Source organism: Coprococcus sp. AF38-1, assembly GCF_003603945.1.
Classification (GTDB): domain Bacteria; phylum Bacillota; class Clostridia; order Lachnospirales; family Lachnospiraceae; genus Coprococcus; species Coprococcus aceti.
The window spans coordinates 1-57,382 of record NZ_QVGO01000002.1; the positions used below are offsets into that span (position 1 = coordinate 1).

Below are 57,382 nucleotides of genomic sequence, written 5' to 3' on the forward strand. Positions count from 1 at the left end.
GCGACAACTTCTAAATATTACCACACCGAAGTGTGTATGTCAACAACTTTTTTCATTTTCTTTGTCATCATATTCCAGTGACAGAAGAAGAAAATCGATGTCAACTTATGCCGGTCACAACCAGCAAGTGAAACTATACTAAATATCTCCCAATATGTCAATAACTATTTTCAAAAAAATGTTTTTATCGTACAGATATGTGAGAGCCTTGCTGTCGTGTACCATTTCCAGCATCTGCGAAGCCACTGAGAATGCTGACAAAAACGTTATGAGAACCATTGCGATCCATATACACAACACAGCCTGTGCAACGCCAAAAACAAGTCCGCCTGCTTTGTCCAGTCCACCGACCACGGGGATACCCGACAGAACATGCGATAACGCAAGAGCTATCAGCACGAGCAGCAGCACCACAAATATAGTTAACAGATATGACAGTCCGTTCATGACCATATCTGTGAGATAATCCACAACATATTCCACATAGTCTCCGATTGCCTTTCCATTTATCTTGTCTCCGCCGTTACTGCGTATGTAGTTCTTCACGATCTCCGGCAGTTCTGTATGTTCTAGATAATCTTCTTTCTCATAGACAGATACACTTTCACTGATATCTTCCACTCCTATGCTCTGCTCTACCTTCTGCCTCACGGTGTCTCTGAGTGGTGTATGCTGACAGAGGAACTGGTTTACATACGGATTCAGCACATTTGTCAGGATCACCGCTCCTACTATGCCCACTGCACTTACCGCACTTTTGATGAGACCTCTCCTGTATCCGATAAGGGCGCACAGAAGAATAACCGCCACAGACGCAAGCAACATCAGATTCATATGCGCTTCTCCTTTCTCTTACATGCCCTTGAGGGCAATAGTCTGCGTCTCATTTTCAAATATGACCACATACTCCTCCTCGTTTGAGTCCGGCACAACATTTACAAGATTCTTGGTGAATGAATAATTAAATTTCATACTTCCATTAAACCTGATTATACTGCAGTCCATATCTCCCGTGACTATTATCTCCTCTTCAGTTGCATATATTTTGTCAAATGCATTGTCGTAGTCCACTTCAGCCTTCAACGCACCCTTGTTGTCATATATATATATTTTGTATTTCGCCTTTGAGGCAGAATCCGAGACAGCAATATAACCCACGCAGGAAGAATTATAGAATACGCCCTGCATCTCCCTGGATCTGAGATCTATAACAGCTCTCTCCTCCGGTTTCTCCGTCATAGTGTATGTTCTTATATCTTTATTACCAAAGCATGCAATATTGTCATTATCTGTAAATTTCACGATAGGATACAGTGCATCATCCACTGTATAGCTTCCCATCATACGATCAGCATTCTCATTCTGTCCAACCGAGCTAAAATTGTACATGGCTATCACAGACTGTACCTTTGTGCCCTGTATCTTCATATAACTTGTGACCAGCTTCTGTCCATCGTTCGATATGTCTATATCCATAGGGTATCCACTTTTATCTATCGTGGTCTTGAGCTCATAGATCGTGTTGCTGTCCTTATCGTATCCATTGATATAATTGCAGTCTTCTCCCACAAGTACAAGGGTGTACACTCCCTGCTCTGCAATATCAACATTTGAGATGTCGTAAGCGAGAGTCTGACGGCTGACTTCGCCGTCAACATTAAACACATACACATCTTTACCGTTCATATCCGCAACTATCGCGTAGTTTCCGCACACCTCTGCGTGTGGCATCTTCATCGCATAGCTCACATCCCACTTTGTCACGCCTTTTTCATCTATGTAAGATGCACCGTCCTTGGTCACCTTCAGCACATTTCCCGCAAACACCGTGTAATCTGCTATATTGTCACCTGATGTTTCCGTCGCTGACACCACATCATACTGAGTGTATGTCTTTATCGCATTATATCTCAAAAGTGCAGTGACAAGTCCTAGCACAACCACAATTGCTGCGATAGCGAGGAGCATTTTGCCTTTTTTGCCCATGGTACGTTTTACTTCAATGACATTATCCCTGCCATTTGCAAGGCTTTCCTCGTCCATATCATCTTCTGTCTGATTCTGAACTTCCTGTTTTTCATCGTCTCTGCCCGCAGCAATTTCCTTATCCGCAGTTTTTTTATTTTTTGTTAAAAATTTCATATCCGTATTCCTTCTGTTCTTTATTCACTATAAAAAAACATGGTAATTATAGCATTTTTAATCTGTATAGGGAATAACCAATTTCTGGCCCTCATATATAGGTTCATCTATCTTCAGGCCATTTACCGCCGCTATACTCTCTGCGCCATCCTGCGTTCCGTACATCTTTATCGATATACTCACAAGAGTGTCCCCCGGTTCAACCACATAGATGCTCTCCGTATCCTCCGGCACAGAAGGTATCTCTGATGTTACAGCTTCATCTGAAACACTGTCCGAAGTGTATTCCGAGCCATACGAAGTTCCCTCCACCGAAGCACTTGTATTCTCCGTGCCTTGCGCCGCTGATATATCCTGCGATCCATTTGCTTTCTGTGCCATCTCTGTATCCTGCACCCCTGCCGCATTCTGAGTTGCCTCCGTGTTCTGTGATCCCGGCGTATTTTTTTGTGTATAGGCATCTCCGGATGCAGCTCCTCCCACTGTTTTCTCAGCACCGGCCATGGTGTCTGCACTGTTCATGAACACCTGAACCTCACCGGAATGTTTTGCCTTTGTCAGCCTGTCCGTTATCTGCCCCACTGTATCCGGGGATATGTACCACAATGCGCCAAATGACACCGCACATACCGCAACAAAGCACGCCGCGGTTGTACCCCAGCTCCTCTTCTTCCGGTTCTCCGTCTGTTTCCCCCTCTCTCTGAAGTTTTCAACGACCGTCTTATCCTTTATTACCACACTGTCTGTCGCAGATTCCGCAGTCTCACGCTTTCTGCTGATTATGTAGTTCTGCATTTTCTCATTTCTCACATAATATATATAGTATCCCTTTTCCCTCATAAGGGTCCCGTGATCGTAATAATAAAATGCCTCCTCACACTCCAGTGCATCCATAAGGAACAGGATCTTTCCCTCACCCGGGAAATTATCGCGGTGCAGCCTTTTCATCTGATCGTTTATCTCTGCAGAGAAACCCATTCTGGACAGGAACCATCCCACGATCGACAGGTCATCGAAGTATTTGTTTATCTCCGCATATATCCCGCTCCACTCGCTGTCACCAAATTTTATCATGGATATGTCAAATTCAAGATTCTGTGCATCCACTGCGCCGCTGACAAATATCACCTTTGTGCCATTTTCATCATATACTTTTCCGAGAAGTATGGCTCCACGGCAGTTCATATTGCCCGGCGATGCAATTCTCCTCAGATATGTCATGACATAGTCTTCTACATATATCTTGTAATTTCCCGGGGCATTTCCCACCTGTCGTATATTCTTGGGCAGCTCATATTTCACCCTGTCGCTTGACCTCATCATCTCATTTGCTTCATCATATACTATCTCTATCATTCACCCGACCTCCTATACTCTTAAGCATCAGCCCTTACAGCTCCGCCAACGATGCATGAATAATACCATGTTGACAAGACGCTTTTTTAGGAAATCATGTCATTTGATGTGTGTAACTGCGCCCTATATTCCAGCCTATTACGACCTATATCTACAGGATCACGTAAATGAGCGCTTTATGAATCTATTGTGTAAACTTTGATAATCTTGGAAATACTCTATACTATAAAACACAGGCAGGGTATTGATATGATAAAAAAGAAGCAGCGACAAACAGAATATTTTAATCCAAATGACATTCTTGCCTGCCGTGCGCTTTCAACCAGAATATCGGATTTTCTGGCAGACAGCGGGCAGCCTTCTGACAGCACCGTGGTTTTATGCATAGGAACCGACCGCGCTACCGGTGATGCTCTCGGCCCTCTGACAGGCAGCTTTCTGACAGAGCACAACTGTCCTTTCAAAGTGTACGGAACGTTAAAAGCTCCGGTCCACGCCCTCAATCTGCGCGATACCATACACCATATATACGACCTTTTTGTCTCCCCCGCCATCATCGCCGTCGACGCATCCCTTGGACGTCCTTCAGATGTAGGTATGATCACGCTCTCTAACGCCCCCCTGTACCCCGGAATCGGTGTAAATAAAAAACTCCCGGCGATAGGAGATATCTCCATCACCGGGATTGTAAATCTGTCTGGAAAGCCAGGTATGAGTCTTCTTCAGAGCACCAGGCTGTATACCGTCAGCAATATGGCACGCTTCATCTCTGACGCCATACTGTCATCATCGACACACTGACTAGCTCTCTCCCTTATAAACCTCTATGGCGCCTGACACTGTGCTTGCCGTGCCCTCCTCCATGATCGATATAAGATCAGAGAGTTTCTCTTCTGTGAGCAGATCTTTGCCAAGGAATGTGACATAGCTGTCAGTCAGATGGCTCTGCATATCAGCAAGCTGTGACTCCATGGCATTGATCTTTTCCTCGAGCTGCTTCAGATCCGCCTTAAGTGCGTCGATCTTCGGCTGCCGTCTTCCTGTTATCTCATCAGTTATAACCTGTTTTGTATCATTCTCAAATACTTTTATCGCCTCAAGCTTGCGATTGCTTATATCCTCGCGCTCCGCCTCAAGCTCGCTGAGCTTTTCATCATATTTGCCAAGATTATATACACTCTCATCCTTGTCTCTTGTTATCGAGTTTCTGATGATCCTTATCTGCTTGTTGTTGGCGCGGACCTTGTTTCTTATCCGCCTGCCCTCATTGACGATCTCAAGATTCTTTACCTTGGCAAGATTGAACACTATAAAATATATGATAAATTCTGCTATGACAATCGCCTGACTGATCACCACATACGTCAAAGTGTGAACTCCGGTCTGGTATATGGTGTATGAAAGCGCCACGCATACAATCGCCGGTATACATCCGCAGAACAGGAGTATAAGCAGTATAAGCTTAAACACGTCGCCTGCTCCGCACGGAGCGAACATACAGTAGAAGAAGCCCGTATTGCAGAAGCCCGATACATTGTTCTGCTTAAACAGCTCCTTTGCCTTGAGTCTGAGCTGTCTGTTGCTCTCGTTCAGAGAGGCCGTCTCGCTCTCTATTCGGTTGCCCATACGCTCCGTCCTCTTCTTATCCTTTTTCGACTGAAGCTGCCTTATCTTGGCTCCGTTCGCCGAAAGCTGCTGGTCATATCCATCCTCTATCTCATTCTTTCTGTTTTTCAAGGTTGAACTGATCTCATCAGAAAGGCCCTTTTCCTCCTGTGAGATGCTCCTGCTGGTCTTTCTCTGTGCCGTTCTCGCCTGTTCAAGGTTGTCCTGCACATCATCGATAGCCACCACCAGCTCCCTTGCCTTTATAAGATATTCCTGATTCTCCTGGAAAACATTCTCCGATCCCATACAGTCCTCCTTATGTCTCTTATAATATTGCATATCAAGTTTATAATATCAAATCGCCTACTAATTAACAACATAATTTTGCAAATTCTGACACATCTGACACATTTCGGATTATATTCTGAAAATACTTTCTTATCATGCACCCGGTCACTATTATTTCACAGTAATTTAATTGAACTCATACTGATTATATTTTATAATTATTACATATGGGCAATAAGCAATATTTATGGTATTTATCATTTACAGAATGGGGCTGTAAAATTACAAATTATATATGACAAGGAGAAGCGACATGAACATTTTATTTTTTCTTACACCTAAGAGCGATGTAGCATATATTGAGGACAGTTTTTCACTCAGACAGATACTTGAGAAGATGGAGATACACAGATATTCTGCAATACCGATACTATCCAACACCGGTGAATATGTCGGCACCATAACGGAGGGCGACATTCTCTGGTACTGCAAGCGCAATTCGATGAACGCGCTCAAAACCGCAGAGAGCATCTTCCTTAATGATATTCCAAAGAAATTCGAGTACGCCTCCGTATCCATCAGTTCCAACATGGAGGATCTCATAGCCAGAGCCATGGTGCAGAATTTTGTTCCGGTGGTTGACGATCAGAACAAGTTCATCGGCATAGTTACACGAAAGGATATCATCGGTTACTGCTATAAGAAACTTAAGACCAGCGAATCATAAAAAACACCCGGATATGTAAGCATTTTGCCTGCACATCCGGGTATTTTAATGTAATTCAATATATCTTAATCCCTAATTTAATATCTAATTGAGATCTCCTGTTCTGTTGACGGCGCTCACGAGTGCATGTACAGATGCGTCTATGATATCGTCCTTTATTCCTGCGCCCCATGTAACCTTACCATCGGCAGTCTCGACTCCGACATAGGCAACGGCCTGTGAGTTGGATCCTGTCTGAAGTGAATGCTCCTCGTAACATACAACCTTGAACTGTATGTCAAAGTGCTTCTTTATAGCGTTGCTCACGGCATCCAGACGTCCATTTCCCTTACCATGGTAAACCTTCTTCACTCCATTCTTCAGTATGGTTATCTCTGTGGATATTCCATCTCCCTGTACGAAGTGATTCTCAAGCATCTTGACAGGTCCATCTATATTGACATATGTATTCTGGAATATATCCAATACTTCCTTTGGACTGAGCTCCTTGTGCTCCTTATCTGACACATCCTTTACTGTGTAGCCCAGATCCTCTCTGAACTTTGCAGGAAGGTCAAAGCCGTACTTCGTCTGGAGGATGAATCCAATTCCACCCTTTCCTGACTGGCTGTTTATTCTGATAACATCGCCATCATACTTTCTTCCGATATCCTCAGGGTTAAGAGGCAGATATGGACAGGTCCACATTCCGTCTCCTTGCTCTTTTCTGAACTTCATTCCCTTGGCAATGGCATCCTGATGCGAGCCTGAGAATGCGGCAAATACAAGCTTTCCTGTATATGGTGAACGCTCGTAAACCTTCATTCCTGTAACTCTCTCATACATCTCTGTGAGTGATGGTATATCGCTGAGATCTATCTCAGGGTCAACTCCATGGGTGAACATGTTCATGCAGAGTGTGATCACGTCCACATTTCCTGTTCTCTCACCATTTCCAAATAATGTTCCCTCTATTCTGTCTGCGCCGGCAAGGATACCAAGTTCTGCATCTGCCACTCCACAGCCTCTGTCATTGTGAGGATGAAGTGAAAGGATAATATTCTCCCTATCGTGGAGGTTCTTGCTCATATACTCTATCTGGCTTGCGTAAACATGTGGAAGTGACATCTCGACTGTTGCAGGGAGGTTGATTATAACCTTTCTGTCCGGTGTCGGCTTCCATACATCGATAACTGCGTTGCAGACCTCAAGTGCATAGTCAACCTCTGTTCCGGTGAAGCTCTCCGGTGAATACTCAAAACGATATGGAACGCCGTACTCATCAGCCATCTTGTTGAGCAGCTCTGCTCCATCCACTGCTATCTTAAGTATCTCTTCCTTTGACTTTCTGAACACCTGCTGTCTCTGGGCAAATGATGTTGAATTGTACAGATGTACGATCACGTTCTTTGCACCCTCTATAGCCTTAAATGTCTTCTCTATGATATGTGGTCTTGCCTGTGTAAGTACCTGTATCGTGACATCATCAGGTATGAGATCCTGCTCTATAAGTGTTCGGCAGAACTCGTACTCAGTCTCGGACGCTGCAGGAAATCCGATCTCTATCTCCTTGAAACCGATCCTGACAAGCTCCTTGAAAAATTCCAGCTTCTCATCAAGGCTCATAGGTACGATCAGGGCCTGATTACCGTCTCTCAGATCCACGCTGCACCAGATAGGTGCTTTGTCAATATACTCCTTGTTTACCCAGTCTGTGCACTGTACCGGCGGCATGTAATAGCCACGCTTGTAATTCTGATAATTCTTCATTGATATAACCTCCTACTTAAGCAAAAAAAAACTCACATCTCCTAATCACTATAGAGACGTAAGTTACGCGGTACCACTCTATTTCATACAATAATGTATGCTCTCATCGCAGATACAGATGAACGATATACTTACCGCCGTCTTATACCCTCCTGCTGTAACGGTCAGGCTCCGTCCCTTCCTACTTCACACGATCATCTGACGTGCCATTCAGCGGGCTGCTCCAAGGCGAGTTCAAACCCTATCGATCACCGCCTCACACCAACCGGCGGTTCTCTGAACATCTCCAGAATTCTACTGCTCCTCTTCATCGCATTATCTAGGCTGACTCTAACACATACAAGTGTCAGATGTCAACCCCTTTTCGCTATAATCCTATATATATTAACAGTTCTACCAGACAATAAATCTCTTGTTCTTGAGAGATCTTCCGCCTGCTGTAAGCATCAGTATACCCACTACAAGACCAGTAACTATCGTTATAACCCCAAGTGCTATGTTGAGTGCTCCAACCTGCTTCATAGTCTTATATGCTTTCTCCATACTCATATGCTCCTTTCTATAAGCCTTTATCAATTCTCAGATATGGTAAGTATATCATGTGATATTGCTTCTTACAACTTAAAACTTGAATTAGTTTATTTTACTTTGCACCCCGCCCGTGATAAAATAACTGTGTTTCGGATCATTATATTTGTATACAAAAAGGAGTATCAATATGCCAGCAATAACAAATGACTGGGCTGAATATCTTAAGCCTGAATATAAGAAACCTTACTATAAAAAGCTGTTTGATTTTGTGGGGCAGGCATACGCAACGGAAACTGTCTACCCACCAGCCGATGATATATTCAACGCATTTCACACAACGCCGTTATCCCATGTAAAATGTGTGATAATCGGTCAGGATCCATATCATGAGCCGGGGCAGGCACACGGTCTGAGTTTCAGTGTGAAACCAGGTGTCACCATACCACCATCGCTCGTCAACATATATCAGGAGCTTCACGATGATCTGGGATGTAAGATCCCCAATAACGGATATCTTGAGAAGTGGGCCGACCAGGGAGTCCTCATGCTCAATGCCGTGCTGACCGTTCAGGCTCACAGAGCCGGTTCCCATCAGGGAAAGGGCTGGGAACAGTTTACCGATGCAGCGATCAGGATCCTGAACGAGCAGGACAGACCTATCGTGTTCATCCTGTGGGGTGCATACGCCCAGAAGAAGGCCGCATTCCTGAACAACCCACACCACCTGATCCTGAAGTCCGCACACCCAAGTCCACTGTCTGTATACAGGGGCTTCTGGGGAAGCAAGCCGTTCAGCAAGACCAACGATTTCCTGGTTGCAAACGGAGTCGAGCCTATCGACTGGCAGATCGAGGACATTTGATTTTGGAGGACTGTACACATGGAGATTTATATTGTAAGACACGGTGAGACCGTATGGAATAAAAAGAAGCTGCTTCAGGGCCGGACTGACATTGAGCTCAGCGACAAAGGACGAGAGCTCGCCAGGATCACAGGAGAAAATCTGAGAGTCACACACTTTGATATGGTGTTTTCCAGCCCGCTTAAGAGGGCTTACGAGACAGCCAGCCTCATTGTCGGCGGCAGGGACATTCCAATTGTGAAGAATGACCTCATAAAGGAAATGTGCTTTGGCGACTGGGAAGGGCAGAATATGTCAGAACTTCTGGCAGACGGAGGTCAGGATTTTCAGTATTTCTTCAAGCATCCTGAGCTCTATCACCCGGTTGGAAACGGTGAATCATTTGAGGAGCTCTGCCAGCGGGCGGCCAGATTCATGACTGAGTATGTAGAGCCACTCTCCTCAAAATATTCAAGAATCATGATCGTTGCCCACGGTGCGATAAACAAGGCGATGATGATGCATGTGAAAAAGCATCCGCTCGAGGAGTTCTGGTCAGGCGGACTGCAGCAGAACTGCAACGTGATAATGCTTGACTACTCGGACAACGTATATACGATCATCGATGAGACAAAAATTTTCTATTAGATTATAAATAGATCATAAAAACAAAGAGCGCTGTCCCAGCTTCATCCATGATACAACCTATCATGAATGTTTCAGGTTCAGCGCTCTCTGCACTTCCAGTATCTGCTCTTCTATCTTATCTGCGAGCATATATATCTGTTCATTATATCTTCCATCTATTCTCCGCATAGCCTCGGGAAGTGGATTGAGAATGTCCGTATACGACTGCTTTATCTTCTTCTGTATCCACCTCACATCAGGCATGTAAACTATCGTCCTGAGATTGTGGAGCCTGTCCGCAAGCTTCACGATCACCGTCTGGTATGAGCCTTGGGAAAACAGCCTTCTGGCATATACGGAAAACGGCTCCCCCTGTATCCTGGTCAGAAGTCTCACCTGCTCGCGTATGTCCGCACCAAATGCATTCTCTATATCGTCAAGTGTACATTCTGTATCTTCAACCGTGTCGTGAAGAAGTGCAGTTATAAGGATATCCTCGTCGGTTATCCCACACTCTTCTCTCAGGATATTGTATACGCCAAGTATATGTTCATCATAATAAGGCATCATACCGCCATTCCCACGGCGCATCTGCCCTTCATGAAATGCTTTTGCCATATCCATAGCCTGCTGTATGCGTTCTGAAACCTGTACATCCGGTCCAACCATATCATCAACGCCTTTTTCCAGTGTCATGTCAGCCATCTTCTTATCCCTTTCAGTACATCCCAAACTACACAAAGTATAACATAGCAGCCTTGAATAATCTATCCATTTTTTATATACTTAACAAATGTGCTTCTATTAAATTTTACATTTACAATGAAATATTTTTTACTTTGCACATCACACTTTACAAAAGGAGTATATACATGGACATAATCAAGAAAATTGCTCAGGAGATAGGCTGTCGTGACAGCCAGGTTGAAGCAGCGGTGAAACTCATCGATGAGGGCAACACCATTCCATTCATCGCCAGATATAGAAAGGAAGCCACCGGCTCCCTCAACGACGAACAGCTTCGTCTTCTTCACGAAAGACTTGTATACCTTAGAAATCTCGAGGACAAAAAGGCTCAGGTCATTGCAAGTATAGAGGAGCAGGGAAAACTTACAGACCAGCTCAGGGCGGACATTGAGAAGGCCGAGACCATGGTTCTGGTTGACGATCTCTACAGACCATACAGGCCTAAGCGAAAGACAAGAGCAACCATCGCCAAGGACAAAGGGCTGGAGGGACTCGCAAACATCATCATGCTGCAAATAACCAGAACTCCGATAGTCAAGGAAGCTGAAGCTTATGTGTCTGAGGAGAATGGCGTTGCAGACACCAGCGAAGCCATTGCGGGCGCAATGGACATAATCGCTGAAAATATATCTGACACTGCCGATTACAGAACTCACATAAGAGATCTCACCACCAGACACGGTGTGCTGAGAACAACGGCAAAGGATCCAGAGGCCGAATCCGTATACGAGATGTACTACGACTTCTCCACCCCTGTATCCAAGATGACCGGATACAGAACACTCGCCGTTAACCGCGGTGAAAAGGAAAAGTTCATCACGGTAAAGATCGAGGCACCCGTCAACGACATAATATCATATCTGAAAAAACAGATCATCGTCAGAGACAATTCTGAGACCGAACAGATACTTTCAGACGTGATCACAGACAGCTACGACAGGCTCATAGCCCCTGCCATCGAGAGGGAGATCAGAAACGCCCTCACAGAGACCGCTGAGGACGGTGCCATCAAGGTATTTGCATCGAATCTGCAGCAGCTCCTCATGCAGCCTCCTATCGCAGGGCAGACCGTGCTCGGCTGGGATCCGGCGTTCAGAACCGGCTGTAAGCTCGCCGTTGTGGATCCGACCGGAAAGGTTCTCGACACCGTTGTCATATTCCCAACAGCACCTCAGAAGAAGGTTTCAGAGGCTAAAAAGACTGTGAAGGCTCTTATAAAGAAGTACGGCATAACTCTTATATCCGTAGGAAACGGTACTGCATCCAGAGAGTCAGAGATGGTGATCGCAGAGCTCATCAGCGAACTTGACACACCTGTACAGTACGTGATAACCAACGAGGCCGGAGCTTCTGTATACTCAGCCAGCAAGCTCGCCACCGAGGAATTTCCTCATTTTGATGTTGGCCAGAGAAGTGCTGCTTCCATCGCCAGAAGAGTACAGGATCCTCTGGCAGAGCTGGTCAAGATCGATCCAAAGGCCATCGGAGTCGGTCAGTATCAGCACGATATGAACCAGAAGAAGCTGACAGAAGCCCTGGACGCAGTTGTAGAGGATTCTGTAAATAAAGTCGGTGTCGACCTCAACACCGCTTCTGCCCCACTCATGGAGCACATTTCCGGAATTAACAAGACTCTTGCCAAGAATATCGTGGATTACAGAGAGGCAAATGGACGCTTCAACACCAGAAAGGAACTCCTCAAGGTTGCCAAGCTCGGACCTAAGGCATTTGAACAGTGCGCAGGTTTCATGAGGATAAGCGGCGGCTCAAATCCTCTGGACGCCACATCTGTCCATCCAGAGAGTTATGATATAGCCACTGCCCTGCTGAGCCACATCGGCTACACAACCGATGACATTGCATCCGGCAGGCTCAAGGATCTTTCAAAAGCCGCCGGCAACATCAAAAAGCTAGCTGAGGAGCTGGGAACAGGAACGATAACTCTCAACGACATCATAAAGGAGCTTGAAAAGCCTGCCCGTGATCCCCGTGACGAGATGCCAAAGCCGATCCTCAGAGGAGATGTCCTTGAGATGAAGGATCTGACAGAGGGAATGATACTCAAGGGAACCGTCAGAAACGTGATCGACTTCGGCGCATTTGTGGATATAGGTGTTCATCAGGACGGACTTGTCCACATCTCAGAGATGTCCGACAAATTCATAAAGCACCCTCTTGACGTGGTGAGCGTCGGCGACATAGTCCAGGTAAAGGTCATCGGCATAGACCTCGCCAAGAAACGTATACAGCTCTCCATGAAGGGTATCTAACACACAACAAAATACAGTAACATATTTAAGCCTCCGGCATAGTTTATACAGAGAAAACTTATGTGTGGAGGCTTTTATAGTGGAACAAAACAGAAACTGCAGCCGTAACGGCCAGAATCGATGCTACTATAACCAAGGAACCTCTGTTAAATATACCGCCTCATCCGGCTCCAAGCCACGTTCCTGTGAATCCGGCACTGCCCCATCCGCAAGATCAGGCAGGCCCCTTGGAATGGCTTATATCCCTGAACAGCCCTTTGAAAATCTGTACGATGCAAAGTGCGGACTTGTGGAGGGAACCATGTTCAAGGATCTCAATCTGATATTCTGCGGGGTAAGGGGGAAATAGGCATGAATAAAATGAACAAAAAACAGCTTCTGCGCTTTATCACAGAGGTCTCTTTTGCACTTGACGATATTGCGCTCTATCTCGACCTTCATCCCGACTGCACCAAGGCGCTTTCGAGCTATGACAACTATCAGAGCATGCGCACCCAGGCTATAAATGATTACGTGAACATGTATGGGCCGCTGAACAAATATCAGGTCACTGACAACAACTATTTCAACTGGGTCAATGACCCTTGGCCATGGGAAGGAGAGTGTAACTGCTAATGTGGGTTTATGAGAAAAGATTACAATTTCCTATAAATATAAAGGAAACCAACGCAAAGCTGGCTCAGGACATAATCAGTCAATACGGCGGCCCAGACGGCGAAATGAGCGCCTCCATGAGATACCTGTCGCAGAGATATTCCATGCCTGACAAGAAGGTCAAGGCGGCTCTGACCGACATCGGAACCGAGGAACTTGCCCATCTCGAGATGGTTGCGACCATCATTTACCAGCTCACAAGGGATCTGAGCATCGAGGAGATCAAGGCATCTGGATTTGACAAATATTATATCGACCACACTATCGGCATCTGGCCCCAGGCGGCAGGAGGAATTCCATTTAACGCCTGCGAATTCCAGTGCAAGGGCGACGCGATAACAGATCTTTTTGAGGATATGGCCGCTGATGGTACGATTGTGTAAAGACAACATTGAGGTTTTAAAAGATAGTTCCCAATAATCTGGCATACTAGCTGCCAGATATGAGAACTTTAGAAATTCCAATGTATCTCAATAGGTACTTCCTTAGTTACAGGGTCTTTCTTACCGACCAATACATAATCAATCAGCTTTTCAACCGTTTCCCTGTCTAAGTGTTCAAGATTTGTATATTGCTCGATTAACTGTCGTCTGTTATCGCCAATCAGCATTTTTCTTTCAATAACATCAAGCTGTTTCTGCGTATCAATTACCAGTTTTTCGAGCCTTTCTTTTTGTGTTGAGAAATCTTTAGATAAATCCAAGTAATCAAGTTCGGAAAGAATACCCTTTACCTTATCTAAATATAGTTCACGGATTCCTTTTGTGTATTCCGCAATCTTTTTTTGATAAGCAGCAATCTCCGTTTCCAAAGCTTCTTTTTGACCTCGCAAGTCATTATTGAATTGCACATTTTGTTCAAGCTCATCTTTATCCAGATATTCTGCGGATAACTTATTAAGTTCATCAATCACAGCTTTTTCCAATTTGTCTACTGAAATGAAAGAACCTATACAAGCGTCCTTTGCTACATGGCGGTTAGAACATTGTAAATAATGCTTACCACGATTCTTTGATGAACGCATTGTATAACCACAATTCATACAGCGAGCTTTTCTGGCAAATAAGCCGATTGTGCCAACTGTGAAAGGTTTTGCCTTTTGAGCTACCAATGCTTGAACCCTATCCCATAACTCACGGTCAATAATCGGCTCATGTGTACCCTCAACTCTGTACCACTCGTCTTTTGGTCTGGGTTTGTTTTGCTTTGTCTTATAAGAAACGCTGCCATATTTCCCTTGAACCATATTCCCGATATAGATTTCATTCACCAACATATCTGATATGGCAAAATATTTCCATAGGGTACTGTTTTTCGTTTTAGGCTGCTTGTAACGCAAACCATGAAGTCGTTTATATTCCGTAGGGTTTGGTATTCCTCTGTCATTCAGCATACGGGCAATGGCGGTCTTTCCATATCCCTGTGAAAACAGTGTAAAAACTTCTCTGACAACTTCCGCAGCTTCTTCATCAATAATCAAATGCCCTTTTACGTCAGGGTCTTTTTTGTAACCATACAGGGCAAAAGCACCGATATGGTGTCCGTTCTTTCTTCTGTCAGTGAGAACGCTTTTAATGTTTTCTGACATATCCTCTAAGTACCACTCATTCACCAGACCATTTATCTGTCTTGATTTCTTATTTCCTTTATTAGCGGTATCTGCATTATCAACAATGCTGATGAAACGAATACCCCAAATAGGGAAAAGACCGTGGATATATTTTTCCACTAATTCTAGTTCTCTGGTAAATCTGGATTGTGTCTTACAAAGGACAATATCAAATTTACGATTCTTTGCGTCCTCCAACAACCTGTTAAATTCTGGTCGTCGTCTGTCAGAACCAGTGTAATCATCATCACTGTATATGTTGTAGACTTCCCAACCATGCTCTAATGAGTATTGAAGTAACATTGACTTTTGATTCTGAATACTGTTACTGTCGTCTGTTTCTGATTGTTTGTTTCTATCTTCCTCTGATAAGCGGCAATAAATAGCAACTCTTGATTTTGATTCTATCATGCTTCGTTCTCCTTTTAGAGAAGACGAAACAAACTATCTCTACATAATGTTATTATAACATCTCGTAGGATAGTTTGTCTATCATCTGGCAGGAGTTGCCTTTCCTTTATTTTTTTCATATTGATTTATCAACTCTATCCATTTTAGAGTAAATGCTTTTGTAAACGCCGCTCTATCACAATTTTTAAAAACATTCTTGCAAACTACCTTTGCGTCATTTGCCATTGAACCACCTCACTACAATATATTTACAAAGTATGCAAAAATGCTTGTACATTATGAAAGAATTTGTCTATAAATAAGAAGTAATCAGATGGCTTTGGAAAGCTCCACTGGAATTTCACCATTCCCATTCTGATGGGTGAACCGTGTCATACGGGTGTATCATTATTCTGATATACAGGTCATGGCAGCAACTTTTCCAACAGTCGCTTACGGATCACTGGCATGGTCGCTCGCTTCTTTATTCCTCCTTTCGTGGGTCATGGCGTTCCAGTCTGTCGGCTCACCGTATATCAAACGTATCTGATTACTTTATTCATTTTTCAAAGAACACTTGTAAAACGGAGCTGGAATGAGGTGATAGAACACTCCGTATATATTCGCTTATTTCACTCTGACTTCAAAACCTAGAATTGCTTTAATAAGAGCAGCTCTGATTCTGCCTTTCAGTTCCATGTCGACCACAATATACATATTTCCGTGTTCATCATAGAACGGGCGTAAACTTGCTTTTGATATGTAAGCGTCATAGTGATTTAATATTTTCTCTATTGCCACTTCGTCGCCATCAGCAGCTAAACTGATTGTGGAGAATAGAGGACACTTTTTTGTAGACTTCATCATGTTATAATTCCTCCTCATACATATCTCTAATGAGCTTTAGTGAACACATTCTGTTTCTATAAACAGAGTTTCTGGAAATATCCAAAATCTCTGCGATTTCTGCGTCTGGTAATTCCAGAAAATAGAACATCAACACAACATTGCGTCGTCTTTCGCTTAATTTTTTGATTGCTTCACATAATTTCTCATCATAGACACGAACTTCTGTACCAAACACATCAAAGGAAGTAAATTCAATCGGGTATTCGTCCGATACACCCAACTGGTTTAATTCCAGCTCTGGTATTTCACAGAAAGATATTTCATGCTTTGCACGTCTGGCAAGTTCTTTGTTGTAGTTCTTTACAGTTCTGCCAATCACCTTACGAGCCAGACAGTCAAATTGAAGTCTTATAGCGTTCTCAAATGAAGAAGGTTTCATAATCTCACCTCCTTTCAAGTTGAAGTTGCTAAAGCGAAAAGGCTTTTTACCTCTTTCCGCACTAACACTCAACACGGAGGGGCGATTTGTAACCCGAATCAGAAAAAAATCAAAAAATTTTTTAAAGTAGCAAAAAAGCACAAGGGCATATAAGAAATGCTGTTCTTGTGCTTTTAAAATTGTTCCTGTTATGTAACGTGAAAAACCATATTCAAGGGTATATTGTGCCGCTGTGAAAGCTAGGATTTTTTTGACAATAACGGATATATTGAAAATTGTCGATTATACAGGTCTTTCAATGCGGCTACCTCCCAAAGCCGCTAACCCAAAACCATTATGTTGTTTTTCTATTGATGGGAAAAGAAAAAGGCGGCTTTTCAACCGCCATCTGGAAAAAGGTATTTTGTGACACGCAAAAACGGTACTGTTGATAGCGGTTTTTTTATTTGCCGCTATGCAGCACTTTTTAATTGATTTACGCATAATAGGAACTGGTAAACCTTACTATACGTTTTTCTATACCTGTTAGAAAATCAACAGGAACAGTAAAATGTAGTGAGGTGATTACATATGCGTAAAAAAGAAGATAAGTATGATTTTAGAGCCTTTGGTCTTGCAATCAAAGAAGCTCGCATGAAACAAGGTCTTACCCGTGAACAAGTGGGAGCAATGATTGAGATTGACCCACGCTATTTGACGAATATTGAAAACAAAGGGCAGCACCCAAGTTTACAAGTATTTTATGACCTTGTTCATTTATTGAATGTATCAACAGACGCTTTTTTCCTGCCTGCTTCTGATCTGGTGAAAAGCTCCAGAAGAATACAGTTGGAAAAGCAGCTTGATAACCTGTCCGACAAAGATTTAGTTATCATGGAAAGCGTTATTGACGGAATCATCAAGTCTAAGGAAGTGGAGGAGTAATCCTATGCTTTTTAGCTTTCCAATAAAATAAGCCGATAACCCAAGATAAAACTATTCTCGGTGTTATCGGCTCTGCGTCTGTGCGTCTGGCTCTTTGATTACTATTATTTGTAGATTTTTGGCTTCTATTAAGGTTTCCTGTTTACATTTCGGACAATAGAGCGGGTAATTTTTTAAAACCGTATCTTCTCTAATTCTGTCACGGGTTTTGTTGCCACAAACAGGGCAGCGTATCCATTCCGTTTTTTTCATCATTACCTCCACTTTGCTATTTCTTTCTGTTTTTCCATGCCTTATAAATCAAATTGGCAATAGGGAACAACACACAAATGACTATAAACCATTCTGGAAAATGTGGCATATCCTATATCCCCTTTCTCTAATGAATTTGCATAAACGCAGCTATAAGTATGCTACCTACACCAATTAAAAATCCTATAATAATTCGTTTTACTGAATAACTGTATATTTTGTCTGGCTGGTTTCGGTCATATCGGATAGGAATATGCGTTCCTATCTCGGAGGTAAGAGAAACCTGTATGCGATTTTTTGACACAATCCGCTTGCCATTTACCAGATAGGAAACCTCTGCCAGTTTTGCATTACGCCATTTTTCGTTTGTCGGGTTTGTAGACTTTATTGAAACAATCATTCCATCTGTTTTCATTGTCTTTCCATGTTTCAAGGCAAACAAAATACAATTAAACAAGGCGAAAGTAAACGATACTCCTGCTATCAAATACAAAATAATTACATCATGTTCCATACGATACCTCCTATGCCAAATCGCTCTTTTCAAAAAACTTAATTGACAGAATAGCGGATATTGAAAAAATGATAAGACTAATTACAATACCAAAAATAATGAGCATTGTTGTGGAAACCGTATTTAAGAAATCAAACTTCATCTTATTTTCTGGTTTAAACAGAGCTGCAAACAAAATAGGGGATGCCATAATAACTAAGACAAAGAAAAATTTTGTTTTTTCATATCCCAGTTTATATAAAGCAGGAAAATAAACAGATAAAAATACAGTGACCGTAAAAAAAATGATAACCGCCATCCTAATATCAAACGTTCCAAGTTTTGGGAAAAGAAGTGTGTCAATCCCAAAAATCAAACAGCATACCGCATAAATAACCAGACAAAATAAATATTTTGAAAGTACAATCAGCCTACGGGGATATGGCGTTGCACAAAGCAGAGTAGCGGCTTTCGGATATTGATGTTCCTTTAAGGAAACATATTGTGTCAACATGAAAATACTGAAAATAATAGTAAGTGTGAAACCCATAGCTCCAGCCGCTTCAGGTGTACGCCAAAGCATAATAGGCGGAATTAAAAAGGATACAATAAGCATAATACCCACATATTTCTTTACAATTAGAAAATCTTTTTTTACTAAGCTAAATAACATTCTTTTTTCTCCTTTCCACATTCGCAAGCATAATGTCTTCAATCGTTGGTCGTTCTATAAGAACATCCTGCATACATTCCATAACAACAGAAGCCTGTTTTGTAATTCCCGTAAAATTAAATGCACTTTCTTCTGTGCAAAGAAACATCTTTCGTGTATCTGAATTCAGTTTCTCTGCACTTCCTTTTATAATTCGATAGCTGTCAAGCAACTGGTCTTTTTCTTCTTGAAAAACAATCTGCCCACTATCAATCATAATCAGCATATCTGCAATTTTGTCTAAATCAGAGGTAATATGCGTAGAAAAAAATACACCTTTTCCATCTTTGTTCATATAATCTTTTAATATATCCAAAAGCTGGCTTCGTACCAGTGGGTCAAGTCCGCTTGTCGGTTCGTCCATAATAAGTAGCTCCGCTTTATGTGAAAGAGCTAATGCCAAAGCATATTTCATACGCATACCTTTCGACAGTGTATTGATTTTTTGCTTTGGGTTAAGCTCGAAACGTTCTAAGTAATCAATAAAATCTTGTTCACACCAGTTTTTATAGGCAGGTGCTATGATGCTTTTCATTTCTGAAATGGTTAATTCATCATAAAAACAACCATCATCAAGCACAATACCGATACGGTCTTTTATTTCGCTTTCATTTCCCTTTATGTCCATACCAAAAAAATTTATTTTCCCCGACACATTGTTGGTAAGCCCTAAAATACTTCGTAGAGTGGTTGTCTTACCTGCCCCGTTAATTCCCACAAATCCAGTGATACATCCCTCTGGTAAATAGAATGAGATGTCCTTCAAGGAAAAATCATCGTAACTTTTATTGATTCCAGATACTTCTAAAATATTGTCCATTCAGTTTTCCTCCTCGTATAGAATGTCCATCATGGCATTTAATTCCTCTTTGCTGATATTTAGTGATTTAGCTGTCTGTATCATATCAAGCATTTTTTTCTCTACAAGTCGCCGTTTGGACTCCCTTAATAATTCAATATTACTTGTAGAAACAAAAGTCCCGATACCGACTTGACTTGTAATAAATCCCTCTTTTTCCAATTCATCATATACCCTCCGTATTGTTAGGACGCTGACTTTTAAATCATTTGCAAAGGAACGGATAGACGGAAGGGCGTCGCCCTCCACTAATTCCTCTCTTAAGATAGCGTCTTTTATTTGGTCTTTGATTTGCTGGTAAAGAGGATTTTCAGATGTATTAGATATTACTATCTTCAAATATCTTTCCTCCTTTAGTGTGATGTTTATACATGCACATTATATACACACATCACTTATATGTCAATATTCTTTCTGATTTTTCTGGAACTAATCTTCCAAATTAAGAATGGCATTTTTTGTAGCACAATAAGCAATAGCAGTTAAAAAAATTAAACGTGAATGAAAATGATTAAAGGGGAACGGTTTTTAATGTCCATTCCCCATCTTCATTATTTTACAATCTTCCAGTTACTATCTTTTTCCAGTGTCAAATCAAACTGTGAAATCTGTGTTGCCTTTGTCCTCTGGTCGAGATATTTCACTGATACGGACACTTTCACCTGTTCACCATCTTGTGTAAAGATAGGATTTACCAGCTCCGAGAACACATACTCACAATTCACAGGTTCCAGCACATTCCCTGATACATAGTAGGCAAGCTCCTTTTCTGTTGCGGTAGGGTATAGCTTGAAGAATGTTTCCAAGAACTCTGTAACTTCCTCCGTAGTGGCAGCGTCCACTGTTCCGTCCGATTCTTTTGTTTTTGGTTCATAGCCGGATTTTGTTGGTATGCTGCTGATGGTCGGATTCTGTGTAATAACCAGATTTCCGTCACCATCTACATGAACTACCACCATATAAGCGGAAGTGTAGCCGATAGTAGTTTCTCCCTCCGTTACCGTTTGGTCTACCGAGTAGACAACGGTAAAGTCGTTCATTCCAGCCGCTTCAACCTCCCAAATCTCAACGTCTGTTACCGTAGAGCTTGTAGGTATATCCATACGGACGGTATCAACATTCAAATCCTGTAAGCTCTTTGTCAGATATTGGTTGATGGCTGCGGTTCGTTTCTCAATGGATTCCTGCGTGTTGCTCCAAGAATAGTAGGACTTCGCAAATGCCTTGACGAAATTCTCTATCTTGTTGGTATCAACAATACGCTGCTCAATGACTTCTTTCTCATGTACCGTGTGCATATCAATGGCGGTGAAATTCTTATACACCCCAAAGCTGACACTGGCAATCAGCACCAGCCATAAGGCAATCACGGTTTTCTTATGCGTGCCAACTTTCATCACAGGCACTTTCTTTTCCTTTTTTGGTTTTGATTCCTTATCCTTTTTCTTAAATAGCATAGCACCATTCCTTTCTAATTGGTTTTCACTCGTCCGGCACCAATCAAGTGTTGCTGCCAGTACGAGCTTGTTAAATCTGCATATCCGATAGGGTCGCCAGCATGATACATTCTGTTGTTTCCAGCATAGATTCCTACATGAGTGACGTATGTTCCAGCGTTATAGGTTGAGTGGAAGAATACCAAATCACCAGCTTTTGCCTGTGACAGCGGTATGTGCTGCGTAGCGTCATACTGTGCCTGTGCGGTACGGGGTAAGCTGATACCAGCCTTTCCGTAGCACCACTGAACCAATCCCGAACAGTCAAAAGAAGTGTTGGGATTGCTGCCGCCATACACATACTTCCAGCCTTGATACTTCAACGCTTCATTGAAGATTGCCTGTGCGGTAGCGTCACTGAAACTAGGCACAGCCAAATACTGGCTGACTAATTTTACATAGAACATATTCCCGTACCTGTAACGCCAGCCGCCATTTTCTTTTATGGCAATCTCATTCTTATAGGTGACTTTGACACCGCCGGACTTGTCCTTTGCGAAACTGACCGCCAGCTCAAAGGTGTACTTTTTCCCATGACTGGAAACGTAATCAATGAAGCCGCCGCCATAGTTATAGGACTGTACCACTGTGTTGATGTCACAGCCTTTCGCTTCTGCGAATTTCAAAAGCTCCGAGAAGTATTTACACCCTTGTTTGATGGAATCCTCCACAGACAAGGAATTAAGCGGTAGACCAAGTGATTCACTGGCTTGCATAACGTCTGTCGTGCCAGTGCCGCCGGATTCCACCTGCATAATCGCAAGCAGGTAATTCACATAGTCAGAAATCCCGTATTCCTTTGCGTATTTTTCTACCGTAGGCTGATGTTTCAAGACTTCTGCTGACAGGTTCAGTCCAGAAAAATCCAAGCTGGAAGAGCCGCTTTCTTCATCATCTGCGGTCACGATAAACAGGAACAGAAGCAGACAGATAATCACTGTGAAAATCCCACCGAACACAGCAAAATGCCTTAACTTCATTTCTTGCCGCCTTTCTTACTTGTAGATTTCTTCATTGTTGATTGATTTGTGGTCTTTTTCTGAACCGTCTTTGTCTGCTTCTGACGTTGTACCGTTTGCCTTGAAATATCTGTGGTAGCTTGTGAATGTTTATTTACTGCTGATGAAGTCTGTTTATCTGCCGGACGGGATTCTCTGACAACCTGTGTTCTTACATTCTCCTGTGATTTTGTCACAGGCTCTTTACTCTTGCTTGATTGCGGCTGCTCCTTTGTCACTGTGACAGGACGCTCTTTGACTTTCTGCTCTGGTTTTGAAGCTGCCGCCTGTGAATCCGATTTTACAGGAACAGGCGTTGTGGCTGGTCGCTCATGCACCGGGGCAGCTCTCTTTGTCGCTGATCCGGTGACCTGTCGCTCTTTATCCTTTGATTCCAGCTTGTCCTGTTCCTTATCCACACTCGGACGCTGTGGATTCTGTTTCTCTGACTGCGGCTGTTTCGATACCGATTTTTTATCCACGATTCCACGCTTTGAGGTAGACTGTGATTCCTGCGTATTGCTCTGTGAACTATGTACGGTCTGTGAGGAATCCGTCTGACTTTTCTTATCCGGCAATGCAAGCGGCTTCTGTGATTTGGAATCCGGCAGAGCTGGCGGCTTGCTGTTACCTCCACTGGAAGAAGCAGAAGTATTGTGATTTGCTCTGGTATGCGTATTACCTGTCTGTTTGGTATTGTCTGCCTTTTTCGTAGAAGCAGAAGCCGCCGCAGCACCAGCTACACCGCCAGCAGCACCAGCCGCCATTGTCCTACCGATTTTACGCTCCAAGCGTCTTGCCCTGCGGTTGAGGAACATATACGGGTGTCGCATGATTCGTCTGCTGACTTGCTGTGTATCGGAAGATTGCAGGCTGAACATTGCCATCAAGTCACCTAATTTAAAATAGATTCCGGCAAAGGTGACTATCTGTAGAAATGCCACCATGAAAAACGGATAGCCGGAGGAAATGGAATAAAACATAGTCGAGATACTAAAGGCTGTGGTAATAATCAGTGTGATTCCGGCTCTCATCATAATGGTATTGAACAGCTTCGTAAGAGCCTTTTTTGCCATGCCCTCATAAGTCGGTATCATGGAGAGGATAAAACTAATCGGCAGGAACATGGCGTAAATGATGAATAGCACCTGCGAGAAAATCATCATGCCGGTAAGCAGAAAGACAAATGCCGAGATACCAATATTGAAGATAAACAGGAACACTACCATACCTAAACGGGTCATGGTCTTTGTGACGCTCAAATGGTCATTGTCCTTATCCTCGATTTCCTCAATCACAACGTCCTCTCTGTCGTCCGTGTCTGGACTTTCCGATAACAGGCTTTCCACACGGTCAGAACCGAGCGTTTCTATATCCGATTCCCCGTACTGTAAAAGCAGCCACGGTTGTTTCACCTGTATGGAAAACAGGCTGTCTCTTATTAAATCTACGCTGTCTTTTCCTTTGCTGTTGGAATCGGGCAGCACGATTTTTGTACCGAGCGATAATGCCGAGCTGCTTATATCTGCGGAAAAGTCATTGATTTTGCTGATATAATTGGGGGCGTATGCAATAAAAGAAGCTGACAGGATAAACACCACAAGGAAGTTAATCACCGCATGAACTGCTTTTGTGGTTTCCCTCTTGATAAGTCCTGTGTATGCCACATAGATACCCATTACCAGAATAAGGATAAGCAGAAATCCCACATAAAATCCCTCACTGGAAAAACCGCTGGAAGTGATACCAGCCAACGTCTGAATGTTCTTTCCGATAGAGCTTGCGGTATCAGAGATAAAGTCCAGCTTGTAGGCTTCCTGTACCACATATCCCGTCGCATTGGAAATGTATAAGCTCACCGTCCAGGCAAAGTTTGTGATGGCATATAGTCCGTACTGAATACTTTTGCCGATACCGTCAAGCCAGTTCCACGGCAGCCAATCCCAACTTGAATCCACATAGAAATCAAGCTGGTAGTTTTCCAGCGGATATTTGGAATAGGTGTTAGCGTCACTCACCGTATTGTCTACCAGACCAGCCGCATGAGCTACCGTACCCGTGATAGATAAAAATACCAGCACACCGAGAATCACCGAAAGCGTGATAAGCAGATAACGGACTATTTTTCTCTTATCCATAGGCTTCACCTCATTTCTTCCGTCTGCACTGGCGGTCTGGTATCAAAGGCATGGAACAGGTCAGAGAATACAGGGTGAATCTGGATAACGCCCACACGCCCATACAAATCTTGAAACAGGCATTGTCCGTTTTCCAAATCCCTAAGTCGTTTCTGGTTGCCCTCGTCCTCCTTATCCACACCGAAAAATTCAAGAGTATTCTTGATTTCCTTTATGTCTGTAGAACGGAACGCAAACTTTAAGCCGATATTGTTCTTCATCTTTTCATCGTCCACATCACCAGAGTTTTGTGTAACGAAGTAAACAGCAGCGTTCATGGAGCGTCCAGCACGAATCAGCTTGTTAGACAATGCTTTCCCCTGTGCCACCTGTAGGAACGTCCACGCCTCGTCCAAGTCCACCATCTTAAAAATGCTCCTGTCGGAATGGATAAAATCAAGGGCAAAGGTACTAATGACAATCAGCATAGCCACGGACAATAATTCCATTGTGGTGTATTCTTCAAACTTCGTGTCCTTATCCGGCAACACAAGGTCTGCCACCTGTATGATGTTGAGCTGCCTGTTTAAACTGATGGACTGCTCCACATCACCGTCCGAGAATAAAAGGTGTGCAAAGTCATAATCGGTCATGCTCTCGATATGGTCTGCGATATTTTCTGCCACAGGAGAACCGTCTTTCCTTAATTTATCAATGACACGGAGCAGTCCTCGTTTTTTGCTCTGTGTCACGGAACGGATTGCACGCCTTAATACAGGGAACTTCTCACCGTCACGGGACGAAATACCTGTAAGGAATGTCAGAATGTCGATTGCCAGACTTTCAGCGTCCTTTGTTCGCTTCATAATCACATACGGGTCAAGAAGTCCTCTGTTTTTGTCCTCACTGGTGAGATTAACTATCTTGATTTCCTGTGCAATGTCGGGTATCGTTTCCTGCCAGTTACCACGCTCTGATTTTGGGTCTACAATGACCGCTTTTCCTCCAAACAGCACCGCATAATAGATGATAAGGTTGTTACAGAAAGACTTCCCACCACCGAGCGAACCGAGAAAAGCAGCCGCAAGAGCATTTGTCACAGAACCTTTTACGCCCTGTGCTGCAAGGCTAGGTTTTATATAGACGTTCTTTCCTGTATCAAGGTTATAGCCGATATAGATACCGTCCGTTTCCCCAAGCTGCTGTGTCGCACCGAAGCCAAGTCCGGCGAGAAAGTCCGAAGTGACGTATTGGATATAATCATTGATATATCTTTTGCTGGACGGGATAAACTCACCATGCAACCCCAACATATCACCGAATGGGCGAACCAGCTTGACGTTCAAATCATCATAGAAATCTTTGACTTCATCACAGCGGCGTTTCAATTCTTCCAGAGTGTCAGCTGCCACACGGATAACGTAGGATAATTTATACATGGATTCTTTGGACTGGTCTAAATTTGTTTCCAGTTCATTCACCGAATCCAGAGCGTCCATGACGTTACTTCCCGTTTCGTTGTTGGATTCCCAAGCATGATTATCCAAGTCTTTCAGCTCTTTCTTTTTGTTCCTAACAGTCGTCAGAGCCTTTTTGTTGGTGACGATTTCCACATTCATAGAAGTGGAAACGGGGAACGTGAATTGCTGTTGCTGATAATAAAATATCTCGCTTGACGGAAAATCCAGCTCACCCACGATATTGTTAATCGTGAAGTAGGCAACAAAAGTTGTCTGATCTTCACACTCAATCTTTAGGTAGCGCTGGTTTTCTTCAATCATGCAGCGTGTCGGACGGATAAGGTCATATCGCTTCACCAGTGTTTCACGCTTTAACTTTTTTATCGGGAGGTCATAACTGTAATCACTGTAGGCAACGCCGGTATTCCCGTAGATATGTTCCAAGAGGTAGCCGAAGTCGTTCTTATCTAGTCTGCGGAACTGAAAGCGGCGTGAGATTTTGCTTTCCAAGAGTTTTTCCATCTTTAGGAAACGGTTGATTTCATCATTACTCATGGAAACGAAGTCACCCATCAGCTTGTGATTGACTTCATAGATAAAATCCGCAAAGGTCATAGCTGCTGATTTTCGCATACCCTTGAAGCTGATTTCTTCCTCATTTACCAGCAGCTTGAAGCCAAGAAAAAAGCGGTAGTCAATCTGATTTTCACCAATCATCTCAACCAACGCTTCTGTCTGTTCATCTACCTTTTTACAGGCAATCTCTTTTAATCTGCCTGTGATTCCCTTTTTGGAACGCTCCTGTACTGCACGCAGGCTGTCCTCTGTGGCAATCTGTAGGGCATGGATTTTTCCGTCACGGTTCTGGGCGATAAGCTGACGGAAGTTGTCATGCACCATGTATTTTTCTTCTGGTGACAGGAACGAATAATTGTAAGGTGTCAGCTCATAGTAGGCAAAGCACTCACCGTCATGGTTGAACACCAGATTGTTTTCTATGTACTTAATCGGGAACATACATCACACTCCTAACTGCGGTCACGCTTGTATTGAATTTCTGATTTTTCAGTTTGATAGCTTTTCCTGCATAGGTCACTTTTGGTCGGAGGAAAAAGCTCACACAGGATTTTAGGAATCCAAAAGGCTTTTTTCCGTCAAAGGTCTTTTGCGATACAAACCAAGTGAACGCCACAGGGATTCCAAAGTATTTGAGAAATGCACCGTCAATCATGTTAAAGGGCGGTAGCTCCCCAAAGAGAATCACCACAAACAGCGACACCACGAACCAAGCCATCTGACTGAATGTGAGCGGGAACGGGAGTTGAAAGTCGTTGATTGCATAAATGACTTTTTCCACGCTCCATATGCTTGTATAGCTTTTGATTTTCTTCAATTTTCACAGCTCCTTTCTGTTCTAAAATGGAAACAGCAGCCTATGTTTCAAGGCTGCTGCAAAAAAATAACCAGTGTCATTTCACTGGCAGATAAAAAATATTCAGTTGTAATTGTTAATACGGACATTCAAACACGCCATGATTGGTGACGACAAAACACCCCTCTAAATCAAGGTCACGCCCGTAGGCTTCATAGTCTATGTAACTGCGGATTCTGTCTGGTATCTCACCCAGACTTTGACATTCATCTATGAAGTAATAGGCAACGTCTGTCATATCGTCACAATCGGGATAATGGATAATATCGTCTGCATGTTCGCACAAATCTTCCAAGCTACTGTAATAGCCTAGCAGTTCCGATAATTCGTCCTGTATGTCTTCTGGTAAGTCCTCCACCATTTCACACAGGCGGTTGACTTCCTCAATGGGTGTGTACTCGTCAATCTCAAAGGGTAGCTCATAATCATGGATTGCGTATTCTTCGTATCTGTCATTCAAGCCGATACGTTCTGCCATCTCGTCATAATCAACGGGCGGCGTAAACCACGCACCCACAAGCTCACCCTCGTTGTATTTCCCAAGATTGGCGATATAGATTCGCATTTCTTCGATACCACATCACCCCTTTACTGATAGCGGAATACGCCGCTTGTGGTAAATAAGTATCTGTCGTCCATTTCCAGCTCACTACCATAGGAGTGATAGTCGATATGTTTCAACAGTTCGTGAGGAATCTCACCAAAAACATATTCTTCACGGATAAGGTATTCTGCCAGAGCTGCACCGTCACCCACATCATAGTAGCGTATCTCGTCCTTGTGGTCGATAAATTCCTCGAAGCTGGAAAACCATTTCTGCTGAATGGCTTTCATTTCATTGCCGATAGGCGTACCCTCCAATTCCAGCACCATGCGGCAGTTGGCGTTGATTTCCCAAAGTGGCATATCACTGTGTAAGTCAAAGGGCAGCTCATAGTCTGCAATCTCAATCTGTTCTTCATGTTCTACGCCGATTTTTTCTCGGACTTCCTCAAAGTCCACAGGGCAGTTGAACCAAGCACCGGAATATTCTTCGTCACCCTCACGATACGGTTTTGTATTGTTTAACAGGTAGATTCGCATTTCCTGCATGGTCTGTCACTTCCTTTCATCATATCCAGTATTCCCATTATAACAGCATAATCTACACCGAACACATAATGAGAGAATTTTTCTAACTGTTCTTTAGGATATTTAAGCGGTAGCTGTCGTTTGATTTCTTCCCACACTTCACGCTTGCGGTAAGGCAGGTCGGAAACATCATTGCAGCCGATACAGTCTTTCATATCCTCAAAAATATCTGTTTTCATGTTGTCCTCCATTTCCGATTATCAGAGCATTACGCCCCGATAATCTTATTGAATAACTGCAACAGTACGTCTTTCACGCCAGAAGCATTGAACACCAAGCCGACAGCGATTAAAGCAATCACCAAGAATCCGATAAGTTTGGAAAACTCACGCTTGAATCCAAGATACACGCCGATAACAGCGATTGCCATGAGTACCAAGCTCTGTGCGTTAGATAAAAACCAGTTGTATAAGTTCTGTCCGAAATTCATTATTTTCTGCTCCTTTCCATCATTTCAATTTCTCTTTCTGCGGCTGCTCCTGCCTGTACCAGACACATCAACACCACACCTGCACCTGCTCCAAGTGAGAACAGGAATAAATCAAATAAGATATGCTTCATGTTGTCATTCCTCCGTTTCTGTAATCATTTCCTCTGTGGAAGTTGTCTGCTGTTCAATCAGCTTTTTATGACGCTCGGTGAGCTTCGCATGGTCTAAAATGTCTTTGAGATAAGTTGTGCCATTGGCACTGTCAATCTTCTGTAAGACTTTCCAAGTGGGAGCTACCTGTCTGCTTATCCAGTTCAGCGTCCGAGTGAGCGTATAAGGCTCTGGTTTGGTCGTCAATTTCAAACGCCCACGATCAGCGCCGATAAAGTACGCCCATTTCTCATTGGTCTGCCATTCGCTGCGTCTTTTCTCCACCTCCTTGTCAGCGAACCGCATATAACGGTTGATAATGTCAAAAGCGGTACGCTCTGCGTCATGGTAGGTCAGCAGGTCACGCACCGCATAATAGGCTCGCTCATTTTTCAGCCGGATTTCAAAACGGTTCTTGATTTTCGCATCTTCAATCGGAGTATCGTATTTCACATACTGCTCATAGTCCTTTTCATAGATACAGAAATAAACCTCTGATTTGAGCGAACCGATATAAAGCGTATTTCCCATTCCGTATCTGTCCTGTTCATTGCTTCTCACCAGCTCACCGCTGCGGTAACTCTTGAAGCTGCGGAATACGGAAATACATTCTTCACGGTTGCATTTCTCTGTCAGCTCTGGAATATCCAAGATTCCTGCCATATCGTTGATGGCAAGGTCAAGACGTTTCATCACACCTCCTTCCACCAGAGCGTCCATGAGAAAGTCATACCAGCTCCTATGCTGTGCCAGCAGATAACTTTCCATCTGCCGACAGCCTTTGCCTTTCAGCTCCAGCAGTGTGCCTTTCTCTTTATCAGGTGATGTTAGCACGAACACATCACCAAGCACATAATATTCCGCATAGGAGTAGAATCCGTAGTCCTCATGTATCATTACATCCAGCTTTAATTGCAGAATATCTTCAACAACGTGCCGAACGTCCTGTGTGGGGAATCGGATTCTGACGTAATCCAAGACCATTTCCAACGGATTCTCTGGATTCAGCTTTTCCAGAGCGTCCGTGAATTTCCCCTTGATTTCTTCTGTCAAGGCTACTTTTCCAGATTCAATCCTGCTGACATACTCACGACTGATACCAGCCATGACCGCAAGACGATTCTGGGAAACGCCGTATTGCGTCCGTTTTTCCTTAAAATCGTTTATCCAATCGGTATCATTCAGTTTCAATCCCTCCAATCGAAAAAGGAATGTGACAGTTACCGATTTTGTCACACTCCTTTGAATGTTTGAAAAGTCCTCTGTTTTCAAGGACTTTTTGATATGTAATTGACTGTTTCCAGATAATTTGTGCCCCCCTGTTAGATAACGGGGGCAGATGGTTGGGGCGGCTTACGCCACCCCAACACAGGCTAGTCCGTACCTGCGTCTTTCGCTTCGCACGCCGCCTGTCCGTCCTGCCTGTTTTGTGACAATCCTCCTATCTCTTTTAAAAAGTCATGTCCTTTGGGTACAAGGGGAGTGTAAAACTCGGATATGACACTGTTTCCCGTATCAACATAGCCACGCCCTTTAATCTGCTTCAAGAAAAAGTCCTTGTCTACTTCACCGAACATCATACTGTACCCAAGCTCCGACATACGCCCAAGAGCCACACGGAAATTGAACTGGTCACGGATTCCATCACCAAGATACTTTGCGTCTGGACGCTGACAGGCGAGAATGAGAAAATATCCTGCCTGTCGTCCGAGCATGACTATCTGTTTCAGCTTGTTAAGGACAGCAGCATTCTCCTTTGTGGTGAGCATTTCCATGAACGCCACATATTCATCAAAAATAAGGAAGTGGGGCGATAGTCCTAAATAGGCATAGTTTTCACCTGTCCTGTAATTCTCCATGAGCTTCATTGCTTCACTTCTTGCCATCATACCGTCATAGAACCTGTCAATACAGGCGGTTATATCGTCTTTCTTGTACCAGACTTCCGGCATGACAACGGATAAATCCGCAAGGTCAGCGTTCTTTGGGTCTAAAATATACATGACTGCATTGCTGCGGAGCATAGCTTCAATGAGTGTGAGAATAAAATACGTCTTTCCTCCACCAGTACCGCCAGCAATCAGCATATGAGGGAGCTTGTCATACTCCCACCAGACATTTTTCATCAGACGTAAACTGCCATGTTCAGCCTGTACCTCATTGATAGTGATTCTATTAGCGATAGTGTCATAAAGTAAGACATACTCCACATAGGAATCATGTAGCTCTTTTGACACCAGCTCACAGTACAATCCTGTTTCCAGCTTCTTTTCCAAGTGTAAAAGTTGGTCTTGATATTTCCCTAATGTAATTTCTGTACGGATATACAATAGACCATGTTCCATACGGTAATACAGTTTTGGAAAGTAGTTGATTTTCTCTTTCTTGCCGGACGCTGGCAAGTCCTTAAAAAATCCGCTGTCCTGTGTGGATTCTGATTCATACCAGCCATTCTCTAAAATCATGCGTGCCAGCTTTTGACGGTGAAAAAGCTGTTTCACTCTGTCATACTGGAATCTGCGGTAGAAAAGGGCAGACAACACACAGACCAGAGTCGCCACAATGATAGTCACTATCCTATATGGTGTAATCGGCAAGTAGACGCTGCCATCTTCAAAAAGTGAGATTGCTTTCCAATCCGTAGTGATGATTGACTTTAGGTTCAGCAGCATAACCACCGCAAGGAATAATAGAAGCAGCAAACCAGCCGAGAAACGAAAAACCAGTGATTTATCACTGGCTCTGATACGATATCCTCTGTATGTTTGTAATCTCATAGTTCCTCCTTTTAAGCATAAAAAGCAGCAAACTCCATAGAATTTACTGCTCTAACATTTATTTATTCGGAAAAATACTCCTTTTGATTAATTTTTTCTAATTCACATATCAATTTATAATACTCTGCAAAAAAATTATTATTACATTGACTAAAATCAACATCATTTGGAACAACCAATAATCTTTTCATCATGGAATGATAAGTGGAATTTAAGATATCTTCAAGAACTTTCATAAGTTCTACAGAAATATCTGTGGGATAATATTTGTAAAGTTTATCAATTTCATCTTCGGTTTTACGAATACACTCTCCAAGCCATTCTCTTACAGAAAAATAAACCATATTTTCTCGAGTAGTCCTATTTGCATTTAAAACTTTCACTTTATCTGAAAATCGTAACTGTAACAAACTAGACAATTCTTCAGCAGTATAATCAGTACCTGTATGACCATCTAAATAAATTTCTGCAAGCGAAGATAGACTGTTTCGCATATTTTTTATAATTTGTTTTAATCGCATAGAAACATTTCTTCTAGCAATAGAATCCCTCTTATTGTTAGGAACATAAACTTGTGTGATATAAAACATAAAATTTATTATATATCCAACAGATAATTGAAATAAAAGATTAAACCATTGTTCGGCTCCTCTAAACAGTTCGGGCAAATCCAGTGTTAAATAATATGAAGTAATGATGACTATAGATATTATAAAAAATGCAGAAATAAGCGTATTTCTTTTTATGAATATAAGAATATTTTTTCTTAACATTTGTACTAATTCCTTTCCATCGATTTATCTATATGCCAATAATTATAATATCATTTTGCAGATGAAGCAATTATTGCTTATTTATTTTTGTTACTGTTTGTGATGGATTTGTCATAGTGTTTGACACAGAATGCTTATTCTTCAAGACAATATCATCTGCCTTGATATACCAGTCAACGTCTGCACCTTGAAACGTAGCGGTTGCCACCGTATCAGCCACAGGATTGATGATTTCCACCTCTGCATTGTAGTCAAATTCCTTTAACGGAACAGAAGCCGGAATACTTACCTGTATCATACGTCCTTGTTCTTTGCACTTCAAATCGTAGGTACGTTCTTTGATTTCTTCAGAAACCGTACCGTCCTCATTCTGGATATGTACCTCTCGTCTTAATGCGGAGAATTTCAATACTCCGAAAGTCTTTTCCTTGTCAATAATGATTCCGTTTGCTAATCTCATATACTCAATACCTCCTTATGCTTTCACCATATCGTCAGCCGATAAGATATAATTTGTGAATCCTCTTGTACCGATTTTATAACCCTCTGCAGTGATTTTTGGATTGATAAGTTTTACCTTTTCCTCTGATTCAAAGTTCTTCTCACCAGCAGAAGCAGGCAGCACCACGATAATATCATCTGCTCTCTGTACGTCCGAATAAAGGTTGAAGCTACGGGAAACGACCGTCATACGTCCGTTGATCCTACGCTGTTCCACCTTATTCTCACCAGCAAATTCTAAAGTTCCGAATGTTTTTTCCATATTTGGGATAACGTGTTTTAATTCCATAAATTGTTTACCTCTTTTCTTTCTATATTTTTAATGATTGATTGTGTCATTCTGCTATCGGAATAATATCTGTCTGCCTGTGAATTATCAAGGGCAAGCGTTGTGCTGCCGCACCCTTGACAATCCCCATTCAGAAAGATAAATGTTAATCAAGCAGAATTTAGTTGAGTTGCCAGCCACGGACTGACTTTTTTTATGATGGGAGGTGAACGGGGAGTTGCTTTCATAAACCGATACCTCCTGTATTATTTAGACTTCTTTACTCTGCGGAATCTCTTATATCCGGCAAAGATAAAACCAGCAGCGGAAATTCCCATCATGGCGAACAATGCGACAAATGGTGTGTTGTCACCTGTTTTTGGTGAATCGCTTGTCTTTGTTGGTGTGCTAGGTTCTTCTGGTGCCGTAGGGGATTCCAGGTTTTCCTTGACCGTCACAGTCTGCCCCTTGTCCTTGATGTCCTTATGTTCAGCTACCTTGATAGGCTCGTCTGGATTGGTTACGTCATATAATTCTTCAAATGTCACAAGCTCTTTGCCGCCAAGCTCCGAAGCATTGAATGTAAATTCAATCTGAACCTCCATTTTAGAATCCTCGGCAGTAAAAGTAAGGTCATTTTCTACACGCTTGCCATTCATTAGAAGTTCAGCATTTTCAGACTTCACCATTTCCCAACCTTTAAGAGTGTATTTCACGCCTTTTTCAAGACCATCTAAAGTGACCGTATCAACGATAGTTACTTTGTCGTCTGCTTCAATCGTCTTTTCACCTGTCGCCTTATCAGTAGCGGTTGTGTGTATAGTGATGATACGTTCCGTAATCGTCACTGTTTGCCCCTCGTCCTCAATATCTTTATGTTCTGCCACCTTTGTAGGCTCGTCTGGATTGGATAAATCGTACAATTCCTCGAATGTCACAAGGTCTTTGCCACCAAGAGCAGAAGCATTGAACGTATAGGAAACCTCAACTTCCATTTCTGATTTTTTCGCAGTGAATGTGTAATCATTTTCCACAGGTTCACCGTCAATCAAAAGCTGTGCATTTTCAGACTTCACCATCTGCCAGCCTTTCAACTGATATTTTGTGCCTTTTGTCAGACCATCTAAAGTGACGGTATCAACGATAGTCACGCTCTTTCCGGCAACGATTGATTTTCCACCTGTCACCTTATCTGTGGCAGTCGTATGGATAATGATTTCTGGTTCATATTCATCTGTGAGTGTACCCAAGTCCACGACTACTTTATTTCTTGACACCACTACATCAAACGCCGGAATAAGCGTCATTCCTTTGTTGGAATCGCAGCGTAATTCTTCGATTGTGTAAGTATCGTAAAGCAATGCACCTTTGCTGTCGTCTGGTGTGGAAGTACCAAACCAGATACCGTCCTCACTGGTCTTTCCGGCGTTGGTATTCTGTTTATGAGATACCCAGTCAGAAGAAGTGGAGAATTGACCGTTTGCGTCCGTAACAATGATATGGCTCTCACCAGTCGTCTTGCTTGTGATCCTAAAGGGAACATTCGTAAGTCGCTTGTGAGTACCGTCACCAATTTTCACACCCTCGATATCCCCACGGATAATCTGGTTGTAGATGGAATGTGCTTCATCTGTTAAATCCATGATTTCACCGTCATTCACAATGTCAAACTCACAGTCAACCGCACCAGTTGTCAAATATCCTGTCGGATTTTTGGATTCTGAAATTTTATAGTGACCGTAAGGAAGTGTATCAGCGTCAGTCGTAGCGATACCGTCAACGCCTGTATGGATTGTCTTGACTGTTTCATTTTTGTTGCATAATTTGCCATCTACCAATACCGCATTATCATTTAAGGAAATGATTTCAAAGGCAGTATCTTTCAATGTTGCACTGCCTTGTGGTTTTGTGTCTTTTGTTTCAAGGTCACGCTTTTGGATTCTCACACCTCCACGGATAATCTTGTCCGATACGGAATACTGGTTGCTGCCGCTTAATGCTGCAAGTTCGCCATCTTCTGTAATCTGTGCCACATACACGCCTTTTATCTGTTCAGAACTTCCAGCGGCTTGCATATAAGCACCATCTAACAAGTAACCGTTTGGAGCAGCTTTTTCTTCTACAGTGATAGTACCAAGCGGTAAACAGATAGTACCGTTTTGTGTATAGAAGCTGTCACCAGATACCTTATAGGAATCTGCCAATCTTGTGATATAGTGGATAGTGTTATCGCTGCCTTTTTCCGCTTTTGTCTTTGTCGTCCATGTGCGTGTTGGTTCTGATGAAAGATTATCTTTTGTGTAATAACCGTCATAATACTTCCAGACGAACTCCGCACCCTCTAAAGAAGCGTTACCCTGTGCGGTTGCTTTTCCTGTTTCCATATCAATCTTGAAAAGCTCAACCAAAGTGTCTGTGACTTTTGGTGTATCGCTGACTTTCAATGTGGAAGTTTCACCAGCCTTTACCGTAAGGGTATAGACGTTGTTATCTAACTGGAATCCTTTTGGAGCTTCGATTTCTTTTACATAGTATGTAGAAGCTCTCAACTCCACCGTATCCGTATTCCCGTTGCCATCTGTCATAAGTGTGGCAACTGATTTCGTGCAGCCTTTATCAGAATAGACACCATAAGTCGCACCAGATAAAGAATAGCAGTCATTAGATTTTGTAATCGCTGTATTACTGGACGATTTCTGAATCTTGCCATCACCGACAGCTAACTTCGCCCAGAACTGTCCTAAGTCCTGTCCTTCACCAACATAGATGTAACCACCGCAATCGTAACGGTCTTTATTTTCTTTAGCGAAAGCCTTTGCGTTCTCATAGACTTCTGACTGGATTTTCTCTGACACTTCATCATAGGCAGCTCGTACATTGTTGTACCCCCAGCCTAAGTGAACGCTCAATCTTCGCCAGACAACACATTGTTCCAACAGATAGACTTGTTTGCTGGAAAGACTGTGCTTTTCTGCATACTGTTTGACGTATTCCAGATTCAACGCCACATCAGATATTTGGTCGTCGCTCATTCGCTCCGTTGCATTGATACGATTCTTATATCCCGATTGGAAATTTGTGTTTATATCAATACAGTAGGCAATCTGCCCGTCAGCGTTCATTATGCTTTCTTCAAAGCTGGAAACCTCTGAACCGCCATTGTCAATCTTGACGATTGTTCCTGCTTTACCGTCCGTAGTAGTATAGACGGAATCCGCAGCATGAACCTGTGTGACAGGTAATGCAGTAAATACGGTTGCAAGGGTAAGTACACCTGTAAGCAATCGCTTCATAATCTTTTTCATAATGTTTGATTCTCCTTTCATTTTGGGTAAAAAAATAGACGCTCATTGTTGAACGTCTTAGTTGCTGAAACCATTGGAACTATGTAGGATAGCTTGCTTCATCTTCATTTTTCTATGTTTTTGTTCTTATGCAATCGTAGCAGGAAAAGGCTTGTCCTACGCAAAATGGCGTATTTTCAAGGGTTTCCAGCTATGTTGTTCTTACGAGGTCGCACCAGAGCAGAAAGCCAGGTCGACCTACGACAACATCCTCAGACTGTGCAAGGATCACCCGGACGTATATGAGCCTATCAAATTCCTGCGCGAGAGGGAGATCGTGCACTTCCAGAGATTTGGCGAATGCCTTGAGGCTGTAAAAGATACCATCGATCACAAGAATTTCTATGCATTCAACCCTTCATTTGACACCAAGGCACCTTGTTTAAAGAATAATTGAAAATTAGAAATATCGGTGGTAAAATGATGTCACTTTTAACAAGAGAAGAGGCGGTGTTATGTCAGAAAAACAGACCAACCATTCACAGAGATTCGGAATCATACTGGTTCTGTCATGCGGAATCATGTGGGGCATAAGCGGAGTCCTTGGACAATACGTGTTCCAGTCGTCAGATGTAAATGCCACACAGCTTTCCATAATCAGACAGTTTATATCCGGTGTCGTACTGCTTGTCATCGCCGCCGTAAAGAGAGATAAAAAGGCTTTGACCATATGGTCAAAGCCTAAAAGTGTCATATCTATTCTGTTCTTTGCACTCTCAGGTGTCATGGGCGTGCAGTTCACATACTTCGCTTCCATCGAACATTCCAACGCCGCAACCGGCACAGTGATCCAGTTCACATACATAATCATGCTGCTGTTGTACACAACAATATTCATGCACAAGAGACCTCATATATATGAAGCCGCCTCAGTCGTATGTGCATTTGCTGGTATCTTTCTGATCGCCACACACGGCAGCCTGAATTCCCTTGCCATATCCAGGCCGGCGCTCATATGGGGACTCACCTCAGCGGTATGTTTCACTATATACTGCCTTTACCCTCAGAAGCTCTACAATGAATATGGTCTGGTAAATATCATAGGCTGGTCATCACTCATAGCCTCCATTTTCCTTGCGCTGGTCACGAAAACATTCTCACTGCCTCACATGGATGGAAGGATAATTGCAGCCTCACTTGCGGTAGCCATTGTGGGCTCCCTCATCCCATTTACAATATATGGTCTCGGCATCAGCATCCTCGGAAGCGTGAAGGCGAGTCTATTTGTCACAGTCGAGCCCGTGTCAAGTGCCCTGCTGACGTGGATCTTTCTGGGAACCCAGTTCACCCGCATGGATCTGATCGGTTTTCTCCTGATTCTTGGATCCATACAGGTTGTTGCCATAATGACATTTCACAATGAAAAACACATAGTAAAAGCTGAACAGACCCATCTGTCATGATGAAAGTCCATCCAGTTCATCTATCGCACATCTCATAACCCGGATCTCCTGAAGCTTTTCATCAAGAAGCTTCTCCCGGTGTGTGAGTTTTTCGTATATATCTCTTCTTCGTCCGTCAAGGCTTTGCAGCCCGGTTCTGCGGCTGTGTATCTCATCCCGCTGTGCACAGAGCTTATCAAGTTCCGCCCTGCTTTCCTCAAGCTCCGCTGTCAATCTCTTTCTTCCACTCTTCTTCCTGAGTCCCCAGTATTTTGACAATGCATATCCAATATAGTATGCAAGTCCCGCAGCTCCGACAGCGAAGAGCATCGCATACACAAGTCGTCCGTCCGGGAGAATATTATCCCCCCGTGCGACCAATGCATACATTATAACTATCGACAATATTCCAAGTACCATGAGCGGTACAAGTGCTGTTCTTACTCCAGTCCTTATCCAGCTTCGTCTGTACTCCTTAGGAAGCTCCTCCAGATGACGTCTGAGCGTCGTGATCTCAAGTTCTCTTTTCCGCTCCTGTGCCCATACCGAGTTAAGCTCACCCAGAACATCAGAGCTGACCTCGTAGTCATTTTGCAGGCTCATATATTCCCTGACCGCAGCGTCCGCCTCGTATGTCTGACATTTCATCCTGAGTATCTGTCTGACCTGTCTCAGTGTATCGTGATAAAGCTCCCTGCCCATTTTTCTGCCCGATCTTGTATACAGCCCCGACACCTCTATCATCATGTCGACCGCAAGTTTTATTCCGTCTCTGCTTTCAAGATCGGCTACATTCAGTTTATCGAGCAATCTGCCAAATTCTGTATTTTTGTTGGCTCTGGCGTATTCACTGTAGTCGGATCGTTCAAATCTCTCACCTTCCACCGCCAGGATTCTGTAATCCTTCAGCATGGATGATATATCAAAGTTCTTCTCACAACCTGCCATACGGTTCAGGCATATGGAATATATATTGTCACGTCCCTCAAGCTCCAGGATACCCAGAATGGCCTCCGTCAGAGCACCGTCCCTTGTATCGTTATCCACCGGATAATCAATTCTTTTATATTCTCTGACCGCAGCAGGCACAAACTTAGTCGAAACCACTCCGTCAGACATTTCCCCATATATATATCCATGTGCGCCTGTTGACTCTCTCGACACAGCCTCCGGACTTCCAGAATAATAAGCCTTGCCCGGAATCTTCATCTGATACTTCTGGCGGCCGCCAAACGCAATGTAATTAAATCCACTGGCACGCAGCCTGTTCCAGTCAACCGGCATCCGTCTCCGGTCACCCCCACATGCGATCAGCACATTACATACCGCTTCATCCTGCGGTTCTGCATCATCCACCACCCTGGCATCCATCTTCCTGTCAAAATAACTCACGCCGTATATATCAACATCCTTGTCCGGAAAATGAATATGATCCAGTGCCATGGTCGCCTGCTCATCCCTGACCGCTGTGTACCCCATGTCTCCAGTCTGCTTGTCTCCAATCTGTCTTATTCCAGGGCTTCCGATCACACACACACGGGATTTAAAACCATAGTCAAGAAGCGGCGCATCACTTCCCAGATTATCCTGAAATCCAGCAGCATATATGACCACTGTATGCTTTAAGCTTCCAAATATCTCATCAAGCCATGCAAGCTCTTCCTCAGATGGCTGATGGTCAAACAGATTGCCTGCAACCAGAAGAAAATCCACGTCAAGCTCCCCGGCACGTGCCACCACAGCCTCAAATGTCATGTATATTTCGTTTTTCCTCTCGCCGCTCCATACACACTCCCTGTCAGGCAGCGCGCCGAGTAGCACATCGGATATATGTATAAACGTTATCTTTTTCATCAATCTGTATATTCCAATCCCAAGCATGAAAATGCATTATAATCCGTATTTGTTATGTGTGAGCATGACGCACGCCCCACATTTACATACTCTTTTATAATTATATTAGTATATGTCGATACACGCAAGTGCAACGACATAATGTATGTCGTGCACAGGTGCGACAGCCTTCACGCATCAATGCGCTTCATTATTTCATGTCATCTGACCCTAAAACGTTCATTTCAACAGCCAGAGCATTATTTTGCCAAGTTTAATTTGTTTTTAACTTGTTTTTCTCAATTGACTTTTAGATATGGCTTGCTTATAATATGTTAATGTAGTTTTTTGAAGTATTAATGGAGGATATAATTATGGCAGTCAAGTATGTGTTTGTCACTGGTGGTGTTGTATCTGGACTCGGTAAGGGTATTACTGCTGCTTCTCTTGGACGTCTTCTCAAGATGAGAGGATATAAAGTCACAAGCCAGAAGTTCGACCCTTATATCAATATTGATCCGGGAACAATGAACCCTATCCAGCACGGCGAAGTTTTTGTCACTGACGACGGCGCCGAAACAGATCTGGATCTCGGTCACTATGAGCGTTTTATAGACGAAAGTCTCAACAAGAATTCTAATGTAACAACCGGAAAGGTATACTGGAGCATCCTTCAGAAGGAGCGCCATGGTGATTTCGGAGGACACACAGTACAGGTAGTGCCACATATCACCAATGAGATAAAAGACAGATTCTACAGAAATCCCGATGCAAAGGATACTGAGGTAGCGATAATCGAGATCGGCGGAACCGTTGGAGATATCGAAAGCCAGCCATTCCTTGAGGCTATCAGACAGTTCCAGCATGAGGTTGGTCCTAAGAACTGCATCATGATCCATGTAACTCTTATCCCTTATCTGAAGGCTTCAGGTGAGATCAAGACCAAGCCTACCCAGGCGAGCGTTAAGAATCTTCAGGGAATGGGTATTCAGCCCGATATCCTCGTATGTCGTTCCGATCTTCCTCTTGATCAGGGCATCAAGGATAAGATCGCACTGTTCTGTAACGTGCCGAGCAGAAACGTTATACAGAATCTTGACGTGGATGTTCTGTATGAGGTTCCACTTGCCATGGAGAAGGAGCACCTTGCCGATGTAGTATGTGAGTGCCTGGATATGGAATGTCCTCCACCTGCAGAACACGCATGGCTCGAGTGGACAAGCATGATAGATGCATGGAAGCATCCTGAGAAGAATGTAAGAGTTGCTCTGGTTGGAAAGTACGTATCACTTCACGATGCCTATATCTCAGTAGTTGAGGCATTGAAGCATGCCGGCGTCGCCAACAAGGCAGAGGTTGAGATCAAGTGGGTCGACTCCGAGCTTGTAACAGAGGAGAATGTCGCTGAGATCCTCGGCGATATAGACGGAATCCTTGTTCCGGGCGGCTTTGGCGACAGAGGTATAGAGGGAATGATCACTTCTATCAATTACGCCAGAACACACAAGGTTCCTTACCTTGGACTGTGTCTCGGAATGCAGCTCACAATAGTTGAATTTGCAAGAAATGTACTTGGATATTCAGACGCCCACAGCTCTGAGTTCAATCCAAACTCATTCCACCAGGTAATCCACATCATGCCAAACCAGCACGATGTAACCGATCTTGGCGGCACCCTCAGACTTGGTTCATATCCTTGTGTGCTTGCAAAGGATTCAAAGTCATACCAGTTATACGGTACAGAATATATCCACGAGCGTCACAGACACAGATACGAGGTCAACAATGACTATCGTCAGGCTCTGACTGACAACGGAATGGAGCTTGTCGGACTGTCACCTGACGGACATATCGTCGAGATGATTGAGATTCCTGAGCATCCTTGGTTCATCGGAACACAGGCACATCCGGAATTCAAATCAAGACCAAACAAGCCACATCCTCTTTTCAAAGGATTTGTAGCAGCTGCACTTGAGCATATGGATAAATAATATATAGAGACAGGGAGTATATCAACTGCTGATATACTCCCTGTTTTTCTGTTTATTATGTTTTATAGCAGGTCTGTAAATGACCTTCCGTATCACTCCACCACGTCAAGAAGTTCCGCAAATGTATGGATCTCCGCATCCTTATCCTTCACACTGCCAAACCCGTATGCCGCGTGAATGAACTTTATCCCGGCAAATCTGGCACTGTCGCAGTCGCCCTGGATGTCGCCGACATATGCAGCATCCTCTATTCCATTCTTCTCCATGAGTATCTTTATACTCTCGCCCTTTGATACCTTTGTATCTCCCCAGCAGAGTATATCCTTAAAATACTTTCCAAACCCGTAATAATCAAGAAATGCCTCTATATATCCACTCTGGCAGTTGCTGACTATAAACAGCCTGTGTGATCCCGAAAGCTTCGCAATGGTATCCTCTACACCATCGTACAGAACGCCGCCATGTTCACGGAGATACTCGTTCTCATAGTCTCCGCAGGCATCCATAAGCTGAGTCATTCTGTCCTCCGAATACGCTCCGAACAGCTTGTCGGCAATGGCATCCATTGGCATACCCATAACAGATTTGATATCGGCCTCTGTCACCTTCATGTCCACATCAGCCTGTCTTTCGAGGACTTCACTCCAGGACGCAGCTACATTTGCCGCGCTGTCCCACAGAGTTCCATCCATGTCAAATATAAGTGATTCTACCTTCATATTCTACCTCTCGTATATTCTATTCAAGTATATGGTCAACACCCTGTTTGATGATGGTCACAACGTGCTCATCGGCCAGGGAATATATTATATTCTTGCCCTCTCTTCTGCTTTTTATCAATTTGGCCTGCTTCAGCACCCTGAGCTGGTGTGAAATAGCCGATGCATTCATCTCCAGACGCTCTGCGATGTCTCCGACACTCAGTTCCTTCTTAAGCAGGGCGAACATGATGGATATACGTGTCGCATCGCCAAACACCTTGAACAGGTCTGCCAGATCTGCGAGATCCGACTGTTCCAGTTCATAACTGTCAAAAAAAATATTTTTATCTTCTGCCATATCTATGGTCCTTTCTGCTCCCAAACAAGCAACTCACGTGTTCCATTTGAACAAGTATTCATATGTAAATTTACTACACTTACTTTTTTGTGTCAAGTCACCTGAATCTCATGAATATTTCAAATGATAACTGCACACAATTACATCATACTGAAACGCCGCATTTGGCGCGATCATATTGGAGGTCAAAAATGAAAACATTAAATTGCATATGTCTCACACTGACCATAATCGGTGCTATCGTATGGGGCATTATAGGACTGTTCAGCTACAACATAGTGGATGGCATCTTCGGTGCCGGAACTGCATTTTCCAGAATAATCTATACTCTGGTGGGTGTTGCCGGACTGTATACCATCTCCTTCTACTGGTTCCTCGACAGGGATTAACAGCATTAATATGCAAATGCCCGCACCTATAATAGTGCAGGCATTGTATTACATATCATAAAACAAATTCTGTTATTATCATAAATCCTATGCATACGCACAGTGCCAGTACAAGCGGCACAGATATGATCCTCGGTCTCTTGGCCTCAGTGTTCCTGTTTCTCCTGAACATCGCCAACATATCCATATGCCTTCCATTCAGGTACGCCAACAGCACTATCATCGCCGCAGCCGCACACAATCCCATAAATGCAAATGGAATATATATCAATATCGTCTGCTTGAGCTGATCTGCTGCTATTCCCTCAGAAGCCTGTTTCTCCACCATCTGCTTGAGCACGCTGACATGTGATGCTATATAGCTGATGATGACGGATATCTCATTAAAGCAGAAATGGGCATACATGGTCGTAAATATACTTCCTGTCGCCTCGGCAAGAAATCCCAGCATCATTCCCAGAACCATCGCATATGCCATCTGATTGAAATTCATGTGCATGGCTCCGAACATTATTCCTCCTATGATTATAGCCGCCAGTCTGCTGCCATATCTGTAGCTTCCCATTATGACGCCTCTGTAGGCAAGCTCCTCCACGATTCCTGGAGTGACCGCCATGAGAAGTGTTGACACCCACAGCTTATGATTCGACACAAGACCTGTTGCAAGCTCGGTAGTGGCACTCTCCACCCACAGAAGACTTATGGCATTTATGAGTGTCATAAGAGGCTCAAGAGCCACGACGAACGCCGGAACGATGATTATCGCCAACCAGTGCGTCTTTTTCAATCTGAGCGTTTCGCGCAGATCACATTTGCTTATAAGAATATATATGATCGTCGGCACGAATATCATGCTCTGGCTCAGGATCAGATTCTGGACCATGGTTATATGTGAGCCGATATTCGTCTTCCACAGGATCATAACAACACACAGATACACACATATAAGCGACAGGAAAAACCATGACGCTCCGTGTACCTTTCTTTGAACATTATCCTGTCTCATACGCTTACTCTACTATAGCGATGGCTTCTATCTCTATAAGCACATCCTTAGGGAGTCTTGCAACCTCCACGCATGAACGTGCAGGAAAATCGCTTGTGAAGAAGTCCTTGTAAATGTCATTTATCTTGCCGAAGTCATTCATATCCTTGATAAATACTGTTGTCTTCACTACCTTATCCATAGATGAGCCTGATGCCTCTATGAGATTCTTGAGATTGCCGATCGCCTGTCTTGCCTGTACAGTGACATCTCCCTCAACCAGTGTATTTGTCTCAGGATCGATAGGTATAACTCCTGATGTAAAAAGCATTCCATTCACGAGAACCGCCTGTGAATATGGTCCTATTGCCGCTGGTGCCTTTGGTGTACTTATTATTGTCTTCATGTTTTGTTCCTCCTGTTTTTTACTATTATATATGATGAACTATTACTCCTCATCCATCTCGCTCAGCTCCGCCATGAGAGCCTTTCTGTTGTTGCGCCTTCCGCCATTGCTTCTGGTGAATTTCACAGTGCCTTTTCTGTCTGGCACGGGCTCCGGTGACCGTCTGGATACCGGCTTCTTCGTCTCAGGCTTTGCACGCTTCACAACATCGGCTTTGGTTGTTCCTTTTTTCGCAAGCTCTGCCCGCTCTTCCTCGGACAGTATCTCAATGTTCTTCTCTGTGATCCTTATCTTACCGTCCTTGAGGAGCTTGCCAACCGCCGTCTTAAATGCTCTCTTGCTTATTCCAAATTCCTTCTCTATCACCTTTGAATCTGCCTTGTCATTGAACGGGAGCACTCCATTATATGAATCGATGATATTCAATATCATCTCTGCATTCTCCCTGATCTGCATCTTTATCGGCTTCTGCATGGTGAGGTTCAGCTTGCCGTCTTCCCTGACTGACGCAACCCTGCCCTCAACGTGGTCGCCGGCATATATGGCACTGTGTATCTCCTTCTTCGGGATAAGTGCTGAATATTTGTTGTCCACAGCGACAAATGCACCATACTCGGAGCTGTACTCTATAACTATTCCCGATATAGCATCTCCCTGCTTATATGGGGAATTGCTGCTCAGATACTCATAAACCTTCATGGACACACACAGTCTGTCCGATTTGTCAGTGTACATTCTGACCAGATATTCATGGTTCTCTCTCACCGGACCAACCTGCTCCTTAAACGGAAGCAGAATATCCTTTTCAAGTCCCCAGTCCATGAATGCACCGATCTTGGTAGTTCCCACACACCTGAGAACAGCCATCTTACCCATAGTTATATATGGAACATTCACAGTTGCAATTAGTCTGTCGTCAGAATCCCTGTATATGAACACGTTGATGTGCTCGCCTGTCTTTATGCCATTCGGAACCTGCTTTCTCGGAAGAAGCACCTCACTGTCAGAATCCGCACATCCAAGATACACACCAAATTCCTTTTCTCTCTTTACTATAAGATCATTCCATTCGCCTATCTTTATCATCGTCATACCGTCCTCTTAATTTTTTCTGTCGACACAGTATATCATATATCCTTACTGCTCCGTTCAAACTGGACAACACACCTTGTCCTGTCCTCTTCATCTGCCAGGATTATCTGAACATATCTGTCGTCAATAAACCTCTTTACTACTATAACATCATCTTTCACATATTGCATCTTATATTCCGCTCTGACTGCAATAATATCCGCAACATCATCCACGTATTCCTGGGCAAGAGCAATATACGCTTCATTATTCATATGATTGTTGGAGTCTATCTGATAAGACATGACCTTTCTGGTATCTATAGTCTCCGCATCGCCCAGCAGTTTTACCTTGCGCGGCGCATACTCCATGTCTATGGCAGGCTCCATCGGATATGCGTCTGACACCTCTTTGTCTACCTTGACAGGTCTCAGCCTCTCGGTGTCCATATAGCTCCAAATGGATGCCGCCTTAACTATGCATTCTCCATTCTCGTCCAGTATATCTATATTTCTGAATCCCAGAGATGCCTTGAAATCATATGCCCACGTCCTGACCTTGATCTTCTCTCCCATCGCAGGATATCTGACCACCTCTATCTGCCAGGAAACCAGGAACCATGCTCTGTGGTGTTCTGCCAGATAATCCAGCCCTATGCCAACCTCCTCCGACTGCAGTATAGCACAGTCCTGGAAATAGTTCGCTATGGTCGCCATGTTGGATATCTTATTTCCACCAGTCTCACTGTACCTGACTATCGCTTCATATGAATACATTACGCCACCTCCATGATGCTCATTTTACTATAATTTTATACCCTATTTAGAGGGCTATCGCAAGGTGAAAAACTTTTTTCATTTTTTTTAAAAAAGTGCTTGCATTATTCTGAGCTTTAGTATATACTACCATTTGTTGAGGCAATGGGCTATCGCCAAATGGTAAGGCACTGGACTCTGACTCCAGCATTTTCAAGGTTCGAATCCTTGTAGCCCAGCTACTAAGACTTGAGATTTATCTCAAGTCTTTTTTATTTCATAAACCGCTTCATATAATAATACTTACAGTGGGCAGTCCGCTCCACAGCACATAAAAAAGACATGTCGTTAGGCTCCGACATGTCTTTCGTGTATTACTATCTGTGAAAAATTTCATTGGCGTAACAAAAATGTAACACATTTTTAAAACATTATCAATAGGTTTTCGCGTATTTTTCTAAAAATTCAATTTCAATCCAAGCAATTTTCGCGCATTATTCTCAAATATATTGTTTTTGTCCACATCTTCCAGATCAAGGGCCTCTATGTCCGCACATGACTGTTCCTGATCAGACCATGGACTGTCCGTTCCGAACAGGATCTTGTCAGACCCGTGAGCTGCCACTATCTTCTTAAACATGTCACCACCAAGAAGCTGCCATCTGTGCGATGCCCCCTCCCGCCAGTCTATCTGTCCATAGGAAAATGCCGTGTCAAAATACACATCTCTTCCGCAAAGTCTGTTCAGCACGTCATCCCACATCTGCCATCCACCCATATGGGCAAGCACAAGCTTGTCAGGCCCAACCTCATCCAGCACCTCCTCCGCCATTGCAGGAGTGCAGTGAGTCACATCAGGAAGTCCTATGTCTGTTCCCGCATGTGTCACCACGATAAGCCCAAGCTCTGTGGCATAGCTGATTATCCTTTTATATCTTATATCGTTGAAAAAAGCCCCCTGGTAGTCAGGATGGATCTTTATCCCCTTCAGACCTTTGTCGCATATATCCCTGAGTATCTCTTTGTAATTGTCATTGTCGGGATGTATCCCTCCAAACGACCACACATGTGTCTCTGAAAAGCGCTCATTCTCCTCAACTGCGAATTCATTTATATGCTTATATTGTTTCGGAGACGTTGCCACCGGAAGTACCACAGACACATCCACATGTCTGCTCCTCATGTCATTCTCCAGTCCGTCAAGTGTGCCATCCGAATGTGCCCTTGTACCGGATCTACTCTCCAGAAGCCCTACCGTCTTGGCTGCTATCCTGTCGGGATACGTGTGTGTGTGAAAATCTATTATCATAAATATTCCTCCTGTACATTTATACTGCGTAAGCGCAGAACACCTCTGCTGCGGCCATGCTGTTCACGGTCTCCATATCCACAGTTGAAAAACATCGGATTTTGAGGTATCTTTATCAAAGATATTTCCACAAAGGAGAAAACATGAGCAAACGAAAAAAGAAAATGACGCTGAAACAGATGCGTTCCCTCGTCGTCTTTTTGGTCGCCATAAACATCATACTATTATTGTGCATACTTGTCATGGGATTTTTTCTGGCAAGGGCACAGATCACCAAGGGGAAAGGACAGACTGTCATGCTCCAGAAGGCCAACGACACATACACGGTGTGTGTGGATGCTGGTCATGGAGGAAGCGATGTAGGCGCTGTGGGACTTGACGGAAGCTACGAGAAGGACGACAATCTCCGTCTTGCGCAGGAGGTTGCCAAAGCCCTGAAAAAGAGCGGCGTCAACGTCATAATGACCAGATCCGACGACAGCGACACACAGCTCGACTCCCGTTCAAAGATAGCAAACAAGGCCAAGGCTGATATCTTCGTTTCGCTACACCGCAATTCAACAGCCAACCCAAACACCACAAAGGGCATTGAGATATGGATACACAGCTCAGGATCTGAGCGCAGTTATGCGGCCGCAGATGACATTCTGAGCAATCTCGAGGAAGTTGGTATAACCGCCAACCGAGGGGTGCGAATCGGAACCCAGGGAGACAGCGATGATGACTATGCAGTCATCAGAGACACCGATATGACAAGCATGATCGTTGAGATGGGCTTCATGACCAACCAGGACGATCTGGACTATTTCAATGAAAATCTTGAGAACTACGCCAAGGCAATATCCAACGGTGTGGTTCAGTGGCTGAACGATTATGTCCAGTAACGCCGGACATATCATAACATTTGAATAATTCCATAAAAAAATAACACATTGAGCACAGCCCAATGTGTTATTTTTTATTCACTTATAACTGTTCTGTTTCTTCCTGATTCCTTCGCCTTATAGAGTGCTGAATCCGCTCTGTTGAACCATGCCTTGGAACTCTCTCCCTTGGTGTACTCAGCGACACCACAGCTACAGGTTATTCCATCCTTGTTCATAAAGTGGAAATAGTAGCATCTGAACTCTGTTCTTATGTCCTCAACAACATTCATGACCTTGGACAGTTCCACATCATGGAACAGTATCACGAACTCCTCACCGCCGTATCTGAAGGCAAGTCCCATATCCTTCGACTTCTCCTTCATCATCTTACACAGCGCCTTGATAACTATATCTCCATTGCTGTGGCCATATGTATCGTTGACTTCCTTGAAATGATCTATATCAAATATGGTGACATAGGACTTCGCCCCAGTCTGCTCCACATTCTCGATCTCCTTATCAAGGCTCTCCTCAAATGATCTTCTGTTGTACAGGCCTGTCATCGGATCAACCATAAGCTCACTCATCAGTGTTACCTGTCTGTTGTAGCTTCCGGCAATCGATTCCATAAGTGCCTTCGTGTGCTTGTTGACGACCATAACCATCGCACACATAACAGATACTACCAGTATGTATATGAGCAGTGCTCCAACCCAGTTCATCTGTGTGGCAAGCTCACCGACATTCAAATGTAATCTCACAACATTGATGACCATGAGTGCAAGCACCGCAACTCCCGACCATACCGTCAGCTCCTGATCTGCAAATAACGCCGTGGCAATTATGGTGACACACGGAATAAGTATAAGCGGGTATATGGTGCAATATGTAAATGCTATAACACCGACACATACATATATCATACCTGCCACGACATAATTCTTGTGCTTTATGTCCGCCTCATCGTGCTTCATATAAAAATAGCAAATTGTGATCGCTATAGCCTGTACTATCATCGGCAGCACGATATACTTTACTATATATGCGCCTGCTCCTATGCTCTTATCTACTCTGTATACTCCAAATAATATCCATGCAATAACAAAAGAAATACTGCATATAACTATCATCATACGCCATACCAGCATATGCCATCTTGCGTCAATCTCATCCTTGTTAATATCATTCATGTGTACGCACCCCGCAAAACATCATATATGTTGATTTTACCATATGAGGGTCCTTTTTACCACCATTAATCAACAAAAGACGGACTTTTTTTATGTCAAAATCCGTCTTTTGTACTAAAAATCATCAAATTACTTAAGGTTGTATCCAACCTCAAATGCCTCCAGATTCTTCTCCACTGTCTTAGGTGGAACAGTGTTCTTGATCACCTCAACCCATGCATCATGTGAGAAATCCATGTGCTGTGCTGCGATTCCTATGATGACTGTGTTGAATACCTTGTTGTTGCCAAGCTTCTTGGCCTCGTCCATGGCATCAACTGAGATAACCTTGTACTTGCCGCTGAGCTCCTCGATGATTCCATCAGGATACTGTGCTGCGCCTGTAACTACAGTGATAGGATCTATTCTCTGGTCATTTACGATGATAACTCCATCCTTCTTCAGGAAGTGTGCATATCTGAGTGCCTCAAGTCTCTCAAATGCTATGAGGACATCTGCACATCCCTCTTCCACGATAGGCTCATTTACCTTCTCACCATATCTTACATATGTAACAACACTTCCACCTCTCTGGCTCATTCCGTGAACCTCTGAGAGCTTTACATCATAACCTGCTGCCGTGGTGATTCCACCGAGTATACGGCTTGTGAGAAGTGTTCCCTGTCCGCCTACGCCGACGATCATAATATTCTTTGTCTCCATGATTAGAACTCCTCCCTTTCTATAGCATCGAACTTACAACGCTTCATGCACAGTCCACAGCCTGTACAGAGTGTGTCATCTATACGGATGGTTCCATCCTCCTGCTTGATAACTGCAGGGCATCCAGGCTTTAAGCACATACCGCACTTCTTGCACTTCTCAGGTATTGCCTTGCATCTTCCTGTTATCTTAGTCGTCTTCAAGAGTACACAAGGTGACTTTGTGATGATGACTGATACCTCATCCTTTGCTGTCTCCTCCTTGATGAGCTTCTTAAGGCCTTCTATATCAAATGCATTTATCTCATGGACGTTCTGGATTCCCAGTGCCTTGCAGAGATTGTAAATATCAATGGCGTATGTAGGATCTCCCATCAGTGTCTTACCTGTTGCGGCGTGCTCCTGATGTCCTGTCATACCTGTTGTCGAGTTGTCAAGTATGATGACTGTTCCTGTGCTCTGGTTGTATACCATGTTCATGAGTGAGTTCACACCTGTGTGAAGGAATGTTGAATCACCTATGACCGCTACCCAGTTCTTTATATAATCCTTGCCCTTTGCCTTCTCCATTCCATGAAGGGTAGAGATGGATGAACCCATGCAGACTGTTGTGTCAATAACACTGAGCGGTGCGACAGCTCCGAGTGTGTAACATCCGATATCTCCTGCAGCGTGGATCTTCAGCTCTGAGAGGACTGAGAATACGCTTCTGTGTGGACATCCAGGACAGAGGATAGGTGGTCTGGCTGGAACCTGAGCAGCCTCGGCTGTCTCTACCTTCTCGCCGAGAAGCTTCTCTCTGAGCATATTTGCGCTGTACTCACCCTGAACTGTGAGCAGGTCTTTACCGACTGCATCTATTCCCCATGATCTGACCTGAGTCTCGATATGTGGCTCAAGCTCCTCGATGACATACACCTTGTCTACCTGTGCACAGAAGTCCTCGATCATCTTTCTTGGGAGTGGATTTACCATGCCAAGCTTTAAGACTGATGCGTTTGGCATAGCCTCTCTGACATACTGGTAAGGGATACCGCTGGTGATGACACCCACACTCTTGTCTCTCATCTCAACTCTGTTGATCGGCATGTCAGCTCCGTCTGCTGCCATGTCCTTGAGTCTCTGCTCTACAAATACATGACGTGGTATAGCGTTACCAGGCATCATGACATATTTCTTTATATTTCTCTCATATGGCTTGTCAGGAATCTCCTGTCTGTCACAGAGCTCTACAACACCCTGTGAGTGTGAGAGTCTTGTGGTTGTACGGAGCATTACAGGAGTATCATACTTCTCACTCAGCTCAAATGCATACTTTGTGAAATCCTTTGCCTCCTGGCTGTCTGATGGCTCAACAACTGGGATCATGGCTGTTCTTGCTACAAGTCTTGAATCCTGCTCATTCTGTGATGAGTACATTCCAGGATCATCTGCTGCAACAAGTACCATACCTCCGTTCACACCTGTGTATGCTGCGGTGAACAGCGGATCTGATGCCACGTTCACACCTACATGCTTCATCGACACTATTGATCTCACTCCCGCAAATGATGCACCGATCGCTACCTCTGTGGCTACCTTCTCATTTGGTGACCACTCTGAGTAGATATCTCCTTTGTACTGCACCATGTTCTCACTGATCTCTGTACTTGGTGTTCCAGGATATGCCGCTGATACCTTGACACCCGCTTCATAACAGCCTCTGGCGATGGCTGCGTTACCAAGCATAATCTTTTTTTCGCCCATGAATCTTACCCTTCCTGTCTATTTATTGATATTTTTAATTTATTTCGTCTAATAAGACACTCTAATTTGTTATTATACAAGAATTATCAATAAAATAAAAGAGTTTTCTCTAACCCTTGATTTTCTGAGTCTGACGTACCATGTCTGCAAAGCCCTGCCACTGCATAGCGATAATATCGCCACTGCCGGCTGAACTGTCCACCTTACCGCCAACAAGAGCCATAACCATATCAAAATCTGCAGAACCCACATATTCACTGTTTTTGAGGATCATACCATAGGCCGCCACGGCACTTGCCGCACTCATGTCAACGGACATTTCGCTGCTGTAGCTGTCAGTCTTCACCACACGGCTCACAAGACTGCTCTTATCTCCATCCGGCTCCTTGTATCTTACGTTCACTGTCGCAAGCTCACCGGTATAGTTCTCTGCGCTATCAGACTTATCCTTAACGTCTTGTGATGCAGTATCCGATGTATTTGCCTGATTGGAATCCTGTCCGTATTTGTGCTCGGCTGCAGGCACATCGAAGTCTGATCCCGCAGGCACTATCTCATAGAGCACCGTCACCATATGTCCTGCGCCTATCTCGCCGCCGTCCACAGCGTCATTTGCAAAGTCCGCATCCGCAAGGGCGCGGTTCTCATAACCTATCTGCCTGTAACCCTTGACATTTGCCGGATTGAACTCTATCTGAAACTTCACATCTTTTGCAACAGTGTTCAACGTGCCGCCCATCTCGTCCACCAGCACCTTCTTTGCCTCATACGCAGAATCTATAAACGCATAGCTTCCATCACCATTATCAGCAAGAGCCTCAAGCTTGTTGTCCTTCAAATTGTCCGTTCCAAACCCAAGCACGCTGAGAAAAATGTTGTTTTCCTTCTTCTCCTCGGTTATCAGATCCACAAGGTCGCTCTCACTGGTAAGCCCCACGTTCAGATCCCCGTCCGTTGCAAGTATGACACGGTTGTTGCCTCCCTCTATAAAGTTCTTCTCCGCCAGCTCGTAAGCTGTGATGATGGCATCTCCGCCGTTGGTACAGCCCTCGGCTGTCATACTCGAAAGCGCCTCATTTATCGTGTACTGCTCTGAGCCGGATGTGCCCGATAGCACCACCGTATCCTCACCCGCATATGTGACTATGCTCACCTTGTCGTTCTCATCCAGATTCTCCGCCAGCATGGCAAATGACTGCTGCACGAGAGGGAGTTTGTTGTCCTCATACATGGATCCCGAGGTGTCGATCAGGAACACCAGATTTGAAGGCTTCTTGTCCTCAAAATCTATTTCATCCGTGTTGATCCCAACCATCATGAGCTTTGTGTCCTTATTCCACGGACAATCCGAATATTCTGTGTATATGGAGAACTTCTCTCCATCCTCAGGCTTCTTTCTGTAGTCATAGGTAAAATAGTTCAGCATCTCCTCTATTCTCACCGCTCCGTCCGGTGGGAGACAGCCTGACTCTATATACGACCTGACGTTGCTGTATGATGCCGTATCCCTGTCCACCGCAAATGTGGAGAGAGGTCTGTCCGCTGTGGATACAAATCCATTCTCCGCCACGCTGTCATACTCTCTCGTATCGTAGGCGATCTCTGTATACATAGAATTTGAAGTATCTGTCACCATCGCTGTATCTCCAGCGACTGTTGCCACATCACAAGCTTCCTCCGCATACATAACATCATTCGACGTACTGTTGAATATTCCACTCAAGCCATTGTCCTGCAACGACTTCTTTTTTTGCTTACTTTCTTTTTCCCTGTACTTTTCTGCGATCCCTGTTATCTCTGTCTTATCCCCATTTTGTTTTTCAAGGCGCATTCCCCTGCCATCTACTGCATCATCGTTACCACAGCCCGTAAGACCTCCTACCATCATAACCCCTACCATAACTGCGCATATGGATCTTGCAAATATTTTTGAATTATATTTCATCATAAAAAATCCCTCCGTAATATGAATTTCAAGCTACCGGTCAAGCTTTATATTCTATATACGAAGGGATTATTATTTTTTATGGTAATTTCTGTATTTTTTTAATTTTTGATTTGTTTGTGCTATTCTGCCCTCTCAAATCTGTACCAGTTGCCCTCAACCTTCACTACAAGGCTGCCATCATCACACACAATGTAGGCTGAGTTTCTGGATGGGTTCATGTCAAAGTTGACCTCGCCGTCATTTGCCGGCACGCCATCGGTGTAGCTCTCAGCGTAGGCCGCTTTGCTCTCATCCACGCTGTCAGCATCGACCATGTCGTATGTGTCCCTGTAGAGCACACCATCCAACATGATCATGGGGATATAGTCAGCACTATTCACAGAATTCTGAGCATCAGTATTTCTCTGTACATCATAACTCGCCGTGGCGTTTTCTGCCATTTCAGCAGCATCGCTTTGAATATCGTCTGCCGCAGCCGCGTCACTTTCTTGTGCATAATAACTTTCATCCGAAGTCACCTTCACACTGTTGTCCTGCGCTGTCTTATCGCTTGCCCTCTTACGGCTGTTCCTTAACGGTCCGGCTACGATCAGCACACACACCACTGCCGCTGCCACAAGACCGGAAACGATCTGGATGGTTCTTCTGTTCCTGTCTTTACGGTCTTTCTTGACTCCAAACTTCTTATCTCCAGATTTCTTATCCTGCACCCGATGCGCATCCACCGCATCAAGTCCTGCCTCTATTTTTCCCCAGAGATCAGGTGCATCCATATTCTCTATATATTTGTCAGCTATTTCCTTTTCCAGTTCATCTTCATGTCTGTTCATAGTCTGCACCTCCTAAGTCTCTTGATCGCACTGTTGTAAAGCCACGTGACTGTTCCCATCGGCTTGCCAACTATCTCTGATATCTCTCTGAAGGTAAATCCTCCAGCCACCTTCATATCAACTATCTCCCGCTCATCAGGCTTAAGCGACTCCATGGCCACCTTCAGTGACACGCTGTTCACAACCTGTTCCTCCATGCTGCCACTCTGCCCGGTCTCCGGTATCTCATCCACCAGAGCCTCACGGTCTATCTTCCTGATCCTGTCCACCGCCATATTCCGGGCGATCGTGACCAGCCATTTCTTATGTCCATTTCCCGGCTTATAGCTTCCCGCAATGCTGTACAGCTTGATGAAGAATTCCGATGTCACATCCTCAGCCTCCTCGCGCTGTCCTATGGTGTCGTACACCACAGCATATATGAGCTTCAGATACGCATCATATATGTGCCGCAGGCTATCCCTGTCGCCCGCCGCCATCGCAGACATGCACTGTTCAAATTCTCTGTCTGTCATAGCTCCCTCCTCATGATAATATACGTTATATCAACTGATTTTTATGGAATGTCATTTAACTTTTTAATCTTTTCCGCCTATTTGCAACATCATATCTTCCGCATGGCGGCAAATCCCATCACGTAATTTTTCCTGCCACCGGCCGTGTCAAATGGCCATACCATATGGCGGCTGTCAACCAGCTCCACGTCGTAGTTCATATGAAGCGACATATCCTTCATGAGCTGTGCCACACCTTCTATGTGCTCCACCGACTTCATCGTCTCCACATCCCGCCTGTCAAATGCATTTGCAAGCTTCTCTGCGCATGTCTGATCCTCACATGCAGCGACCTCATATCCATATATGAGGACATCCTTTGTCATATGGTACATGTAGTCATTGAGTCTCTCCACCGCCGCCTCGTTCAGCCCCGAGATGGCACTGCTTATGAGTCTAAGATCCTCGTCATGATAATTGTCCCTGTAGTGGTAAAGCAATGCCGCAAATCTGGAATTTAGCTGGCTGTGAAGCCCGACCGCCACACTGTAATCAAATATATCAAGATACCTGTCGGTGTCATTTACTATATCCCCAGATTCCGTTCTGCCAATATATTTACCGGAATTGGCAGTCGCTATGCCTGTCAGGAACTCAAGTATATGCTCGGTGTCCGCACAGTCCTCAAGCATCGCCTCATACAAGCGGTACTGGTCATCGTCTACATGCCAGAATGGAATATCCGCTATTATATAATCCTGTTCCTTCAGCCCATATTCCCTGACTGCCGAAAGCACAGCTTCCCTGTCTCTGTCTATGAGCACCAGCCTGTAATTATCTGCCAATCTTCCTATATCTATATCGCCGGCCGGCCCTATTCCCCACAGTGCAAGCACAGGCTTTGAATTCGCTGCATCTGCATCCTGCCCGGATTCTTTTTTTACCCGGCAGTTATTTTCTATATATTCCGTCACCTCACGTCTGTACTGTTCCCATCCCACATAGGAATCCGGTATACGCTCCGTGGCGATCATCTCATCAAAATAGCTCATTGTCTTCTCCTGACTCTGTGAACTGACAAATAAAGCAAAAGGGTTATGCCTGTCAGTATTTATTGATCATTCACAGGTATTTTATAAAATTTTATTTTTAAGCACAAGTGGAATGTAGTATAATACACATAGTTGTGCAACAGGACACACCATTCCAGTTTTTTTACATTTTGGAGGAGTTATGGAATCAATACAGACAAACGCTCTGAACAGCAAATACATCAATTCACTCCTGCGCCCGGAGGAAAATCCTTTCATGCAGGAGATGCATAGTTTTGAGGAGATCATGATGATGTATTCATGTGCCATCAGAGAGGTGAAGACAAAATTTGAAGTGCTGAACGATGATTTCAGCGTAAGATATAAGAGAAATCCTATAGAATTCATACAGTCAAGGATCAAGAAGCCTGTCAGCATTGCCAAAAAGCTTG

60 protein-coding genes, 1 tRNA gene, 2 pseudogenes and 1 other annotated feature (1 of these 64 cut by a window edge) are annotated in these 57,382 nt (G+C 43.8%); of the genes and pseudogenes, 16 read left to right on the forward strand and 47 right to left on the reverse strand.

Annotation, left to right across the window (positions count from 1 at the left end):
- Window positions 1-138: 138 nt before the first annotated feature.
- The 3 genes from DW025_RS02575 to DW025_RS02585 are packed head-to-tail and all read right to left on the reverse strand — an operon-like array spanning window position 139 to window position 3,498.
- A complete protein-coding gene (locus DW025_RS02575; RefSeq protein WP_119998606.1) occupies window positions 139-834 on the reverse strand; it encodes a CvpA family protein in 696 nt (231 codons plus the stop codon).
- Window positions 835-852: 18 nt separating this feature from the next.
- Complete coding sequence (locus DW025_RS02580) at window positions 853-2,142, reverse strand: DUF5711 family protein (protein WP_015533409.1); 1,290 nt, start codon at window positions 2,140-2,142, stop codon at window positions 853-855.
- A 57-nt stretch (window positions 2,143-2,199) separates the two neighbouring features.
- Window positions 2,200-3,498: a LysM peptidoglycan-binding domain-containing protein gene (locus tag DW025_RS02585; RefSeq protein ID WP_117551330.1), complete on the reverse strand. Its 1,299-nt coding sequence runs from the start codon at window positions 3,496-3,498 to the stop codon at window positions 2,200-2,202.
- 249 nt (window positions 3,499-3,747) lie between these two features.
- Here DW025_RS02585 and yyaC point away from each other — a divergent pair, with 249 nt between their 5' ends.
- Complete coding sequence (gene yyaC, locus DW025_RS02590) at window positions 3,748-4,299, forward strand: spore protease YyaC (RefSeq protein WP_118018408.1); 552 nt, start codon at window positions 3,748-3,750, stop codon at window positions 4,297-4,299.
- Here the strand turns inward: yyaC and DW025_RS02595 are convergent, their stop codons facing one another.
- Window positions 4,300-5,412 (reverse strand): hypothetical protein, encoded by a 1,113-nt coding sequence (locus DW025_RS02595; protein ID WP_119998607.1) that lies wholly within the window; start codon window positions 5,410-5,412, stop codon window positions 4,300-4,302. It lies immediately after the preceding gene.
- Window positions 5,413-5,707: 295 nt separating this feature from the next.
- On the opposite strand from DW025_RS02595, the gene DW025_RS02600 reads away from it, so the two are divergent.
- Complete coding sequence (locus tag DW025_RS02600; RefSeq protein WP_015533413.1) at window positions 5,708-6,121, forward strand: CBS domain-containing protein; 414 nt, start codon at window positions 5,708-5,710, stop codon at window positions 6,119-6,121.
- 84 nt (window positions 6,122-6,205) lie between these two features.
- Here DW025_RS02600 and DW025_RS02605 read toward each other — a convergent pair whose 3' ends face one another.
- Entirely contained in the window at window positions 6,206-7,870 is a 1,665-nt protein-coding gene (locus DW025_RS02605) for a 2-isopropylmalate synthase (RefSeq protein WP_117551324.1), read from the reverse strand.
- A gap of 49 nt (window positions 7,871-7,919) precedes the next feature.
- Window positions 7,920-8,190: a binding site (T-box leader), on the reverse strand.
- A gap of 73 nt (window positions 8,191-8,263) precedes the next feature.
- A complete protein-coding gene (locus DW025_RS14755; protein ID WP_015533415.1) occupies window positions 8,264-8,413 on the reverse strand; it encodes a hypothetical protein in 150 nt (49 codons plus the stop codon).
- A gap of 175 nt (window positions 8,414-8,588) precedes the next feature.
- Between DW025_RS14755 and DW025_RS02610 the strand changes: the two genes are divergently transcribed.
- The gene (locus DW025_RS02610; protein ID WP_118649840.1) at window positions 8,589-9,263 is read left to right on the forward strand and encodes a uracil-DNA glycosylase; all 675 of its coding nucleotides are present in this window, start codon (window positions 8,589-8,591) and stop codon (window positions 9,261-9,263) included.
- Window positions 9,264-9,281: 18 nt separating this feature from the next.
- Window positions 9,282-9,890, forward strand: a complete 609-nt coding sequence (locus DW025_RS02615; RefSeq protein WP_119998609.1) for a histidine phosphatase family protein — start codon at window positions 9,282-9,284, stop codon at window positions 9,888-9,890.
- Window positions 9,891-9,950: 60 nt separating this feature from the next.
- Here the strand turns inward: DW025_RS02615 and DW025_RS02620 are convergent, their stop codons facing one another.
- Entirely contained in the window at window positions 9,951-10,574 is a 624-nt protein-coding gene (locus DW025_RS02620) for an HD domain-containing protein (RefSeq protein WP_242992738.1), read from the reverse strand.
- A gap of 167 nt (window positions 10,575-10,741) precedes the next feature.
- Here DW025_RS02620 and DW025_RS02625 point away from each other — a divergent pair, with 167 nt between their 5' ends.
- The 4 genes and pseudogenes from DW025_RS02625 to DW025_RS02640 form a co-directional block, all read left to right on the forward strand.
- Window positions 10,742-12,886, forward strand: coding sequence for a Tex family protein (locus DW025_RS02625; protein ID WP_119998611.1), 2,145 nt, complete (start codon window positions 10,742-10,744; stop codon window positions 12,884-12,886).
- 79 nt (window positions 12,887-12,965) lie between these two features.
- Window positions 12,966-13,235 (forward strand): spore coat associated protein CotJA, encoded by a 270-nt coding sequence (locus DW025_RS14685; RefSeq protein WP_133300884.1) that lies wholly within the window; start codon window positions 12,966-12,968, stop codon window positions 13,233-13,235.
- Between the two features lie 2 nt (window positions 13,236-13,237).
- On the forward strand, window positions 13,238-13,501 hold the full coding sequence (locus tag DW025_RS02635) for a spore coat protein CotJB (RefSeq protein WP_022216733.1): 264 nt from the start codon (window positions 13,238-13,240) through the stop codon (window positions 13,499-13,501).
- Window positions 13,501-13,908: pseudogene (locus DW025_RS02640) on the forward strand (manganese catalase family protein); the annotation flags it as partial. The gene DW025_RS02635 and the pseudogene DW025_RS02640, both read left to right, overlap by 1 nt.
- Before the next feature lie 83 nt (window positions 13,909-13,991).
- Here the strand turns inward: DW025_RS02640 and DW025_RS02645 are convergent.
- From DW025_RS02645 to DW025_RS02655, 4 genes are all read right to left on the reverse strand, one after another.
- The gene (locus tag DW025_RS02645; protein WP_101884088.1) at window positions 13,992-15,560 is read right to left on the reverse strand and encodes a recombinase family protein; all 1,569 of its coding nucleotides are present in this window, start codon (window positions 15,558-15,560) and stop codon (window positions 13,992-13,994) included.
- Window positions 15,561-15,641: 81 nt separating this feature from the next.
- On the reverse strand, window positions 15,642-15,785 hold the full coding sequence (locus DW025_RS14760) for a hypothetical protein (RefSeq protein WP_016440029.1): 144 nt from the start codon (window positions 15,783-15,785) through the stop codon (window positions 15,642-15,644).
- Window positions 15,786-16,166: 381 nt separating this feature from the next.
- Window positions 16,167-16,406 (reverse strand): helix-turn-helix domain-containing protein, encoded by a 240-nt coding sequence (locus tag DW025_RS02650; protein WP_006857574.1) that lies wholly within the window; start codon window positions 16,404-16,406, stop codon window positions 16,167-16,169.
- A 1-nt stretch (window position 16,407) separates the two neighbouring features.
- Complete coding sequence (locus DW025_RS02655) at window positions 16,408-16,827, reverse strand: RNA polymerase sigma factor (RefSeq protein ID WP_016440028.1); 420 nt, start codon at window positions 16,825-16,827, stop codon at window positions 16,408-16,410.
- Between the two features lie 570 nt (window positions 16,828-17,397).
- On the opposite strand from DW025_RS02655, the gene DW025_RS02660 reads away from it, so the two are divergent.
- Window positions 17,398-17,751 carry a helix-turn-helix domain-containing protein gene (locus DW025_RS02660; RefSeq protein ID WP_117836166.1) on the forward strand — a complete coding sequence of 118 codons (354 nt, stop codon included), beginning with the start codon at window positions 17,398-17,400 and terminating at the stop codon, window positions 17,749-17,751.
- A 63-nt stretch (window positions 17,752-17,814) separates the two neighbouring features.
- On the opposite strand, the gene DW025_RS02665 is transcribed toward DW025_RS02660, so the two are convergent.
- From DW025_RS02665 to DW025_RS02765, 21 genes are all read right to left on the reverse strand, one after another.
- Window positions 17,815-18,003, reverse strand: coding sequence for a cysteine-rich KTR domain-containing protein (locus tag DW025_RS02665; protein WP_117579306.1), 189 nt, complete (start codon window positions 18,001-18,003; stop codon window positions 17,815-17,817).
- Between the two features lie 127 nt (window positions 18,004-18,130).
- Window positions 18,131-18,517: a hypothetical protein gene (locus DW025_RS02670; RefSeq protein WP_117836165.1), complete on the reverse strand. Its 387-nt coding sequence runs from the start codon at window positions 18,515-18,517 to the stop codon at window positions 18,131-18,133.
- Window positions 18,518-18,527: 10 nt separating this feature from the next.
- On the reverse strand, window positions 18,528-19,169 hold the full coding sequence (locus tag DW025_RS02675) for an ABC-2 transporter permease (protein ID WP_117836164.1): 642 nt from the start codon (window positions 19,167-19,169) through the stop codon (window positions 18,528-18,530).
- Window positions 19,159-20,028, reverse strand: coding sequence for an ABC transporter ATP-binding protein (locus DW025_RS02680; protein ID WP_117836162.1), 870 nt, complete (start codon window positions 20,026-20,028; stop codon window positions 19,159-19,161). Before DW025_RS02680 ends, DW025_RS02675 begins: the two co-directional genes overlap by 11 nt.
- Complete coding sequence (locus tag DW025_RS02685; protein WP_117579310.1) at window positions 20,029-20,406, reverse strand: GntR family transcriptional regulator; 378 nt, start codon at window positions 20,404-20,406, stop codon at window positions 20,029-20,031.
- Between the two features lie 212 nt (window positions 20,407-20,618).
- Complete coding sequence (locus DW025_RS02690; RefSeq protein ID WP_117836160.1) at window positions 20,619-21,524, reverse strand: conjugal transfer protein; 906 nt, start codon at window positions 21,522-21,524, stop codon at window positions 20,619-20,621.
- 14 nt (window positions 21,525-21,538) lie between these two features.
- Window positions 21,539-22,543, reverse strand: a complete 1,005-nt coding sequence (locus tag DW025_RS02695) for a bifunctional lytic transglycosylase/C40 family peptidase (RefSeq protein ID WP_119998615.1) — start codon at window positions 22,541-22,543, stop codon at window positions 21,539-21,541.
- On the reverse strand, window positions 22,540-24,699 hold the full coding sequence (locus tag DW025_RS02700) for a CD3337/EF1877 family mobilome membrane protein (RefSeq protein WP_118341697.1): 2,160 nt from the start codon (window positions 24,697-24,699) through the stop codon (window positions 22,540-22,542). The genes DW025_RS02695 and DW025_RS02700 overlap by 4 nt, the downstream gene beginning before the upstream one ends.
- Before the next feature lie 5 nt (window positions 24,700-24,704).
- Window positions 24,705-27,155 carry an ATP-binding protein gene (locus DW025_RS02705; RefSeq protein ID WP_119998616.1) on the reverse strand — a complete coding sequence of 817 codons (2,451 nt, stop codon included), beginning with the start codon at window positions 27,153-27,155 and terminating at the stop codon, window positions 24,705-24,707.
- Complete coding sequence (locus tag DW025_RS02710; RefSeq protein ID WP_021865983.1) at window positions 27,142-27,531, reverse strand: conjugal transfer protein; 390 nt, start codon at window positions 27,529-27,531, stop codon at window positions 27,142-27,144. The genes DW025_RS02705 and DW025_RS02710 overlap by 14 nt, the downstream gene beginning before the upstream one ends.
- A gap of 115 nt (window positions 27,532-27,646) precedes the next feature.
- Window positions 27,647-28,135, reverse strand: coding sequence for an antirestriction protein ArdA (locus DW025_RS02715; protein ID WP_118207718.1), 489 nt, complete (start codon window positions 28,133-28,135; stop codon window positions 27,647-27,649).
- 23 nt (window positions 28,136-28,158) lie between these two features.
- A complete protein-coding gene (locus tag DW025_RS02720; protein ID WP_005335613.1) occupies window positions 28,159-28,653 on the reverse strand; it encodes an antirestriction protein ArdA in 495 nt (164 codons plus the stop codon).
- The gene (locus DW025_RS02725) at window positions 28,635-28,880 is read right to left on the reverse strand and encodes a hypothetical protein (protein ID WP_032091089.1); all 246 of its coding nucleotides are present in this window, start codon (window positions 28,878-28,880) and stop codon (window positions 28,635-28,637) included. The genes DW025_RS02720 and DW025_RS02725 overlap by 19 nt, the downstream gene beginning before the upstream one ends.
- Window positions 28,881-28,909: 29 nt before the next feature.
- Window positions 28,910-29,131, reverse strand: coding sequence for a hypothetical protein (locus DW025_RS02730; RefSeq protein WP_008393067.1), 222 nt, complete (start codon window positions 29,129-29,131; stop codon window positions 28,910-28,912).
- Window positions 29,131-29,262, reverse strand: a complete 132-nt coding sequence (locus tag DW025_RS02735) for a DUF3789 domain-containing protein (protein ID WP_081919023.1) — start codon at window positions 29,260-29,262, stop codon at window positions 29,131-29,133. The genes DW025_RS02730 and DW025_RS02735 overlap by 1 nt, the downstream gene beginning before the upstream one ends.
- 4 nt (window positions 29,263-29,266) lie before the next feature.
- Window positions 29,267-30,517, reverse strand: coding sequence for a MobT family relaxase (mobT, locus tag DW025_RS02740; RefSeq protein ID WP_118341699.1), 1,251 nt, complete (start codon window positions 30,515-30,517; stop codon window positions 29,267-29,269).
- A 137-nt stretch (window positions 30,518-30,654) separates the two neighbouring features.
- Window positions 30,655-32,058: an FtsK/SpoIIIE domain-containing protein gene (locus DW025_RS02745; protein ID WP_118341700.1), complete on the reverse strand. Its 1,404-nt coding sequence runs from the start codon at window positions 32,056-32,058 to the stop codon at window positions 30,655-30,657.
- Window positions 32,059-32,120: 62 nt separating this feature from the next.
- The gene (locus tag DW025_RS02750; RefSeq protein WP_118341701.1) at window positions 32,121-32,831 is read right to left on the reverse strand and encodes a hypothetical protein; all 711 of its coding nucleotides are present in this window, start codon (window positions 32,829-32,831) and stop codon (window positions 32,121-32,123) included.
- 70 nt (window positions 32,832-32,901) lie between these two features.
- Complete coding sequence (locus tag DW025_RS02755) at window positions 32,902-33,291, reverse strand: YdcP family protein (protein ID WP_008393071.1); 390 nt, start codon at window positions 33,289-33,291, stop codon at window positions 32,902-32,904.
- Between the two features lie 15 nt (window positions 33,292-33,306).
- Complete coding sequence (locus DW025_RS02760) at window positions 33,307-33,621, reverse strand: YdcP family protein (protein WP_008393072.1); 315 nt, start codon at window positions 33,619-33,621, stop codon at window positions 33,307-33,309.
- A 245-nt stretch (window positions 33,622-33,866) separates the two neighbouring features.
- Window positions 33,867-36,905, reverse strand: coding sequence for a VaFE repeat-containing surface-anchored protein (locus DW025_RS02765; RefSeq protein ID WP_119998618.1), 3,039 nt, complete (start codon window positions 36,903-36,905; stop codon window positions 33,867-33,869).
- Window positions 36,906-37,110: 205 nt separating this feature from the next.
- On the opposite strand from DW025_RS02765, the pseudogene DW025_RS02770 reads away from it, so the two are divergent.
- Both DW025_RS02770 and DW025_RS02775 read left to right on the forward strand, forming a co-directional pair.
- Window positions 37,111-37,341: pseudogene (locus DW025_RS02770) on the forward strand (manganese catalase family protein); the annotation flags it as partial.
- Between the two features lie 58 nt (window positions 37,342-37,399).
- Window positions 37,400-38,347 carry a DMT family transporter gene (locus DW025_RS02775; RefSeq protein WP_118758543.1) on the forward strand — a complete coding sequence of 316 codons (948 nt, stop codon included), beginning with the start codon at window positions 37,400-37,402 and terminating at the stop codon, window positions 38,345-38,347.
- Here DW025_RS02775 and DW025_RS02780 read toward each other — a convergent pair.
- Window positions 38,342-40,180 (reverse strand): metallophosphoesterase family protein, encoded by a 1,839-nt coding sequence (locus tag DW025_RS02780; RefSeq protein WP_119998620.1) that lies wholly within the window; start codon window positions 40,178-40,180, stop codon window positions 38,342-38,344. The genes DW025_RS02775 and DW025_RS02780 overlap by 6 nt on opposite strands.
- A 353-nt stretch (window positions 40,181-40,533) precedes the next feature.
- Here DW025_RS02780 and DW025_RS02785 point away from each other — a divergent pair, with 353 nt between their 5' ends.
- A complete protein-coding gene (locus DW025_RS02785; protein WP_055224254.1) occupies window positions 40,534-42,150 on the forward strand; it encodes a CTP synthase in 1,617 nt (538 codons plus the stop codon).
- Window positions 42,151-42,242: 92 nt separating this feature from the next.
- Here the strand turns inward: DW025_RS02785 and DW025_RS02790 are convergent, their stop codons facing one another.
- Both DW025_RS02790 and DW025_RS02795 read right to left on the reverse strand, forming a co-directional pair.
- Window positions 42,243-42,869, reverse strand: a complete 627-nt coding sequence (locus DW025_RS02790; protein WP_055224256.1) for an HAD family hydrolase — start codon at window positions 42,867-42,869, stop codon at window positions 42,243-42,245.
- A 19-nt stretch (window positions 42,870-42,888) separates the two neighbouring features.
- Window positions 42,889-43,209 carry an ArsR/SmtB family transcription factor gene (locus DW025_RS02795; protein ID WP_117551314.1) on the reverse strand — a complete coding sequence of 107 codons (321 nt, stop codon included), beginning with the start codon at window positions 43,207-43,209 and terminating at the stop codon, window positions 42,889-42,891.
- Window positions 43,210-43,400: 191 nt separating this feature from the next.
- Between DW025_RS02795 and DW025_RS02800 the strand changes: the two genes are divergently transcribed.
- Window positions 43,401-43,598: a DUF378 domain-containing protein gene (locus DW025_RS02800; RefSeq protein ID WP_117551312.1), complete on the forward strand. Its 198-nt coding sequence runs from the start codon at window positions 43,401-43,403 to the stop codon at window positions 43,596-43,598.
- A 55-nt stretch (window positions 43,599-43,653) separates the two neighbouring features.
- On the opposite strand, the gene DW025_RS02805 is transcribed toward DW025_RS02800, so the two are convergent.
- The 4 genes from DW025_RS02805 to DW025_RS02820 are packed head-to-tail and all read right to left on the reverse strand — an operon-like array spanning window position 43,654 to window position 46,836.
- Window positions 43,654-44,604, reverse strand: a complete 951-nt coding sequence (locus DW025_RS02805) for a CPBP family intramembrane glutamic endopeptidase (protein ID WP_119998621.1) — start codon at window positions 44,602-44,604, stop codon at window positions 43,654-43,656.
- A gap of 4 nt (window positions 44,605-44,608) precedes the next feature.
- On the reverse strand, window positions 44,609-44,989 hold the full coding sequence (locus tag DW025_RS02810) for a RidA family protein (RefSeq protein ID WP_119998623.1): 381 nt from the start codon (window positions 44,987-44,989) through the stop codon (window positions 44,609-44,611).
- A 42-nt stretch (window positions 44,990-45,031) separates the two neighbouring features.
- Window positions 45,032-46,081 (reverse strand): CvfB family protein, encoded by a 1,050-nt coding sequence (locus DW025_RS02815; protein WP_308936789.1) that lies wholly within the window; start codon window positions 46,079-46,081, stop codon window positions 45,032-45,034.
- Window positions 46,082-46,116: 35 nt separating this feature from the next.
- Window positions 46,117-46,836, reverse strand: a complete 720-nt coding sequence (locus DW025_RS02820) for an acyl-[acyl-carrier-protein] thioesterase (protein ID WP_119998625.1) — start codon at window positions 46,834-46,836, stop codon at window positions 46,117-46,119.
- A 145-nt stretch (window positions 46,837-46,981) separates the two neighbouring features.
- On the opposite strand from DW025_RS02820, the gene DW025_RS02825 reads away from it, so the two are divergent.
- Window positions 46,982-47,054, forward strand: a tRNA-Gln gene (locus DW025_RS02825).
- A 218-nt stretch (window positions 47,055-47,272) separates the two neighbouring features.
- Here the strand turns inward: DW025_RS02825 and DW025_RS02830 are convergent.
- On the reverse strand, window positions 47,273-48,124 hold the full coding sequence (locus DW025_RS02830; protein WP_117551304.1) for an amidohydrolase family protein: 852 nt from the start codon (window positions 48,122-48,124) through the stop codon (window positions 47,273-47,275).
- A gap of 143 nt (window positions 48,125-48,267) precedes the next feature.
- On the opposite strand from DW025_RS02830, the gene DW025_RS02835 reads away from it, so the two are divergent.
- Window positions 48,268-49,008, forward strand: a complete 741-nt coding sequence (locus DW025_RS02835; RefSeq protein ID WP_117551302.1) for an N-acetylmuramoyl-L-alanine amidase family protein — start codon at window positions 48,268-48,270, stop codon at window positions 49,006-49,008.
- 74 nt (window positions 49,009-49,082) lie between these two features.
- Here DW025_RS02835 and DW025_RS02840 read toward each other — a convergent pair whose 3' ends face one another.
- The 7 genes from DW025_RS02840 to DW025_RS02870 all read right to left on the reverse strand — a co-directional run bounded on the left by DW025_RS02840 (window position 49,083) and on the right by DW025_RS02870 (window position 56,951).
- Complete coding sequence (locus DW025_RS02840; RefSeq protein ID WP_119998627.1) at window positions 49,083-50,180, reverse strand: GGDEF domain-containing protein; 1,098 nt, start codon at window positions 50,178-50,180, stop codon at window positions 49,083-49,085.
- Window positions 50,181-50,309: 129 nt separating this feature from the next.
- Window positions 50,310-50,882 carry an indolepyruvate oxidoreductase subunit beta gene (locus DW025_RS02845; RefSeq protein ID WP_015533435.1) on the reverse strand — a complete coding sequence of 191 codons (573 nt, stop codon included), beginning with the start codon at window positions 50,880-50,882 and terminating at the stop codon, window positions 50,310-50,312.
- Window positions 50,883-50,884: 2 nt separating this feature from the next.
- On the reverse strand, window positions 50,885-52,627 hold the full coding sequence (iorA, locus tag DW025_RS02850; protein WP_119998629.1) for an indolepyruvate ferredoxin oxidoreductase subunit alpha: 1,743 nt from the start codon (window positions 52,625-52,627) through the stop codon (window positions 50,885-50,887).
- A gap of 109 nt (window positions 52,628-52,736) precedes the next feature.
- Complete coding sequence (locus DW025_RS02855; protein WP_119998631.1) at window positions 52,737-54,575, reverse strand: vWA domain-containing protein; 1,839 nt, start codon at window positions 54,573-54,575, stop codon at window positions 52,737-52,739.
- Window positions 54,576-54,694: 119 nt separating this feature from the next.
- A complete protein-coding gene (locus DW025_RS02860) occupies window positions 54,695-55,405 on the reverse strand; it encodes a hypothetical protein (RefSeq protein WP_055274038.1) in 711 nt (236 codons plus the stop codon).
- On the reverse strand, window positions 55,402-55,920 hold the full coding sequence (locus DW025_RS02865) for an RNA polymerase sigma factor (protein WP_015533439.1): 519 nt from the start codon (window positions 55,918-55,920) through the stop codon (window positions 55,402-55,404). The genes DW025_RS02860 and DW025_RS02865 overlap by 4 nt, the downstream gene beginning before the upstream one ends.
- Window positions 55,921-56,009: 89 nt before the next feature.
- Entirely contained in the window at window positions 56,010-56,951 is a 942-nt protein-coding gene (locus tag DW025_RS02870; protein WP_055147942.1) for a hypothetical protein, read from the reverse strand.
- 181 nt (window positions 56,952-57,132) lie between these two features.
- On the opposite strand from DW025_RS02870, the gene DW025_RS02875 reads away from it, so the two are divergent.
- Window positions 57,133-57,382 carry the 5' end (the start) of a GTP pyrophosphokinase gene (locus DW025_RS02875; RefSeq protein WP_117551290.1) on the forward strand. Its footprint extends 470 nt past the window's final position, so 250 of the gene's 720 nt are visible here — the first part of the coding sequence; the start codon lies at window positions 57,133-57,135; the stop codon falls past the right edge of the window.

What these genes read in the sequence shown, in the direction of transcription:
- DW025_RS02575 (WP_119998606.1), bottom strand. Translation starts at nt 834, where the DNA reads ATGAATCTGATGTTGCTTGCGTCTGTGGCGGTTATTCTTCTGTGCGCC.
- DW025_RS02580 (WP_015533409.1), bottom strand. Translation starts at nt 2,142, where the DNA reads ATGAAATTTTTAACAAAAAATAAAAAAACTGCGGATAAGGAAATTGCT.
- DW025_RS02585 (WP_117551330.1), bottom strand. Translation starts at nt 3,498, where the DNA reads ATGATAGAGATAGTATATGATGAAGCAAATGAGATGATGAGGTCAAGC.
- yyaC (WP_118018408.1), top strand. Translation starts at nt 3,748, where the DNA reads ATGATAAAAAAGAAGCAGCGACAAACAGAATATTTTAATCCAAATGAC.
- DW025_RS02595 (WP_119998607.1), bottom strand. Translation starts at nt 5,412, where the DNA reads ATGGGATCGGAGAATGTTTTCCAGGAGAATCAGGAATATCTTATAAAG.
- DW025_RS02600 (WP_015533413.1), top strand. Translation starts at nt 5,708, where the DNA reads ATGAACATTTTATTTTTTCTTACACCTAAGAGCGATGTAGCATATATT.
- DW025_RS02605 (WP_117551324.1), bottom strand. Translation starts at nt 7,870, where the DNA reads ATGAAGAATTATCAGAATTACAAGCGTGGCTATTACATGCCGCCGGTA.
- DW025_RS14755 (WP_015533415.1), bottom strand. Translation starts at nt 8,413, where the DNA reads ATGGAGAAAGCATATAAGACTATGAAGCAGGTTGGAGCACTCAACATA.
- DW025_RS02610 (WP_118649840.1), top strand. Translation starts at nt 8,589, where the DNA reads ATGCCAGCAATAACAAATGACTGGGCTGAATATCTTAAGCCTGAATAT.
- DW025_RS02615 (WP_119998609.1), top strand. Translation starts at nt 9,282, where the DNA reads ATGGAGATTTATATTGTAAGACACGGTGAGACCGTATGGAATAAAAAG.
- DW025_RS02620 (WP_242992738.1), bottom strand. Translation starts at nt 10,574, where the DNA reads ATGGCTGACATGACACTGGAAAAAGGCGTTGATGATATGGTTGGACCG.
- DW025_RS02625 (WP_119998611.1), top strand. Translation starts at nt 10,742, where the DNA reads ATGGACATAATCAAGAAAATTGCTCAGGAGATAGGCTGTCGTGACAGC.
- DW025_RS02635 (WP_022216733.1), top strand. Translation starts at nt 13,238, where the DNA reads ATGAATAAAATGAACAAAAAACAGCTTCTGCGCTTTATCACAGAGGTC.
- DW025_RS02645 (WP_101884088.1), bottom strand. Translation starts at nt 15,560, where the DNA reads ATGATAGAATCAAAATCAAGAGTTGCTATTTATTGCCGCTTATCAGAG.
- DW025_RS14760 (WP_016440029.1), bottom strand. Translation starts at nt 15,785, where the DNA reads ATGGCAAATGACGCAAAGGTAGTTTGCAAGAATGTTTTTAAAAATTGT.
- DW025_RS02650 (WP_006857574.1), bottom strand. Translation starts at nt 16,406, where the DNA reads ATGATGAAGTCTACAAAAAAGTGTCCTCTATTCTCCACAATCAGTTTA.
- DW025_RS02655 (WP_016440028.1), bottom strand. Translation starts at nt 16,827, where the DNA reads ATGAAACCTTCTTCATTTGAGAACGCTATAAGACTTCAATTTGACTGT.
- DW025_RS02660 (WP_117836166.1), top strand. Translation starts at nt 17,398, where the DNA reads ATGCGTAAAAAAGAAGATAAGTATGATTTTAGAGCCTTTGGTCTTGCA.
- DW025_RS02665 (WP_117579306.1), bottom strand. Translation starts at nt 18,003, where the DNA reads ATGAAAAAAACGGAATGGATACGCTGCCCTGTTTGTGGCAACAAAACC.
- DW025_RS02670 (WP_117836165.1), bottom strand. Translation starts at nt 18,517, where the DNA reads ATGGAACATGATGTAATTATTTTGTATTTGATAGCAGGAGTATCGTTT.
- DW025_RS02675 (WP_117836164.1), bottom strand. Translation starts at nt 19,169, where the DNA reads ATGTTATTTAGCTTAGTAAAAAAAGATTTTCTAATTGTAAAGAAATAT.
- DW025_RS02680 (WP_117836162.1), bottom strand. Translation starts at nt 20,028, where the DNA reads ATGGACAATATTTTAGAAGTATCTGGAATCAATAAAAGTTACGATGAT.
- DW025_RS02690 (WP_117836160.1), bottom strand. Translation starts at nt 21,524, where the DNA reads ATGCTATTTAAGAAAAAGGATAAGGAATCAAAACCAAAAAAGGAAAAG.
- DW025_RS02695 (WP_119998615.1), bottom strand. Translation starts at nt 22,543, where the DNA reads ATGAAGTTAAGGCATTTTGCTGTGTTCGGTGGGATTTTCACAGTGATT.
- DW025_RS02700 (WP_118341697.1), bottom strand. Translation starts at nt 24,699, where the DNA reads ATGGATAAGAGAAAAATAGTCCGTTATCTGCTTATCACGCTTTCGGTG.
- DW025_RS02705 (WP_119998616.1), bottom strand. Translation starts at nt 27,155, where the DNA reads ATGTTCCCGATTAAGTACATAGAAAACAATCTGGTGTTCAACCATGAC.
- DW025_RS02715 (WP_118207718.1), bottom strand. Translation starts at nt 28,135, where the DNA reads ATGCGAATCTATATCGCCAATCTTGGGAAATACAACGAGGGTGAGCTT.
- DW025_RS02720 (WP_005335613.1), bottom strand. Translation starts at nt 28,653, where the DNA reads ATGCGAATCTACCTGTTAAACAATACAAAACCGTATCGTGAGGGTGAC.
- DW025_RS02725 (WP_032091089.1), bottom strand. Translation starts at nt 28,880, where the DNA reads ATGAAAACAGATATTTTTGAGGATATGAAAGACTGTATCGGCTGCAAT.
- DW025_RS02730 (WP_008393067.1), bottom strand. Translation starts at nt 29,131, where the DNA reads ATGAATTTCGGACAGAACTTATACAACTGGTTTTTATCTAACGCACAG.
- DW025_RS02735 (WP_081919023.1), bottom strand. Translation starts at nt 29,262, where the DNA reads ATGAAGCATATCTTATTTGATTTATTCCTGTTCTCACTTGGAGCAGGT.
- DW025_RS02745 (WP_118341700.1), bottom strand. Translation starts at nt 32,058, where the DNA reads ATGAGATTACAAACATACAGAGGATATCGTATCAGAGCCAGTGATAAA.
- DW025_RS02750 (WP_118341701.1), bottom strand. Translation starts at nt 32,831, where the DNA reads ATGTTAAGAAAAAATATTCTTATATTCATAAAAAGAAATACGCTTATT.
- DW025_RS02755 (WP_008393071.1), bottom strand. Translation starts at nt 33,291, where the DNA reads ATGAGATTAGCAAACGGAATCATTATTGACAAGGAAAAGACTTTCGGA.
- DW025_RS02760 (WP_008393072.1), bottom strand. Translation starts at nt 33,621, where the DNA reads ATGGAATTAAAACACGTTATCCCAAATATGGAAAAAACATTCGGAACT.
- DW025_RS02765 (WP_119998618.1), bottom strand. Translation starts at nt 36,905, where the DNA reads ATGAAAAAGATTATGAAGCGATTGCTTACAGGTGTACTTACCCTTGCA.
- DW025_RS02775 (WP_118758543.1), top strand. Translation starts at nt 37,400, where the DNA reads ATGTCAGAAAAACAGACCAACCATTCACAGAGATTCGGAATCATACTG.
- DW025_RS02780 (WP_119998620.1), bottom strand. Translation starts at nt 40,180, where the DNA reads ATGAAAAAGATAACGTTTATACATATATCCGATGTGCTACTCGGCGCG.
- DW025_RS02785 (WP_055224254.1), top strand. Translation starts at nt 40,534, where the DNA reads ATGGCAGTCAAGTATGTGTTTGTCACTGGTGGTGTTGTATCTGGACTC.
- DW025_RS02790 (WP_055224256.1), bottom strand. Translation starts at nt 42,869, where the DNA reads ATGAAGGTAGAATCACTTATATTTGACATGGATGGAACTCTGTGGGAC.
- DW025_RS02795 (WP_117551314.1), bottom strand. Translation starts at nt 43,209, where the DNA reads ATGGCAGAAGATAAAAATATTTTTTTTGACAGTTATGAACTGGAACAG.
- DW025_RS02800 (WP_117551312.1), top strand. Translation starts at nt 43,401, where the DNA reads ATGAAAACATTAAATTGCATATGTCTCACACTGACCATAATCGGTGCT.
- DW025_RS02805 (WP_119998621.1), bottom strand. Translation starts at nt 44,604, where the DNA reads ATGAGACAGGATAATGTTCAAAGAAAGGTACACGGAGCGTCATGGTTT.
- DW025_RS02810 (WP_119998623.1), bottom strand. Translation starts at nt 44,989, where the DNA reads ATGAAGACAATAATAAGTACACCAAAGGCACCAGCGGCAATAGGACCA.
- DW025_RS02815 (WP_308936789.1), bottom strand. Translation starts at nt 46,081, where the DNA reads ATGACGATGATAAAGATAGGCGAATGGAATGATCTTATAGTAAAGAGA.
- DW025_RS02820 (WP_119998625.1), bottom strand. Translation starts at nt 46,836, where the DNA reads ATGTATTCATATGAAGCGATAGTCAGGTACAGTGAGACTGGTGGAAAT.
- DW025_RS02830 (WP_117551304.1), bottom strand. Translation starts at nt 48,124, where the DNA reads ATGATAATAGATTTTCACACACACACGTATCCCGACAGGATAGCAGCC.
- DW025_RS02835 (WP_117551302.1), top strand. Translation starts at nt 48,268, where the DNA reads ATGAGCAAACGAAAAAAGAAAATGACGCTGAAACAGATGCGTTCCCTC.
- DW025_RS02840 (WP_119998627.1), bottom strand. Translation starts at nt 50,180, where the DNA reads ATGAATGATATTAACAAGGATGAGATTGACGCAAGATGGCATATGCTG.
- DW025_RS02845 (WP_015533435.1), bottom strand. Translation starts at nt 50,882, where the DNA reads ATGGAGACAAAGAATATTATGATCGTCGGCGTAGGCGGACAGGGAACA.
- iorA (WP_119998629.1), bottom strand. Translation starts at nt 52,627, where the DNA reads ATGGGCGAAAAAAAGATTATGCTTGGTAACGCAGCCATCGCCAGAGGC.
- DW025_RS02855 (WP_119998631.1), bottom strand. Translation starts at nt 54,575, where the DNA reads ATGATGAAATATAATTCAAAAATATTTGCAAGATCCATATGCGCAGTT.
- DW025_RS02860 (WP_055274038.1), bottom strand. Translation starts at nt 55,405, where the DNA reads ATGAACAGACATGAAGATGAACTGGAAAAGGAAATAGCTGACAAATAT.
- DW025_RS02865 (WP_015533439.1), bottom strand. Translation starts at nt 55,920, where the DNA reads ATGACAGACAGAGAATTTGAACAGTGCATGTCTGCGATGGCGGCGGGC.
- DW025_RS02870 (WP_055147942.1), bottom strand. Translation starts at nt 56,951, where the DNA reads ATGAGCTATTTTGATGAGATGATCGCCACGGAGCGTATACCGGATTCC.